At 65.7% G+C, this 57,348-nt stretch carries 56 protein-coding genes and 3 pseudogenes (2 of these 59 cut by a window edge); 23 read left to right on the forward strand and 36 right to left on the reverse strand.

Annotated features, from left to right (window positions below; translation table 11 throughout):
* Positions 1 to 1,191, forward strand: partial view of a helix-turn-helix transcriptional regulator gene (locus tag EET13_RS24095; protein ID WP_122444670.1) — the final stretch only. 2,064 nt of this gene lie to the left of the window's left edge; only the last 1,191 of its 3,255 coding nucleotides appear in the window; the start codon falls outside the window, past its left edge; its stop codon occupies positions 1,189 to 1,191.
* Between the two features lie 66 nt (positions 1,192 to 1,257).
* Here the strand turns inward: EET13_RS24095 and EET13_RS24100 are convergent, their stop codons facing one another.
* The 5 genes from EET13_RS24100 to lpqS all read right to left on the reverse strand — a co-directional run bounded on the left by EET13_RS24100 (position 1,258) and on the right by lpqS (position 6,137).
* A complete protein-coding gene (locus EET13_RS24100) occupies positions 1,258 to 2,067 on the reverse strand; it encodes an SDR family NAD(P)-dependent oxidoreductase (RefSeq protein ID WP_122444613.1) in 810 nt (269 codons plus the stop codon).
* Between the two features lie 74 nt (positions 2,068 to 2,141).
* On the reverse strand, positions 2,142 to 3,011 hold the full coding sequence (locus EET13_RS24105) for a PPE family protein (protein WP_136623240.1): 870 nt from the start codon (positions 3,009 to 3,011) through the stop codon (positions 2,142 to 2,144).
* Positions 3,012 to 3,046: 35 nt separating this feature from the next.
* Positions 3,047 to 4,429, reverse strand: coding sequence for an MDR family MFS transporter (locus EET13_RS24110; RefSeq protein ID WP_244604086.1), 1,383 nt, complete (start codon positions 4,427 to 4,429; stop codon positions 3,047 to 3,049).
* Positions 4,429 to 5,577, reverse strand: a complete 1,149-nt coding sequence (locus tag EET13_RS24115) for a PLP-dependent cysteine synthase family protein (RefSeq protein ID WP_244604087.1) — start codon at positions 5,575 to 5,577, stop codon at positions 4,429 to 4,431. The genes EET13_RS24110 and EET13_RS24115 overlap by 1 nt, the downstream gene beginning before the upstream one ends.
* 161 nt (positions 5,578 to 5,738) lie before the next feature.
* Positions 5,739 to 6,137, reverse strand: a complete 399-nt coding sequence (lpqS, locus tag EET13_RS24120; RefSeq protein ID WP_244604082.1) for a putative copper homeostasis (lipo)protein LpqS — start codon at positions 6,135 to 6,137, stop codon at positions 5,739 to 5,741.
* Positions 6,138 to 6,258: 121 nt separating this feature from the next.
* Here lpqS and EET13_RS24125 point away from each other — a divergent pair, with 121 nt between their 5' ends.
* Positions 6,259 to 7,875, forward strand: a complete 1,617-nt coding sequence (locus EET13_RS24125) for a multicopper oxidase family protein (protein WP_122444617.1) — start codon at positions 6,259 to 6,261, stop codon at positions 7,873 to 7,875.
* Here the strand turns inward: EET13_RS24125 and EET13_RS24130 are convergent.
* From EET13_RS24130 to EET13_RS24165, 8 genes are read right to left on the reverse strand one after another with little or no spacing between them, the layout of a single operon-like run.
* Positions 7,863 to 8,690 carry an alpha/beta fold hydrolase gene (locus EET13_RS24130; protein WP_122444618.1) on the reverse strand — a complete coding sequence of 276 codons (828 nt, stop codon included), beginning with the start codon at positions 8,688 to 8,690 and terminating at the stop codon, positions 7,863 to 7,865. The two genes, EET13_RS24125 and EET13_RS24130, sit on opposite strands and share 13 nt — an antisense overlap.
* A complete protein-coding gene (locus EET13_RS24135; protein ID WP_122444619.1) occupies positions 8,690 to 9,679 on the reverse strand; it encodes a cyclase family protein in 990 nt (329 codons plus the stop codon). Before EET13_RS24135 ends, EET13_RS24130 begins: the two co-directional genes overlap by 1 nt.
* A complete protein-coding gene (locus tag EET13_RS24140) occupies positions 9,667 to 10,494 on the reverse strand; it encodes a coniferyl-alcohol dehydrogenase (protein WP_122444620.1) in 828 nt (275 codons plus the stop codon). Before EET13_RS24140 ends, EET13_RS24135 begins: the two co-directional genes overlap by 13 nt.
* A gap of 20 nt (positions 10,495 to 10,514) precedes the next feature.
* The gene (locus EET13_RS24145; protein ID WP_122444621.1) at positions 10,515 to 11,825 is read right to left on the reverse strand and encodes an LLM class flavin-dependent oxidoreductase; all 1,311 of its coding nucleotides are present in this window, start codon (positions 11,823 to 11,825) and stop codon (positions 10,515 to 10,517) included.
* A 2-nt stretch (positions 11,826 to 11,827) separates the two neighbouring features.
* Positions 11,828 to 13,543 (reverse strand): FAD-binding protein, encoded by a 1,716-nt coding sequence (locus EET13_RS24150; protein WP_122444672.1) that lies wholly within the window; start codon positions 13,541 to 13,543, stop codon positions 11,828 to 11,830.
* 11 nt (positions 13,544 to 13,554) lie between these two features.
* On the reverse strand, positions 13,555 to 14,475 hold the full coding sequence (locus tag EET13_RS24155) for a 3-carboxyethylcatechol 2,3-dioxygenase (RefSeq protein WP_244604083.1): 921 nt from the start codon (positions 14,473 to 14,475) through the stop codon (positions 13,555 to 13,557).
* Positions 14,423 to 16,120 (reverse strand): bifunctional 3-(3-hydroxy-phenyl)propionate/3-hydroxycinnamic acid hydroxylase, encoded by a 1,698-nt coding sequence (locus EET13_RS24160; protein ID WP_122444622.1) that lies wholly within the window; start codon positions 16,118 to 16,120, stop codon positions 14,423 to 14,425. Before EET13_RS24160 ends, EET13_RS24155 begins: the two co-directional genes overlap by 53 nt.
* Positions 16,120 to 16,983 carry an alpha/beta fold hydrolase gene (locus EET13_RS24165; protein ID WP_122444623.1) on the reverse strand — a complete coding sequence of 288 codons (864 nt, stop codon included), beginning with the start codon at positions 16,981 to 16,983 and terminating at the stop codon, positions 16,120 to 16,122. The genes EET13_RS24160 and EET13_RS24165 overlap by 1 nt, the downstream gene beginning before the upstream one ends.
* Before the next feature lie 117 nt (positions 16,984 to 17,100).
* Between EET13_RS24165 and EET13_RS24170 the strand changes: the two genes are divergently transcribed.
* Together EET13_RS24170 and EET13_RS24175 are read left to right on the forward strand one after the other, a co-directional pair.
* Positions 17,101 to 17,766 (forward strand): IclR family transcriptional regulator, encoded by a 666-nt coding sequence (locus EET13_RS24170; protein ID WP_122444624.1) that lies wholly within the window; start codon positions 17,101 to 17,103, stop codon positions 17,764 to 17,766.
* Between the two features lie 13 nt (positions 17,767 to 17,779).
* A pseudogene (locus EET13_RS24175) lies at positions 17,780 to 19,396 on the forward strand (FAD-dependent oxidoreductase).
* A 17-nt stretch (positions 19,397 to 19,413) separates the two neighbouring features.
* Here EET13_RS24175 and EET13_RS24180 read toward each other — a convergent pair.
* Positions 19,414 to 20,634: a sensor histidine kinase gene (locus EET13_RS24180; protein ID WP_211186518.1), complete on the reverse strand. Its 1,221-nt coding sequence runs from the start codon at positions 20,632 to 20,634 to the stop codon at positions 19,414 to 19,416.
* Positions 20,635 to 20,811: 177 nt separating this feature from the next.
* On the opposite strand from EET13_RS24180, the gene narL reads away from it, so the two are divergent.
* Complete coding sequence (gene narL, locus EET13_RS24185) at positions 20,812 to 21,456, forward strand: two-component system response regulator NarL (protein ID WP_425293725.1); 645 nt, start codon at positions 20,812 to 20,814, stop codon at positions 21,454 to 21,456.
* Between the two features lie 23 nt (positions 21,457 to 21,479).
* Here narL and EET13_RS24190 read toward each other — a convergent pair whose 3' ends face one another.
* The 6 genes from EET13_RS24190 to EET13_RS24215 form a co-directional block, all read right to left on the reverse strand.
* On the reverse strand, positions 21,480 to 22,706 hold the full coding sequence (locus EET13_RS24190) for a sensor histidine kinase (RefSeq protein ID WP_122444675.1): 1,227 nt from the start codon (positions 22,704 to 22,706) through the stop codon (positions 21,480 to 21,482).
* A 208-nt stretch (positions 22,707 to 22,914) separates the two neighbouring features.
* Positions 22,915 to 24,147, reverse strand: a complete 1,233-nt coding sequence (locus tag EET13_RS24195) for an MFS transporter (RefSeq protein ID WP_244604088.1) — start codon at positions 24,145 to 24,147, stop codon at positions 22,915 to 22,917.
* Positions 24,148 to 24,362: 215 nt separating this feature from the next.
* Positions 24,363 to 24,803: a PPE family protein gene (locus EET13_RS24200; RefSeq protein ID WP_122444626.1), complete on the reverse strand. Its 441-nt coding sequence runs from the start codon at positions 24,801 to 24,803 to the stop codon at positions 24,363 to 24,365.
* Positions 24,804 to 24,887: 84 nt separating this feature from the next.
* On the reverse strand, positions 24,888 to 25,187 hold the full coding sequence (locus EET13_RS24205; protein WP_122444627.1) for a PE family protein: 300 nt from the start codon (positions 25,185 to 25,187) through the stop codon (positions 24,888 to 24,890).
* A 126-nt stretch (positions 25,188 to 25,313) separates the two neighbouring features.
* Positions 25,314 to 26,207, reverse strand: coding sequence for a methylmalonyl Co-A mutase-associated GTPase MeaB (gene meaB / locus EET13_RS24210; RefSeq protein WP_122444628.1), 894 nt, complete (start codon positions 26,205 to 26,207; stop codon positions 25,314 to 25,316).
* Positions 26,208 to 26,232: 25 nt separating this feature from the next.
* Entirely contained in the window at positions 26,233 to 27,384 is a 1,152-nt protein-coding gene (locus tag EET13_RS24215; RefSeq protein ID WP_122444629.1) for a thiolase family protein, read from the reverse strand.
* 227 nt (positions 27,385 to 27,611) lie between these two features.
* Here EET13_RS24215 and EET13_RS24220 point away from each other — a divergent pair, with 227 nt between their 5' ends.
* Positions 27,612 to 27,869 carry a hypothetical protein gene (locus EET13_RS24220; RefSeq protein ID WP_122444630.1) on the forward strand — a complete coding sequence of 86 codons (258 nt, stop codon included), beginning with the start codon at positions 27,612 to 27,614 and terminating at the stop codon, positions 27,867 to 27,869.
* Between the two features lie 66 nt (positions 27,870 to 27,935).
* Here EET13_RS24220 and EET13_RS24225 read toward each other — a convergent pair whose 3' ends face one another.
* Positions 27,936 to 28,343 (reverse strand): DUF732 domain-containing protein, encoded by a 408-nt coding sequence (locus EET13_RS24225; protein ID WP_168990876.1) that lies wholly within the window; start codon positions 28,341 to 28,343, stop codon positions 27,936 to 27,938.
* A 262-nt stretch (positions 28,344 to 28,605) separates the two neighbouring features.
* Complete coding sequence (locus tag EET13_RS24230; protein ID WP_122444632.1) at positions 28,606 to 28,872, reverse strand: hypothetical protein; 267 nt, start codon at positions 28,870 to 28,872, stop codon at positions 28,606 to 28,608.
* Positions 28,873 to 29,244: 372 nt separating this feature from the next.
* Here EET13_RS24230 and EET13_RS24235 point away from each other — a divergent pair, with 372 nt between their 5' ends.
* Positions 29,245 to 30,135, forward strand: a complete 891-nt coding sequence (locus EET13_RS24235) for a proline iminopeptidase-family hydrolase (RefSeq protein WP_122444633.1) — start codon at positions 29,245 to 29,247, stop codon at positions 30,133 to 30,135.
* 39 nt (positions 30,136 to 30,174) lie between these two features.
* On the opposite strand, the gene EET13_RS24240 is transcribed toward EET13_RS24235, so the two are convergent.
* Genes EET13_RS24240 through EET13_RS24255 form a run of 4 tightly spaced genes read right to left on the reverse strand, consistent with a single transcriptional unit; the run spans position 30,175 to position 34,314 of the window.
* The gene (locus EET13_RS24240) at positions 30,175 to 30,942 is read right to left on the reverse strand and encodes an enoyl-CoA hydratase/isomerase family protein (RefSeq protein ID WP_122444634.1); all 768 of its coding nucleotides are present in this window, start codon (positions 30,940 to 30,942) and stop codon (positions 30,175 to 30,177) included.
* Position 30,943: 1 nt separating this feature from the next.
* Positions 30,944 to 32,032: an acyl-CoA dehydrogenase family protein gene (locus EET13_RS24245; RefSeq protein ID WP_122444635.1), complete on the reverse strand. Its 1,089-nt coding sequence runs from the start codon at positions 32,030 to 32,032 to the stop codon at positions 30,944 to 30,946.
* Positions 32,019 to 32,924 carry an acyl-CoA dehydrogenase family protein gene (locus EET13_RS24250; protein WP_122444636.1) on the reverse strand — a complete coding sequence of 302 codons (906 nt, stop codon included), beginning with the start codon at positions 32,922 to 32,924 and terminating at the stop codon, positions 32,019 to 32,021. Before EET13_RS24250 ends, EET13_RS24245 begins: the two co-directional genes overlap by 14 nt.
* Entirely contained in the window at positions 32,902 to 34,314 is a 1,413-nt protein-coding gene (locus EET13_RS24255) for a class I adenylate-forming enzyme family protein (protein WP_122444637.1), read from the reverse strand. Before EET13_RS24255 ends, EET13_RS24250 begins: the two co-directional genes overlap by 23 nt.
* Before the next feature lie 112 nt (positions 34,315 to 34,426).
* On the opposite strand from EET13_RS24255, the gene EET13_RS24260 reads away from it, so the two are divergent.
* Complete coding sequence (locus tag EET13_RS24260; protein ID WP_122444638.1) at positions 34,427 to 34,708, forward strand: 2Fe-2S iron-sulfur cluster-binding protein; 282 nt, start codon at positions 34,427 to 34,429, stop codon at positions 34,706 to 34,708.
* Between the two features lie 16 nt (positions 34,709 to 34,724).
* Positions 34,725 to 35,045 carry a DUF4286 family protein gene (locus EET13_RS24265; protein WP_122444639.1) on the forward strand — a complete coding sequence of 107 codons (321 nt, stop codon included), beginning with the start codon at positions 34,725 to 34,727 and terminating at the stop codon, positions 35,043 to 35,045.
* A 40-nt stretch (positions 35,046 to 35,085) separates the two neighbouring features.
* On the opposite strand, the gene EET13_RS24270 is transcribed toward EET13_RS24265, so the two are convergent.
* Positions 35,086 to 36,075, reverse strand: coding sequence for an RDD family protein (locus EET13_RS24270; RefSeq protein WP_122444640.1), 990 nt, complete (start codon positions 36,073 to 36,075; stop codon positions 35,086 to 35,088).
* A gap of 302 nt (positions 36,076 to 36,377) precedes the next feature.
* Between EET13_RS24270 and EET13_RS24275 the strand changes: the two genes are divergently transcribed.
* The 6 genes and pseudogenes from EET13_RS24275 to EET13_RS24295 all read left to right on the forward strand — a co-directional run bounded on the left by EET13_RS24275 (position 36,378) and on the right by EET13_RS24295 (position 40,048).
* A complete protein-coding gene (locus tag EET13_RS24275) occupies positions 36,378 to 36,671 on the forward strand; it encodes a hypothetical protein (RefSeq protein WP_122444641.1) in 294 nt (97 codons plus the stop codon).
* 3 nt (positions 36,672 to 36,674) lie between these two features.
* A complete protein-coding gene (locus EET13_RS24280) occupies positions 36,675 to 37,892 on the forward strand; it encodes a Tox-REase-5 domain-containing protein (protein WP_122444642.1) in 1,218 nt (405 codons plus the stop codon).
* Between the two features lie 40 nt (positions 37,893 to 37,932).
* Positions 37,933 to 38,880 (forward strand): Imm52 family immunity protein, encoded by a 948-nt coding sequence (locus EET13_RS24285; protein WP_122444643.1) that lies wholly within the window; start codon positions 37,933 to 37,935, stop codon positions 38,878 to 38,880.
* A gap of 236 nt (positions 38,881 to 39,116) precedes the next feature.
* Positions 39,117 to 39,409: pseudogene (locus EET13_RS31925) on the forward strand (hypothetical protein).
* A 3-nt stretch (positions 39,410 to 39,412) separates the two neighbouring features.
* A pseudogene (locus EET13_RS32960) lies at positions 39,413 to 39,605 on the forward strand (hypothetical protein).
* Positions 39,602 to 40,048, forward strand: a complete 447-nt coding sequence (locus EET13_RS24295; RefSeq protein ID WP_425294268.1) for a hypothetical protein — start codon at positions 39,602 to 39,604, stop codon at positions 40,046 to 40,048. The pseudogene EET13_RS32960 and the gene EET13_RS24295 overlap by 4 nt, the downstream one beginning before the upstream one ends.
* A 601-nt stretch (positions 40,049 to 40,649) precedes the next feature.
* Here the strand turns inward: EET13_RS24295 and EET13_RS24300 are convergent.
* The 5 genes from EET13_RS24300 to EET13_RS24320 form a co-directional block, all read right to left on the reverse strand.
* A complete protein-coding gene (locus tag EET13_RS24300; protein WP_136623242.1) occupies positions 40,650 to 41,066 on the reverse strand; it encodes a hypothetical protein in 417 nt (138 codons plus the stop codon).
* A 65-nt stretch (positions 41,067 to 41,131) separates the two neighbouring features.
* On the reverse strand, positions 41,132 to 42,184 hold the full coding sequence (locus EET13_RS24305; RefSeq protein ID WP_122444645.1) for a CaiB/BaiF CoA transferase family protein: 1,053 nt from the start codon (positions 42,182 to 42,184) through the stop codon (positions 41,132 to 41,134).
* Entirely contained in the window at positions 42,181 to 43,137 is a 957-nt protein-coding gene (locus EET13_RS24310) for an LLM class F420-dependent oxidoreductase (RefSeq protein WP_122444646.1), read from the reverse strand. Before EET13_RS24310 ends, EET13_RS24305 begins: the two co-directional genes overlap by 4 nt.
* Positions 43,122 to 43,547 carry a cobalamin-dependent protein gene (locus EET13_RS24315; RefSeq protein WP_103846244.1) on the reverse strand — a complete coding sequence of 142 codons (426 nt, stop codon included), beginning with the start codon at positions 43,545 to 43,547 and terminating at the stop codon, positions 43,122 to 43,124. Before EET13_RS24315 ends, EET13_RS24310 begins: the two co-directional genes overlap by 16 nt.
* Positions 43,547 to 45,124, reverse strand: coding sequence for a methylmalonyl-CoA mutase family protein (locus EET13_RS24320; protein WP_122444647.1), 1,578 nt, complete (start codon positions 45,122 to 45,124; stop codon positions 43,547 to 43,549). The genes EET13_RS24315 and EET13_RS24320 overlap by 1 nt, the downstream gene beginning before the upstream one ends.
* Positions 45,125 to 45,275: 151 nt before the next feature.
* Here EET13_RS24320 and EET13_RS24325 point away from each other — a divergent pair, with 151 nt between their 5' ends.
* Entirely contained in the window at positions 45,276 to 46,823 is a 1,548-nt protein-coding gene (locus tag EET13_RS24325) for an amidase (protein WP_122444677.1), read from the forward strand.
* Here the strand turns inward: EET13_RS24325 and EET13_RS24330 are convergent.
* From EET13_RS24330 to EET13_RS24345, 3 genes are all read right to left on the reverse strand, one after another.
* Positions 46,820 to 47,632 (reverse strand): class I SAM-dependent methyltransferase, encoded by an 813-nt coding sequence (locus EET13_RS24330; RefSeq protein WP_122444648.1) that lies wholly within the window; start codon positions 47,630 to 47,632, stop codon positions 46,820 to 46,822. The two genes, EET13_RS24325 and EET13_RS24330, sit on opposite strands and share 4 nt — an antisense overlap.
* A gap of 96 nt (positions 47,633 to 47,728) precedes the next feature.
* A complete protein-coding gene (locus tag EET13_RS24335) occupies positions 47,729 to 48,454 on the reverse strand; it encodes a M15 family metallopeptidase (RefSeq protein WP_244604090.1) in 726 nt (241 codons plus the stop codon).
* Positions 48,455 to 48,858: 404 nt separating this feature from the next.
* Positions 48,859 to 49,458, reverse strand: a complete 600-nt coding sequence (locus EET13_RS24345; RefSeq protein WP_122444650.1) for a TetR/AcrR family transcriptional regulator — start codon at positions 49,456 to 49,458, stop codon at positions 48,859 to 48,861.
* A 63-nt stretch (positions 49,459 to 49,521) separates the two neighbouring features.
* Here EET13_RS24345 and EET13_RS24350 point away from each other — a divergent pair, with 63 nt between their 5' ends.
* The 3 genes from EET13_RS24350 to EET13_RS24360 all read left to right on the forward strand — a co-directional run bounded on the left by EET13_RS24350 (position 49,522) and on the right by EET13_RS24360 (position 53,106).
* Positions 49,522 to 51,234 (forward strand): CocE/NonD family hydrolase, encoded by a 1,713-nt coding sequence (locus EET13_RS24350; protein ID WP_122444651.1) that lies wholly within the window; start codon positions 49,522 to 49,524, stop codon positions 51,232 to 51,234.
* Positions 51,235 to 51,546: 312 nt separating this feature from the next.
* The gene (locus EET13_RS24355) at positions 51,547 to 51,966 is read left to right on the forward strand and encodes a cellulose-binding domain-containing protein (RefSeq protein ID WP_122444652.1); all 420 of its coding nucleotides are present in this window, start codon (positions 51,547 to 51,549) and stop codon (positions 51,964 to 51,966) included.
* A 9-nt stretch (positions 51,967 to 51,975) separates the two neighbouring features.
* Entirely contained in the window at positions 51,976 to 53,106 is a 1,131-nt protein-coding gene (locus EET13_RS24360; RefSeq protein WP_122444653.1) for a glycoside hydrolase family 12 protein, read from the forward strand.
* Here the strand turns inward: EET13_RS24360 and EET13_RS24365 are convergent.
* On the reverse strand, positions 53,099 to 53,290 hold the full coding sequence (locus tag EET13_RS24365) for a hypothetical protein (RefSeq protein ID WP_122444654.1): 192 nt from the start codon (positions 53,288 to 53,290) through the stop codon (positions 53,099 to 53,101). The genes EET13_RS24360 and EET13_RS24365 overlap by 8 nt on opposite strands.
* Positions 53,291 to 53,599: 309 nt before the next feature.
* Here EET13_RS24365 and EET13_RS24370 point away from each other — a divergent pair, with 309 nt between their 5' ends.
* The 4 genes in view from EET13_RS24370 to EET13_RS24385 are tightly spaced (at most 13 nt apart) and all read left to right on the forward strand, a layout consistent with a single transcriptional unit that may run on beyond the window.
* Positions 53,600 to 54,688, forward strand: coding sequence for a polyprenyl synthetase family protein (locus EET13_RS24370; RefSeq protein ID WP_244604085.1), 1,089 nt, complete (start codon positions 53,600 to 53,602; stop codon positions 54,686 to 54,688).
* A 13-nt stretch (positions 54,689 to 54,701) separates the two neighbouring features.
* The gene (gene crtI, locus EET13_RS24375; protein ID WP_122444679.1) at positions 54,702 to 56,243 is read left to right on the forward strand and encodes a phytoene desaturase family protein; all 1,542 of its coding nucleotides are present in this window, start codon (positions 54,702 to 54,704) and stop codon (positions 56,241 to 56,243) included.
* Positions 56,240 to 57,202, forward strand: a complete 963-nt coding sequence (locus EET13_RS24380) for a phytoene/squalene synthase family protein (RefSeq protein ID WP_122444656.1) — start codon at positions 56,240 to 56,242, stop codon at positions 57,200 to 57,202. The genes crtI and EET13_RS24380 overlap by 4 nt, the downstream gene beginning before the upstream one ends.
* Positions 57,199 to 57,348 carry the beginning of a lycopene cyclase domain-containing protein gene (locus EET13_RS24385; protein ID WP_122444657.1) on the forward strand. 174 nt of this gene lie beyond the right edge of the window, so 150 of the gene's 324 nt are visible here — the first part of the coding sequence; it begins with the start codon at positions 57,199 to 57,201; its stop codon lies beyond the right edge, outside the window. Before EET13_RS24380 ends, EET13_RS24385 begins: the two co-directional genes overlap by 4 nt.

Below are 57,348 nucleotides of genomic sequence, written 5' to 3' on the forward strand. Positions count from 1 at the left end.
ACCGCAGATCATTGGCGGCTCAGCCAGCTCCTGGGCTGGCAGGCATATGCGGCGATCATCGCCGGTAATCCGATGCAAGCGCGGGTGGCCGCAGAAGAGGGCCGCGATGTCGCAGACGCGATCGGCGACGGGTTCCATTCGCGTGAATGCCGGTTGTGGCTGGGCTGGGCACAACTCTGGCGAGGCGAACTCGACTCAGCCACAGCCAATTTCGCCGAGGTGATTACCGAAGCGCAAGCAGCTCACGACGGGATCTCCCGAGCGATCGGCCTGGCCGGCCGTGGCTGGACCTTGGCCTATCAGGGTGATACGGGCGCCGCCCGGGCCGCCGCTGACGCCGCCATCAAGGGCGGCGCGGATCTCGGCGAACTGTACGAGGGTATTGGCCACGGCGCGCTGGCCGTCGCTGCGGTCGCCGCGGGTGATCCCGCGACGGCGCGCGCCGCCAGCGAGGCGGCGCAGCGGCTCATGCCGTCCGAGACCGCGGTGACCACCATCTGCTGGGCGGCGCAGGCCGCGCTGGCATGCGGGGATCTCGCGGTCGCCCAACGCTGGGCGGAGGAAGCGGTTTCTGCCACGACGGCCTGGCCCTATCACGCGATGGAAGCCCTTGCCACGCGTGCCCGGGTGGCGCTCGCACGCACTGATCGCGACCGTGTCGAACACGACGCGCATGACGCTCTGGTGCGCGGCGTCGGTGTCGAAGCCTATGCGCGCATCCCCGACCTCCTGGAATGCCTAGCCAGCCTTGCTGTCGACGCCGACAGCCACCGCGAAGCCGCACGGCTCTTCGCCGCCGCAGCGGCGATGCGGGAGCGAATGGGGTTGGTGCGGTTCACGATCTACGACGCCGGCTATGAAGCATCAGTGGCAGTAGTGCGTAATGGTCTAGGGGACAACGACTTCGAAGGCGCATGGCAGGAGGGCGCCGCGCTGTCCACCGACGAGGCGATCGGCTACGCACAGCGTGGCCGCGGCGAACGTCGACGGCCCAGCACCGGCTGGGCGTCGCTGACACCGGCAGAACTCGACGTGGTGCGGCTGGTCGGCAACGGCCTCAGCAACAACGACATCGCCAGCCGGCTTTTCGTTTCACCGCGGACCGTGCAATCACATCTCACCCACGTCTACACCAAGCTCGGCGTGACCTCCCGGGTGCAACTCGCCCAGCAAGCGGCCCGTCAAGGCTAGGGCTGCCGTCGCCACGTCCCCAACGTGTGCTCAATGCGACAATTCCGCAACAAGTTCGCAGTGGCTTCACGTTCGGCGCTGGGACCGGATGGCCTTGCCGGCCACTGTCCCGCCGTCCACCGGCAGCACTGTTCCGGTGACATAGCGGGACCGCTCGCTGGCGAAATACAATGCCGCTTCCGCAATGTCGTCCGGTGTACCCTCCCGCTTCAGCGGCCGGTCGTCCCGCATCTTCTGGCGAATCGCCGCCTCGTACTGCTCGATGCGTTCCCGGTCCTTGCCCGCCGCTGACGTCGCGAGTAACGATGTGGGTATGTTGCCCGGCGCGATGGCGTTGACCCGAATTTCGTAGTGCGCCAGCTCGATTGCGGCGGACTTGGTGAACTGGATAACCGCAGCTTTCGACGCGCGATAAGTCATCACGCCGCCGCCGGCCTGGATCCCGCCGATGGACGTCATATTGACAATGGATCCGCCACCGTGGGCGGCCATGTGCCGGGCGGCATCGCGGGTGCCCACCATGACCCCCAGCACGTTGACAGCCATGACCCGGTGGAAGTCGGCCAAGTCGTCATCGAGGAATCGCCGGTGCATGGTTCCGGAAACGCCCGCGTTGTTCACCATGATGTCCAAGCCACCCAAGGTGTCAACCGCGGTTGCCACCATCGCCTCGACCTGTTCGGGATCGCAGACGTCGGTGCGCCGGAACAACGCATCGGGCCCTTGCGCGCTGGCCAGCGCTCGGCCGGCGTCCTCATCGACGTCGGCGATGACCACCCGCGCACCCTCGGTCACGAACCGTTCAACCGTGGCACGGCCGATACCCGACGCCCCACCGGTGACCACAGCGACTTTGCCGGCTAGTTCGTTGGCCACACGACGAGTTAATCGGCGCGGGCCGCCTTAAGTCAAGCAGTTGATTTAGCAGGGCAGCAAGGGAACGGCCGAGTTCAGGCGATCGACCTCACCGAGGCGATGGCCGCCGCTCCCCAACCACGCGGCACCGCCAGCGTGCCAACCGATCCCGCGCTACCCCAAGCCGCCGACACCACCGGCCGTGACGCACCGGGCGCCTTGGTCGCCATCGCGGCCGACGGTGAGCTGATTGCCGACACGAAGGCGTTCATCGGCGACGGGAAGTGCTTGAGCCGCATCATGTCTGCGATCGTCGAGGTGGCAGACACCGCTTGCACCGGCCGTCCGAGGCTACGCAGTGCCGCAGGCACCTGGGCCATCGTCTGGGCCAGCATGCCGAGCGCGCCGGCGTCCTCGTCGCACGCCAGGAAGCCGGGCGCGCTCTCACCCGGTGCGGGTGGCGCCAACGGCGTCAGGGTCACGGCCGATGCCGAAGCGTTAGCGTAGCGATACATCGCGCAGGCATCCTGTGCCCACATTTCGCTGTAGTCGGCTTCGAGGGCCGCGATGGCGGGCGTGTCTTGACCGGTCGCATTCGCGTGGGTCAACGAAGCCAGGCGAGCCCGGTTGGCGGCTATCACCGAGGGCGCGACGGTGGCGGCGAAGGCGTTCTCGAATGCGCAGGCAGCCGCCCTGGCCTGGCCCGCAATCTGCTCGGCCTGGGTTGCGGTGCCGGTCAGCCAACGCAGGTAGGGCGCAACCGCGGCAGCCATCGAGTCCGACGCGGAGCCCCGCCACCCCTCGTCGGTCAGCGCCGAAACGACCGAACCCACGGACGCGGCTGTGCCGTACAAGTCGTCAGCCAGTTTGTCCCAGGCCGCCGCGGCCTGTAGCAGCGGCTGCGACCGAGTACCCGCATACATTCTCGCCGAAGTGATCTCGGGTGGTAACGCTCCGAAATCCACCTCGCCACACCTCCGGGTCGCCGTCTGTCCTCGGGTCAGCCGATCTGCGGCCTGACGTCAGTTACCTTGGCGTTCTTCATAACCGCTGGCCGGGCCAGGTAGACCAACGCCTGCGGGGTTTGGCCGGGATCGTTATCAGACCTACTGTCAATCGTGATGTCGGGGCCTGTCAGCGCCCTAAGGAAGGCGGGATCGGGCGCCGCTTGGGAAGATCGATCCAGCGCGTAGAGCGCGGCGACCGTGGCGAGTCCGACGAGAATCAAACCGCCCCACACGGCGGCGGCGTTCACCCGGTGCGCCACGCCCCACAGTGAGCCGACGCCCAGGTTTCCCAGCAAGATGCCGGCGCCCACGACCGTGCTGTAGAAACCGTAGTGAGTTGCCACCAACCGGTCGCCCGACAATGCCACCACGGTCCGCATTTCGAATGGAAACAACGCCGCCGAGGCAATCGCAAGCAGGCTGGCCGACAGCAACAATGCCGCGACGGCTGCGAGGGTGCCGAACCGCTCGACATCCGGAATCACCGCGAGCGGAACGAACGACGCTGCCAGGATGCCGGCGCCGACGACTAGGCTGCGGCCGGCGCTCCAGCGCGCGGCGAACCATCGGGTGATGCGTAGCTGCCCGGCAACCGCGACCACCCCCGATACACCGAACATCGCTGCCACCAAGAGGGATTGGTGACGCGGCGTCAAAACCGATGCCTGCATGGGCAGCGCCAAGTAGATCTGAAACGACAGCAGATAGGCACCCGTCATGGCCGCGGCGAAGCACCAGAACGCTCGGTTGCGGGCAACCGTGCGCCATCCCTGCCCGACGGAGGTCTGCCCGTATTCGGGGTCGGCCGACTGTTGCGGCAACGCCAGCAGCTGGGCCACGGTCAGCGCGGCGAACACCGCCGAGGCACCCAGCACGGTCATCCGGAAATCCAGCGCCAGCAACGCCAACCCCACCAGCGGGCCGAGTAGGATGCCCGCCTGGTAGAAGACGTTGAACATCGCAAATGCTTCGATTTTCCGATCGCCGGCATCGGCGACAAGGTAGGCGCGCACCGCGGGGTTGAACAGCGCGCCGGCGAAACCTGTTGCGGCCGAAGCAATCAGCACAGTAGGCAACGACTGTGCGAACACCAGCAGGCCAAATCCACCAGTACGGATCAAACACCCGGCCACGATCATCGGCTTGTAGCCGAAGCGGTCCGCCAGCGTGCCGCCCACGAAGAACATGCCTTGCTGGGAGAAGTTGCGCACCCCCATCACCAGGCCGATCGCCCACGCGGCCAATCCCAGCGGACCGGCCAGGTAGTCAGCCAGATACGGCATCAGCATGTAAAAGCCGATGTTGATGCCGAACTGGTTGATCATCAGCAGCCGACTGGGCCGGTTGAAACTGCGAAATCCGGTGAGCAGTTCCATCATGGCGCCACCCGGCTCGGGTCCACCACGGAAGTGGTACGGGTCCAGCGGGTGACGACCGCCGCCGAGGGTGAGGCAATCTCGTCGGGGCCGGTGGCGGGCCGGCCACCGAGCAGCCGGTGCTCGTCGCAGTATTCGTCGTTGTAGATCGTGTCGAAATAGCGGTTGGGGCCGTCGGGGAACACCGCGGCGATCGTCGTGTCCGACGGCAAGGTGCGCGCGGCCCATCCCGCGACTAGGGCAACCGCCCCGACACTCCAACCACCGCTGGCGTAGTGCGTAGCGGCCAGGTTGCGGCAGGCCCAGACGGCTTCGGCCGGAGCAACCCAGTGCACCTCGTTGAATGCGGCATAGTCGACGTTGCGCGGGTAGATGCTCGAACCCAGTCCGCGCATCAGCCTGGTGGAGGCGGGCTGGCCGAAGATCGTCGACCCGATGGTGTCGACACCGATCAACCGCATATCCGGATTGAATTCACGCAATACCCGTGCGACGCCGGCCGAATGGCCGCCGGTGCCCACCGAGCACACCAGCACGTCGACGTGCCCGAGCTGGGCGGCCAACTCCAGCGCCAGTGGCCGGTACGCGTCGACGTTGTCGGGGTTGCCGTACTGGTTGGGATTCCAGGCGGCGGGGTCGGCGGCCAGCAACTCGGCAACCCGGTCTTTGCGAGCCTGCTGCCAGCCGCCGACCGGGTGCGGTTCGGTGACCATGTCGACGCGGGCGCCGTAGGCGGTGAGCATGCGGGCAATGATGGGTTCCAAGCCCGGGTCGGTGACCAACGTCACCGGATGCCGGTAGGTGTTGCCGGCTAGGGCCAGCCCTAATCCCAGAGTGCCGCTGGTCGATTCGATGATCGTCGCGCCAGGAGCGAGGTCCCCGCGGGCGTGGGCACGTTCCACCATGTGGATAGCGGGGCGGTCCTTCATGCCGCCCGGGTTGAATCCCTCGAGCTTGGCCCAGAATCCACGATCGGCGCTGCCGACCGGCCCGGCGCTTCCCGATATCCACAGCACCGGGGTGTTGCCTACCATGGTCCCGGGCTGGCGATTCCGGCGTGGCGCCTGCCGATATCCATCGGGCACCAAGCGGTACGGATCCCGGTGCTGTCGCCGTACCGAGGTGAGGTGCGCACGGTTGGCGCGCAGGATGCGCGGGTTGTTCAGCCGCGCGGCAGTTTTCAAGGGCACGTTTATGTTCATGGTGTCGTCGCTTCTGTATCGAGGCCGCCGATGGCGTGCGGCAAGGTGATAAGGGTCAGCAGTCACCGGCCATGGCGTCATTGTCACCAGGGCCTGACACTGACCACTCAGCAGCGAGACAGGCAGAACCGAGTCAACAGATCTTGATCGAAGCGGACATCGGCCGGCGGGCTGCGCCCGACGGCCATCACGGCCGGGATGAGCACCGGCGCGATGCCGGCGATCGCCCCCACCACGGCAGCTTCGAAGGCCGGCGGGTCCGGCCGCGCCAATACCGCGCTGGCCGGTAGCGGAGGGCACGGAGGTGCCGAATCGTCGGCGAGGTGTGCGTGACCGAGGTTCACCGCAAATTCACCACCGACAGCGGCCGATAGCGCGTGGTTCGGGTGCGCCGCGTGGCGATCGAACTGCGGCAGCCAGCATTGAGCGGCTACCGCGGACAAGACCACGAACAGGACGGTGGCGACCCGCGCGGACCGCGTCCACACCGCCTGCCGAAGGTTCACGCCGATCACTGTATACCCCCATCGGGTATGTAGTAAAGTGCGCATTGCGGCTTGCATGACAGTCGATGTCCTAGCAGGGTAGGAGCGCGGGCCCCAATCAACGCCAGACGAGGAGCTGTGAATGCCGGTACTGCCAACGAGCGGTCATCCCCTGGGCGGAGTGCAGCTCAGCAGGCGCGGCTTTATCGGCGCCGGCATCGCCGGCGGGCTGGCGCTGGCGGGTTGCGGCCACTCACAATCACACTCAGCGGGCGAGACCGCCATGACCGACGCAATCGACGCGGCCGAGCGGGCACGCCCACACAGCGGACGAACCGTTGCCGTCAGCCTGACCCCGCAGCAGGTGGACATCGACCTCGGCGGGCCGATCGCCCGTACGCTGGCCTACGGCAACACCGTCCCGGGCCCGCTGATCCGGGCCGCCGTGGGCGATGAGCTTGTCGTCGCGGTGACCAATCGGCTCGACCATCCCACCTCGGTGCACTGGCACGGCATCGCACTGCGCAACGACATGGACGGCGTCGCGCCCGCCACCCCCAACATCGAGGCCGGCCACGACTTCACCTACCGGTTCTCGGTTCCCGATCCCGGCACCTACTGGGCGCATCCGCACGTCGGCCTCGAAGAGGACATGGGGCTTTATCTACCGGTCATCATCGACGACCCGACCGAGCCAGGGCGCTACGACGCGGAATGGATTGTCGTGCTTGACGATTGGACCGACGGCGTCGGCAAGAGTCCGCAACAGATCTACGACGCCCTGGTCGACCCGAACAAGCCCACCACCCCGCCGAGCACGACCCCGCCAACCACGACAAATACGACGAGCACGACAAGTACCACAAGTACGACGACCACCCCCGAGACCACGCCGTCGTCCCCGATGCCCGGTATGCCCGGCATGCCCGACGGCGATGTGACCACCAGCGACTTGCTCGGCGGCGACGCCGGCGACGTCGCCTACCCCTACTACCTGATCAACGGCCGCATCCCAGCGGCCCCCACGACCTTCAACGCCAAACCGGGACAGCGAATCCGCATCCGGATCATCAATGCCGCCGCCGACACCGCGTTCCGTGTCGCGTTGGCAGGACATTCGATGACGGTGACCCACACCGACGGTTACCCGGTACTGCCGACACCGGTCGACGCGCTGCTGATCGGTATGGGCGAACGTTACGACGTCATCGTGACGGCGGCATCCGGCGTCTTCCCGCTTGTCGCGCTGGCCGAAGGCAAGAACGCCGTGGCCCGCTCGCTGCTGTCCACCGCCGCGGGCAGCGCGCCGGACCCGCAGTTCCGCCCGGCGGAGCTCAACAAGAGGGTGGGCACCATCGAGATGTTCACCGCCACAACGTCGGCCAATCTGGGCCGGCCCGAACCCGGCCTCGAACTTCCCGTCGTATTGGGCGGCACCATGGCCAAATATGACTGGACGATCAACGGCGAGCCCTACAGCAGAACCAAGCCGCTGCACGTACACCAGGGCCAGCACCAACTTCTGGTGTTCGACAACACCACCATGATGTGGCACCCCATGCACCTGCATGGCCACACCTATCAGATCATCAAGGCCGACGGTTCCCTCGGCGCGCGCAAGGACACCGTGATCGTCCTGCCCAAACAAAAGGTCCAGGCGGTGCTCGTGGCCGACAATCCGGGGACGTGGGTGATGCACTGCCACAACATGTATCACCTGGCCGCCGGCATGATGACGCGCCTGGACTACGTCTTCTGACGGCTGAAGAAGTCCAGCAGCAGTTGGTTGACGGTCGTGGGCTGCTCGATCTGCGGACAGTGACCCGCGTCGTTGATCACCACCGAACGTCCGCCCCGGATCTGTGTGGCCATCTCCGCGGCCCACCCGCCGGGCAGGAGTTTGTCGTTGCGACCTTCGACGACGAGTGTGGGCACCGCGATGCGCTCATACCGACGCACACTCGACGGGTTTGCGGCCAGCTCAACACCGGGACGGCGAAAACGCGCTGCGGCCACCGCCTCCCACGCTCCCGGAGCGATGCTCGACTCGTAGCGGCGCCGCACATAGTCCGCGTCGTTCGGATAGCGGGCGTCGTGAAACAGCGCCGTCACGATACGGCGCATCCCGTCCAGCGTGGCGTCATAGCGCTGCAGCGCCTCGAAGTGGCGGTTCTGCTGAATCTCTCCCCCACCGCAGATGATCGCCATGGAGCAGATCGGCAGCTGCGGCGCCTCCGACGTCGCGTCGGTCAGCAGCATGATGGCGCCCATCGAATTGCCGGCGAAATGCGCGGATTCCACACCGAGAAGATCGCAGAACCGCGCCAGATGCCGAATGCGCATTCCGCGGCCGTCGACGAAATCCACCACCTTGGCCGACTCCCCGAACCCGAGCAGGTCGGGCGCCAGCACCCGGTAGCGCGCTGCCAACGCGACAAGGTTTTGCTCCCAACCGAATTCGGCGCTCGCGCCGAATTCGCCGCCGTGCAGCAGCACCACCGGGTCGCCCGCGCCTGCCTCCAGATAACTGGTGTCCAGACCGTCGACCAGGGCAATTCGGCGGGATGTGTGCATCACTTGATCGCGATGGGGTTCACCGGCGAGCCCACGGCGCCAACGAATCTCAACGGCGGCGCGATCAGCTGGAACTCGTAGACCCCGTCGGTGGCGCAGTCGGCCGCCAGGGCCGTGAGGTCCCAGTATTCGCCCAGCATCAGTCCCATGTCACGCAAGCACAGCAGATGAAATGGCAAGAACAGGCCCTCGACCCCGGAAACCGGGTCCTCCACCTGAAGGTTGTCGGCGGCCACCGCGGCGATCTCGTGATCGTGCAGCCACTGGGCGCAGCGCCAGTCCAGCCCGGAGTACCGCTCGGTCTTGTTGCCGGTCATCAGAAACCTTGCCCACCAACCGGTTCGGATCAGCACGATATCACCGCGGCCGACGGTGACACCTTGGGCACGAACGACGTTCTCCAGCTCTTCGGGGGTGATCGGGTTCCCATGTTCGAGAAAGACTTCCGCGCCGCGATGCCGTACCAGGTCCAGCAGCACGCCCCGAGAGGTGATGCCCTTGGTGTCGACCTTGTCGATACCGCAGTGGTAGGCACCCAGGCTGGTCACCGATCCGGCCGGGAAGCCGTTGTAGAGCTGGTCGTCGTAGTAGACGTGCGCCAGCGCATCCCACTGGGTGGCTGCCTGTAACGGCATGATGACCATGTCGTCGTTGAATCGGAACGGATTGTCGACCAGGTACTTGCCCATCTGCTCGGCCGTCGGGTTCTGAGCCCAGCCCGGACCGTACTGGCCCAGCGTGTTCGCATCACCGCCGTCCACGGTCATCAGGTGTATGGGGTTGTGCCGGAACCCGAAAGCGCCCTGCGGACCGGACGACCCGAAGTCCACGCCGAGCGGAAACACTTTTCCGTGCCGGACCAGGCTGGCGGCGTGCCGGACGGTGTCGGCGGTGATGAAGTTCAGGGTGCCGAGTTCGTCCCCGTCACCCCACCGGCCCCAGTTGCTGAGATCGGCGGCTACCCGCCTGAATTCGGCTAGGCCGGCCATGACGCCCGTCCCTTCTGCAGGTCCCTGGCGATTGCGGCGCCCAGGTTTCCGCCGTCCACCCACACCACCTGGCCCGAAATATAGCTGGCGGCAGCGCTGTTCAAGAACAGCAGCACCGCGGCCTGTTCGGCCGGATCGGCGACCCGCCCCAGCGGCTTGGCGATGTCGTCGAGCAATTGCGGGCCGTAGGCATGCCTCAGCTGATCGAGGATGGGTGTTTCGGTCACGCCGGGTCCGGTGCAGTTGATGCGGATGCCGCGCGCAGCGAGCTCGGCTGTGCGGCGCATGGTGTAGAGAATGACTGCCTCCTTGGATAATTGGTAGCCGCTGCCCATCGCGTCGGGATGGCGCCGGCACCATTCGATTCCTTCGGGCATCGTCGTGGTATCCAGCAGCGGTGCCACCGTCCCCAGATGTTCCCGGTAGTTTGCCGCAGCTAGTGATGACACGCTGACAATCGACGAACCCGCGGGCATCAACGGGTTCAGCGCATCGGTGAGATGGCGCAGCCCTAGAAAATTGATGGTGACGACCAGGAGCGGGTCACCGATCCCCGAGGAGACGCCGGCGACGTTGAACAGCGTGTCGACCTGGTCGCCTACGGCCGCAACAGCCCGATCGATCGAACTCGGATCGGCGAGGTCAGTCTGGTGAAAGTCGTTGAGCTCGTAGGCTGGCCGTCGCCTGTCCAATCCCACCACGTGCGCGCCCAACTCGCTGAGTTGATGCACGAGCTGCGCACCGATGCCCGTGGCGCATCCGCTCACCAGCGCGAGGCGGCCGTCGTAACGCCATAGGTCATCGATCCGGCCCAACGTCTAACCAGCTTCCGGTGTCACTGACACTGCTCCTTCGCGCGGCGCGCCGCCATGACGCGGCCCTCGTTGATCTCGGCCATGGCTTCGGGAATCTCGCTGGCAGTGAATTTACCGCCGCGTCCGGTGGGTAGGCCGCCGAACGAGTAGGTTTCGTCGAACGGGGGTGCGCCAAAGGGTCGTGTTTGCGGCCGGCGAGCCTCGATTCGCTCGATGACGGGAGCCAGCCTGGCGGCCTTATCGGCGACCGCCTTGGCGTCGCGCTCGATGAATTCCGGCAGCACTTCGGCGCCCATGATGGCGATGGACTCCATGGTGCCCTCGTGACTGCGCGGGTTGAGCAGCAGGATGATCTCGTCCACGCCGCTCTCCTCGTAGCCGCGCAGGAACTCGCGCACGGTGCCCGGCGAGCCGATGGCGCCGCGTCCCGGCCCGTACGCCAGCATCGGATCCTTCTGCACCTCTTCGAGATACCGGTTCCACACACCCGTCCGCCCGGGCGTGTGCACACCGGTCATGTAGTAGTGCATGATTCCGAACGAGAAGAACCCGCCGCCCTGTCCGAGGCGCCGCAGCGCCTCGTCGTCGGTCCGGGCGACCATCATCGACAGGTCACCGCCGATGGCCAGGATGTTCGGGTTGATCCGTGGGGTCGCCGGGACGCCGTTCTCCTCGAATTCCTTGTAGTAGCCGTTCACCCGCTCGGACAGCGGACCCGGACCGGTGTAGGCGAAGCTCAATGCGCCGATGCACTTCTGGGCGGCCATCTGGACGCTGGCGGGCCGGGTGCAGGCGACCCATACCGGCGGGTGCGGCTTCTGCATCGGCTTGGGAATGACGTTGCGGGCCGGCATCTGGATGTGCTCACCCGCGAAGCCCGAGAACGGTTCCTCGATCATGCAGCGAATCGCGACTTCCAGCGCCTCCTCCCATTGAGCCCGCTTGTCGGCGGGATCGATATTGAACCCCCCGAGTTCGCCCACCGAGGATGATTCGCCGGTGCCGAACTCGACCCGCCCGTTGGACAGCAGGTCCAGCGTGGCAATGCGTTCGGCCACCCGCGCCGGATGGTTGACCGCGGGCGGCAGGTGCATGATGCCGAATCCCAACCGGATGTTCTCGGTCCGCTGGCTAGCCGCGGCCAGGAATATTTCCGGTGCGGTGGAATGACAGTATTCCTCGAGGAAGTGGTGCTCGGTGAGCCACACGGTGGAGAACCCGGCCTTGTCGGCGGCCTCGACCTCGTCGAGGCAGTCCTGCAGCAGCATGTGTTCGTCATCGGCGTTCCAGGACCGCGGCAGCGCGAATTCGTAGAACAGCGAGATTTTCACGGTTACCTCCTATGAGCATTACGTGCTTGTGTCACAGCGTGTTTCGCTGCGACATAGCTAAAGGTCATGGCGGGTCCGATGGTTGCCCCTGCGCCGGCATAGCTGCGGCCCATCATGGGCGCGGAGGTGTTGCCCACCGCGTAGAGTCCACGCACCACGGTGTCGTCGCAGCGCAGGACCCGTGCCTGTTCGTCGGTGCGCAGGCCTCCCGACGTGCCGAGGTCGCCCAGCACGATGCGGAACGCGTAGTAGGGCGGATCGCCCAAGGGATACAGGTTGGGGTTGGGTAGTGTCGGGTCGCCGTAGTAGTTGTCGTAGGCGCTGTCGCCGCGGTTGAAGTCGTTGTCGTGTCCCCTGCGGGCAAGCTCGTTGAAACGCGTTGCCGTTGATTGGAGTCGGGCCGGCGCAACGCCGATCTGGGCGGCCAGCTCTTCCCACGTCTGCCCTGCTTTGACGACGCCGGACTGCAGCCAGGCCGCGGGCACCTTGCGCCCGGTGGGCACCGGCGCGCCGGGAATCTTCGGTATCGGCAGATGCCCGGCGATGACGTATCGATTCCAGGACCGGTGATCGGTGATCAGCCAACACGGGATGTGGGTGACCCCGGACTTCTGGCCCTCGATCATGGCGTGGCCGAAATCCATGTAGGGTGCGGCCTCGTTGATGAAGCGCCTGCCGTCTCCGTTGACGATGAATTGCGCGGGCATCATCCGCTCGTTGAGCATGAATTGCATTCGGCCGTCGGGCCATTGAATAGCCGGAAACCACCATGCCTCGTCCAGCAGCTCGGTGGCCGCGCCGATCCGCTGGCCGGCACGGATCCCGTCGCCGGTGGCCGCGGGATTGCCGAAGCTCCAATCCTGGTCCACGATCGGCTGCTGTTCCTTGCGCCACGCCAGGTCGTGGTCGAAGCCGCCGCTAGCCAGGATCACTCCGTGTCGCGCGCCGATCCGTGTCGGCGCGTCCGACCTGTTCACCAGCGCACCGATCACCGATCCTTCGGCGTCGGTGAGCAACTCGACCATCGGCGAGTCCAGCCACAACGGTATGCCGCACTCTTTCATCGCCAGTCGCAACCGTGCCGCCAGTGACTGGCCGATCGCCGCCATCCGCTCACCGAATACCCGCGCCCTGACCATGCGGGCAATCAGCCTCAGCAGCAACGTCTTTCCGCTCCACGACTGGTGGATCCGATAGAACGCACGTAACTCGTTTGGCCCCAGCCAGATTCCCTTCGGCGTCAGCGCCAGCGGCCGTAACAGCTTCTCCTCGTCGTCACCCAATGAGCGCAGATCGATGGGCGGCACGTTGATGGTGCTGCCCAGTTCGGAGCCGCCGGGCAGATTTGGATAGTAGTCGGCATAGCCGGGCTTCCAGACGAATTCCAGCCACGGCGAGAGCCCTTCCAGGAACTCCAGCATCCGTGGGGCCGATTCGACGTATTGCCGGATCCGTGCCGGACTTACCAGACCGCCGGTGACCCGGCGCAGGTACTCGATGACATCGGCGGGTGCCGGGGCATAGCCCGCTCTGCGCTGCGCCGGCGCGCCGGGTACCCAGATGCCGCCGCCGGACAAGGCGGTGGAACCACCGAAGTATGCGGACTTTTCCACCACCAGCGTCTGCAGACCGGCGGCGTCGGCTACCAGCGCGGCCGTCATTCCGCCGGCGCCGGAGCCGACCACCAGCACGTCGACGACCTGGTCGAACGCTTCGATGCCGGTGAAAGTCATGGGCTTGCCGCTGCCGTCCTGATGGCGAACGCGGTGATCAGGTCGGGGGCCTGTTTGTAGTAGCGAACCGTCGTCCGGTACTGTCCCGCCGTCGCCAACGCGGCGAAAGCGGCTATCCAGGTGCGGATTTCATGCGCGGATCCACCGCCCTCGTGCATCACGAACGAATTCGACCACTGATCCAAATCATCGAGGTGTCCCCCGTCGACGATCTCCAGGAAGCGCTGATCCCAGGCCGGGTTGAGGGGCTGAAGATTGCTGTCTCCGGCGGCGAAGCTCTTGGCCGCGTCGATCACGGCCGTCTGCCGGGCTTGTCGTTGCTCAGCTGTCATCGGCCGGCCGTGCACGAGCCGCTCCCGGGCGGCCGGACCGGCGTCGTCGAGCGTCGGCACCGGCGGACTGTGCGACAGCCCCCCGGATCCGATCACCAGCACCCGCTTGTCCAACGTGGCAAGGAAATTACCGACCGCGGTGCCCAGTGCCCGGCAACGGCGCAGTGGTCCCAGCGGTGTGGCGATCGCGTTGATGAAGATCGGTATCACCGGGCGCGCGGTCGCTGCGCCGAAGAGCTTCTCCAGCGGCTGGACCGTTCCATGATCGACGTCCATGCTGGCCGAAAGTGCGACGTCGATGTCCGCGCCGAGCACGGCCCGGGCGCAATTCTCCGCGATCGCCCGGGGCACGTCGAGCGGCCCGGCATGGCTACCGTAGTCCCCGACTCCGTTGGCCTGCATACCGATACAGAACGGCGGCATCACCTTGTAGAAGAACCCGTTGTAGTGGTCGGGCGAGAAGATCACAACCAGTTCAGGACCGTAGCAGCCGACGAATTCCCGGGCCTTGCCGATCGCGGTATCAACGTCGTCAAGCAGGTCCCGCGGCGGCCCGGGTAGATTCAGCAGCGGGCTGTGGGACATACAGCACAGAGCCAGTGGCACTTTGAAAATCACCACCTCTCGGAGTGAGGGTGAGGGCCGCGACGAGCGATGCGCTCAACTCGGGAGCGAGTTGGGCGATACACGCACCGGCGATACAGCGGTCGGGGCGCAGGAAGAGCACCGATTCATCGTGTGCGTCGAACCAGGACTTGAGGTCTCCGGTGTGGTCGCCGACGATCACCACCTCGGGGTCGTCGTATCCGGTCCAGTGCAGCTGAACCTGCGGGCGCGCGGCAACGAAGCGGGCACCCAACCGCTGCCACGTCGAAAAGGCCTGCGCGCCCAGGATCTTCCGCGGGTTGTTGTTCCAGCACAACACGGCGAACCAGGCGCCCAGCACGTCGTCCAGCAAGACGTTGCGGCGGGTGCGGGTGTTGACCCGGGGCTGGACGAACAAGGTGCCCACCGGTGACGCCGGATTACGGGGCTCGGAATGGACCACGGCGCCGCGCTCGTAGCGCGGCATTGGCTTGAACCGCATCTCGAGCACATATCGCTTGAGCGACGGCACCGCCGAGGCCGCCCGCACGATCAGATCCCGCCCGGCCGCGATCCTTCGGTCGGTGGGCGAAATCACCCGGCCCACCATGGTGGACAGGTCGATCATCGCCCGGGCGTGTTTGCGGCGTTCCATGTCGTAGCTATCGAGCAGGCAGTCGCCGGCCTGCCCGGTGACCACCGCGGCGAGTTTCCAGCCCAGGTTCGCCGCGTCACGGATGCCGCTGTTGTAGCCCTGCCCCTGCCACACCGGCATGAGGTGCGCGGCGTCTCCGGCCAACAAGAGCCGGCCGCTGCGGAAGGCTCCGGCAATTCGCGAGTGATGGGTGTAGATGCGCCGGCGGATCACCTCCACCCGGTCCGGGTAGGGCACCACTCGTGCCAGCATGCGGGTCAAGAACGCCAGATCCTCCGCCTGCTCGTCGGATTCGTCGGCGTGAATCATGAACTCGAACCGGCGAATTCCGTGTGCGACGGAGATCGAGGCATAGGGGCGTTGCGGATCGGCGCCGACCTCGCTGTTGGGGTGGCCCAGCGGATCGTTGGCGATATCGACGACCAGCCATCGGGTGGGCGACGTGGTGCCTTCGAAGGAAACCCCCATCGTCCGGCGGATGATGCTGCGGCCGCCGTCGCAGCCGACGACGTAGCGGGCGCGCACGCCCGACAGGCCACCCGGGCCACCGCATTCAACCGTCACCGCGTCGCCGGTTTGCCCGCAGGACATCACCGGACGGTTCCACCACATTTCGACGTGGTCGAATCGGTCCAGCCCCCGCAACAATTCGACATCAACCAGCGGCTGCACAAAGCCGTTGCGCTTGGGCCAGCCGAAACGCGCGTCAGACGGGGCTATTTCGGCCAGAACCCGGCGCTTGGCATCCAAGAACCGCAGGATCTGGTTGGGCACCGTGTGCGGGAGGATTTCGTCGACCAGACCGATCGACTGAAAGGTGCGCAGCGCCTCGTCGTCCAGCCCGACCCCGCGCGGATAGTCGATCAGCGCACCCCGCTCCTCGGCCACCAACGTGCGAATACCTTGCAGTCCAAGAATATTGGCCAAGGTCAGCCCGACCGGGCCGGCCCCGACCACCAACACGTCAACCTCCTGTCCGCTCCCGCTCATCAGCGTCCCAGCAGGAAGTCAAGGTGCAGGCGATTGAACGTCTTGGCGTCCTCGTACTGCGGCCAGTGCCCGCAGCCCGGCATCACCTCGAAGCGAGCGCTGGGAATCATCGATGCGATGCGGCGACCCTCCCCAACATCGGCCGTCGGGTCGTGAGTTGTCCAGAGCACCAGCGTCGGTGCGGTGACGGCCCCGTAATCGCCGGTACCCAGCAGGTTACGAGCCCGAATTTCCGGGTCCTGCAACGCCATGATGTCGCGCATGGCCGCGACGAATCCGGGCTGACGATAGATGCGCTGCCGGGCGGCCACTAGGTCGTCGTAATCCTTGGACTTGTCGGCCATCAACCACTTGATCCGCGACTGCACGGTCTCCCAGGTCGGATTCTCCGCGGCTGCCATGGACAGCGCGACGATGCGCGCCATGACTTCCGGGTCGGCCTGCGAGCCGCCGGCGGTGTTGAGCACCAGGCGGTCGACGGCGTCCGGATGGTCGATGGCGGCGCGAGCGGCCACCCAGCCACCCAGCGATTCACCGCTGAGCTTGATCCGGTCGGCCCCGATGCTGCGCACCACCGCCATCAGGTGCTCGACGTAGTGCCGGATTTCGAGTGGATGCCCCGGTTTGTCGGTATAGCCGTGACCCAGCATGTCGATCGACCAGGTCCAGAAATGTTCGGCGTGCGCCGCCAGGTTGCGGACGTAGGCCTCGGCGTGCCCGCCGGACCCGTGCAGCGAGACCAGCACCGGCGCGCCGGGATCGCCGGCACGCAGGTAACGCGTCCGGATCCCCGCGGCGTTGAGGTAGCCCTGCTCGAACGGGACACCTTGGAGATCGCTCCACAGGCTCTCGAACTCCGCCACGGTTCCTTCTCCCTGGAAGCCAGGTTCTCGTTTTCGACCAACTGGACTGTGCTAATATCACACATTAATGTGCGGTATATATAGAGCTTTGCTCTCCTTCCGAAGCCTGTCAAGACCATGACCGGCTCGCAGACCCTTGCCAGAGGGCTCACCGCACTGCAGCTGGTGGCGGTTTCACCCAGCGGGCTGACCATGCAGGAGGTGGCCGACCGGGTTGGCGTCCACCGGACCATCGCCTACCGGCTATTGGCCACGCTGACCCAGTTCCGCCTCGTCGCCAAGGGTGAGGACGGGCGCTACCGTCCGGCGGCCGCGCTGGCGGTCCTCGGCTCGTCCTTCGACCACAACCTGCGCCAGCTGAGTCTGCCGACGCTGCGGTCGTTGGCCGACGAGCTCGGCACCACGGTGTCGCTGCTGGTCGCCGAGGGTGACCAGCAAGTGGCGGTGGCGGTCATCGTGCCCACCCAAGTCGCCTACCAGCTCGCTTTCCACGAGGGCAGCAGATACCCGCTGGACCGCGGCGCCGCCGGCATAGCCCTGCTGGCCAGCCTGCCGCCGCGCCAGGGCGAACGGGACCTAGTCGCCGCCACCCGGGAGCGGGGCTGGGTGATGACCTACGGCGAGATCGAACCCAATACCTATGGTCTGGCCGTGCCCGTGCGCCGAGCCGCGCCGTCCCCGCCGACCTGCATCAATCTCATCTCCCACCGCGAAGACATGGTGATCCGGGGACGGGACGCGGTCATCAAGGCCGCCACACAGTTATCCACGCTGCTGAGCTGAAGGGATACCGGGCATGCGGTGGGATCAGGAATTCGACGTCGTGGTGGTCGGCAGCGGCGGCGCCGGGCTCACCGCCGCACTGACCGCGGCGGTCGCCGGCGCCTCGGTAGCGGTGTTCGAGAAGGCGCCGACGGTCGGCGGGACCACCGCCGTCTCGGGCGGCATCGCCTGGATCCCGGCTCATCACCGCTGTCCCGACCGTGAGCTGACGGTGGCCGACGCGCTGCAATATCTGCGCGCGCAGTCGTGGGGATCGATGGACGACGCACTGGTGGAAACGTTCGTGCGGACTGGGCCGGCCATGCTCGACTTCGTCGAGAAACACAGCGGCCTGCGCTTCGAAGTCGCTGCCGGATTCCCCGACTAACGACCCGAGCTGCCCGGCGGTCAGCCCGGCGGTGGGCGCTCGCTCGGCGCGGCGCCGTTCGATCTCGACCGACTTGGCGAGTGGGCGGGCCGGATCACCTCCTTTCCCGCCGATTGGTCCAACGTCGGTTTCGACGCCGAGACCCGGGCCCGGTTGCATGCCGATGTCGGCGCCGGGTCGGGAAACCTGTGCGTGGCCGGCACCGCGCTGGTAGCCGGACTGCTAAAAGGCTTGCTGGACAACGGAGTAGCGCCGTGTGCCAACTCGCCGGCCGCGGAACTGATCGCAGAGGGCGGCGCCGTCACCGGGGTGCGAATCGCGCGCCCCGAGCAGAGCATCGGCGTGCGCGCCCGCAGCGGCGTCGTTCTGGCAACCGGGGGGTTCGAATGGGATCCGGTTCTGGTGCGGGCATTCCTGCGGGGCCCGATGCATGGCGCGGTCTCGCCGCCCACCAACACCGGCGACGGGCTGCGCATGGCAATGGCGTGCGGCGCCGATCTTGCCAATATGGGCGAAGCCTGGTGGGTGCCCATCGTGCAGATCCCCAGCGACACCATCGGCGGCCGGCAACGCAGCCGCAGCGTGCGGCTCGAGCGAACCCGCCCGCGCAGCATCATGGTCAACCGGTCCGGGCGGCGGTTCGTCAACGAGGCATGCGACTACAACTCGATGGCCGGCGCCTTCCACTACCTCGATCCTCGGGGCGGTTACGTCAACGACAGCGGCTGGATTCTCTTCGACTCGATTCACTTGCAGCGTTATGGATTTCTGGGCATCTCACCCGGTCAACAGGTTCCCGGCTGGTTCTGCGAGTCGGCCGACCTGACCGAATTGGGCACTAAGACCGGTATCGACGCCGGCGGGCTGGCGCACACCATCCAGCGGTGGAACCGCAATGTCGCGGCCGGCGTTGACCCCGACTTCGGCCGCGGTTCCACTGCCTACGACGGCTATTGGGGCGATCAGAGTGCCACCACGCTTGCCGGCAAGACCCTCGGCCCGATCGACACCGGCCCTTACTATGCGGTACCGATCCGTGTGGGTGCGATGGGCACCAAGGGCGGACCGCGCACCGACCGCGATGGACGGGTGCTCCACGTCAGCGGCAACCCCGTTCCGGGTCTGTTCGCCGCGGGCAACACGATGGCCGGAGTTACCGGCCGCGCCTACGGCGGCGCCGGCGGAACCATCGGCCCGGCAATGGTTTTTGGGTACCGCGCCGGCTACGCGGCTGCCACCGGGGCATCCCTCGACCGGAACTAGCAGGCACTACAGCCGGCTCAAGGTTTCAGCGGGAGTTCCACACATACGTGGGTGCCCGCTCGGGTGTCGAGAAAAACGAACGTTCCCCCGGCAGCGTCGACCCGGGCCCGGTGCGAAGCCAGTCCGATGTGGCCCTCCCCCAGGCGACGCGCCATGATGTCACCGCTGATTCCCACACCGTCGTCGGCGACATCCAAAACGCACACGCCGTCGGTGATCCCGAGGCTGACCGACGCATTGTGAGCCCGGGAATGACGCACCACGTTCGACAGCAACTCGCGGGCCACGCCGAACACGATCGGGTCGATCTCATTGCGCACCGGATAGTCAATGTCGATGCTGACGTTGATCCCCGAACGCGCCGCCGTGGACGCGGCCAGCTGCTCGACGGCCGCACCGAGGCCGACCTGTTCCAGGACGGCCGGATGCAGCTCGAAAGTAGCCTGCCGCAATCGCTCCGAAGCATCCTGCAAGCCGGCTAACGCTCGGTCAACGCGCTCGTCGCCCGGCCACGCGGTCTGCAGCTCGACGAGTTCCTGTCGCGCGGCCAGCACGTCTTGCAGCGGCCCGTCGTGGATGGACTCCGAGATCCGGCGCTGCAACACCTCCGAGGCCGTCATCGTCTGAGCCAGCAACTCCTCACGCAACGCGCTCAAACCCGCGACCGAGCGGGCGTGGCGCTCCTCGATACGCACCACCACCAACGCGGTGGCACACAGAAATGCGTACAGCACGAACCGGAATATCGCTTCGGGCCAACCGATTGCCCGCACCATTGCCGGATCTTGGATCACCGCGAGCGCAAATCCGATGAGCGTGAAAGCCAGCACCACGGCCGCCCGGCGCGACGACACGTCCAAACCCACCAGCACCGGCAGCAGGGTCATGATCAGCAGCGGATAGATTCCGTCGGTGGACAACAACTGAAATCCGGTCAGGGCGAATACGTCGACGGCGGTGAACGCAAAGGGCTCGTATCTGGCCATCCTGACGAATCGGCGCAATACGATGATGCGTCGTGACGGTGAATATGCCAGGGCCAGCGCCCAAAGCGCGGCCAGCGCGTAGGCCAGGATCAACGCGGATTGCTGCACCCATTCCGAGTGGTTGGTGCCAACAAGCATTGCCGAGACCATCAAAAATACAACGCCGATCCGAAGCACCGAGGCGATTCGGTAGGAGCGCAACTGATGCAGCCGGCGCACCCGCTTGAGTTCCGCGTCGCTGGTCTCTACCACAAGAACACCGTAGTCATGTGCGACCCCGCGATCCGGGGTGTTGCCCGGCAATATGGGCAATCCGCCGGAGCAAACTGCCCGGAAAGCGCGCGGGTTGTGCGGAAATTGCGGACAGATCGACACGGCGAGCGGTTAGACTCATCGCCATGGTCGGCGCTACATGGACATGAGTTGAACATGACGGCGCCCGACAAAGTGCGTGTGGTGGTCGGCGACGACCACCCGCTGTTTCGTGAGGGCGTGGTGCGCGCTCTTTCTTTGAGCGGCTCCGTCAACGTTGTCGGCGAGGCCGACGACGGGGCGACAGCGCTGGAATTGATCAAGACTGAGCTGCCCGACGTCGCTTTACTCGACTACCGAATGCCGGGCATGGACGGCGCCCAGGTGGCGGCCGCGGTGCGCAGCAATGACCTGCCGACCCGCGTGCTGCTGATTTCGGCCCACGACGAATCAGCGATCGTCTACCAGGCTTTGCAGCAGGGTGCCGCCGGTTTCCTGCTGAAGGATTCGACACGCACCGAGATCGTCAAAGCCGTGCTCGATTGCGCCAAGGGACGCGACGTCGTCGCGCCCTCCCTGGTCGGCGGCCTTGCCGGAGAGATCCGCCAGCGAGCGGCGCCGATGGCTCCGGTACTTAGCGCCCGCGAGCGCGAGGTGCTCAATCGTATTGCGCGCGGCCAAAGTATCCCCGCGATCGCCGGCGAACTGTATGTAGCGCCGTCGACCGTCAAGACCCATGTGCAACGGCTCTACGAGAAGCTCGGTGTCAGTGACCGTGCGGCCGCGGTCGCCGAAGCCATGCGACAGGGGCTGCTCGACTAACTGCGTGAGCTCGGCCATTGCCTTCAGGAATCAGACTTCAGCGGGAGTTCCACACATACGTGGGTGCCCGCTCGGGTGTCGAGAAAAACGAACGTTCCCCCGGCAGCGTCGACCCGGGCTCGGTGCGAAGCCAGTCCGATGTGGCCCTCCCCCAGGCGACGCGCCATGATGTCACCGCTGATTCCCACACCGTCGTCGGCGACATCCAAAACGCACACGCCGTCGGTGATCCCGAGGCTGACCGACGCATTGTGAGCCCGGGAATGACGCACCACGTTCGACAGCAACTCGCGGGCCACGCCGAACACGATCGGGTCGATCTCATTGCGCACCGGATAGTCAATGTCGATGCTGACGTTGATCCCCGAACGCGCCGCCGTGGACGCGGCCAGCTGCTCGACGGCCGCACCGAGGCCGACCTGTTCCAGGACGGCCGGATGCAGCTCGAAAGTAGCCTGCCGCAATCGCTCCGAAGCATCCTGCAAGCCGGCTAACGCTCGGTCAACGCGCTCGTCGCCCGGCCACGCGGTCTGCAGCTCGACGAGTTCCTGTCGCGCGGCCAGCACGTCTTGCAGCGGCCCGTCGTGGATGGACTCCGAGATCCGGCGCTGCAACACCTCCGAGGCCGTCATCGTCTGAGCCAGCAACTCCTCACGCAACGCGCTCAAACCCGCGACCGAGCGGACATGTCGCTCCTCGATGCGCACCACCACCAACGCCGTGGCGCACAGAAACGCGTACAGCGAGAAGAGAAAACCGGTATGGGGCCAGCCGCTCGGGCCGAGGAGCACACCGTCGTGAACCCCCGCCAGCACGAAGCCGAGCAGGCTGAACGCCAGCACCGCCATGGTTCGCAGCGACGAGATGTCGACGCCCGCCAGGACCGGCAGCAATGTCATGATCAGCAGCGGATAGAGCCCGTGGGCCGACAGCAGCTGAAAACCGGTCAACGCCACGATGTCGATGGCGGTGAATGTCAGCGGCTCCCAGCGGCGCACGCCTGCCGACTCCCCCGCGCCGATTCGTCGCCGCACCGGAGAAAAGGCCAGCGCCAGGGCACACACCGCGGCAAGCCCATAGAAGGCGACCAAGACGGTTTGCTGTGCCCATTCGTGCGCGGGGGTGCCGACGATCATCGCGGCGATGAGGAACACCAGGACGCCTATGCGAAGCACCGAGACGATCCGGTAGGACCGCAGCTGGTGCAGCTTGCGCACCCGCTCCAGTTCCACGTCGCTGGAGATCGCCACTGGAATACCGTACTCACGGCGGCGCGTCCCGGCTTGCTCCGCAACCCGCCGGCCGCCTAACAGCTTCGCCGGCCGGGCGCGCAGACCGGAATGGGCGCGGCCACCGCCGCCGCTGACGTCGTTGACCCGACGCGCCGGCTGAGCCGCCGATGAGCAGACCAGGGCGACGACGTCCGGATGGCTAGTCAGCACTCGCCGCTTCCCCTGGTCAGCGGACCCGGCACGGCGGGTCCAGCTGGGACCGAAGGGTGTGGTTGGCCGCTGCCGAGGCGGACCGGCGCAGCGCGCGGGCCAGCGGCAGACACAGCGCCGCCCCGATCAGACCTACCGTCGCCGTGACGACCGCCACCAGACGATGACCGCCATGAATCAGGCTGTAGGAGGCGATGATTGGCGCTATCACTGAGGCGATGGCCAGCGTCATGGACCAGATGCCGTGGTAGCGACCACCATTGGCGGGCGGGGCGATCCGGTGCACGACGCCCGCGGCAATCACGAACCAGGCGATCTCGCCCGGGGTGCAGATAGCCGTAGCGACGGTGAAGCCGAGGGTGGTGTGGGCGAGCGCGGCGCCCGACATGCTCAGCGCCGTCCACACTCCGGCAACGGCCAGGATGTCGAGCCGGGGACGGAAGCGGGTCGCCGCCTTTCGTCCCAGCCATGGTGTCATCACCGGGGTCAGACCGATACCAGCGACGGCGTTGGCCAGTTGCGCCCAGCCGAATTCGTCTGCGCCCAAACCGCTGTCGGCCATCAGCATGGGGACCGCTGCATAAAGACCACGCACCGCCGTCAGCGTTGCCAGGCTGGACGCGAACAACAGAACCAGCCGGGCATCCGAAAACGCGCCGCGGTAGCCGACGTCAGCACGCTGAGCCATGGGCTCGGTGACCGCTCGGCGAGCGTTCCCGGCGGGGATGCAGCAGGCTGCCAGCAGCGCCAGCAGCGCGCACGCAGCGGCGTTGATCCAAAACAGCACCGGCACGCCCGACCAGCCGGCGAGCAGACCCCCCACACCGCCGGTGATCGCCCGGCCAATGCTGACGATCCAGCCGAAGCGCCAGGCGTCGATCTTCGCGCGCAGCCGCGGGTCCGGCACCAACTCGGCGATCGCGGAGCCCAACACCGGGCGCGGCGCGTCGTAGACCACGCCGGTGACCAGCGCTCCGATCAGCAGTGCCGGCACGCTGCGGGCCTGGGCCATGAGCGCCAGCACCGTGGCAGCGACCAGCATGGTCGACGCCAGCGTCGCGCGCGGCCCGGTATGGTCCGCCAGCCAGCCACAGCCCAGTTGACCCACGGCCCAGCCGACTCCGAAGGCGGCCAGGACTGCGCCCACAGCGCCCGCGGCGTACCCCCGCCCGGCCACGTGAAACGCCATGAACGGATAGGCGAACCCGGCCGCGCGCACCACCAGGTTGCCACCCAGCAGCAGCCAAATGACGCCGGGATATCCATGCTGGCGGGACGAGTGAAACCGGGACGAGTGAAACCGGGACGAGTGAAACCGGGACGAGTGAAACGACGTGTGTCGCCCACTGCCATACCGGCCCCCAATGGCGGCGACCGTTCGCAGTCGCTGAAAAGCCTTAGGGAGATCAACCTCCGGGCCCGAACCGAGCACCGGTTCGCTGCCTGCGGTGGCCGCGGTCGTCGTCACAGTTGAACGGTAGAAATGATCACGCCGCGACAACTCCGCTGATCGGCTCCAATACCGGCGCGACCTGCGTCCGCTGATCGGCGGACAAGGCCAGCCTCGGGGGCCGCGATCGCCGGCGAGTTCTGGCCGAGCAGGTTCGTGGCGATCAGAACCGTCAGCTGCGCACGGTTGGCTGCCACGAATGCCGGATGAACCGTCATCGCGCGGGCGCACTCGTAGGCGACGGCCGCGGCCGCGGCTTGTCCGGCGGCCCGCTCAGCCCGGGCAGCGCCGGCTTTCAGCCAGGCCACACAGAAGGTGGCCGCAGCGCCCATCCTGGTCGTGCTGGCGCCGAGCCAGGACCCGCCGATCAGGCCGATGATCACGGACTCGACGGCGGTTGCGAGGGTGGTCGACTCCATGGCCAGTTCGTCCCACGCGCCGGGGGCGGCCAGCATCGATCCTGCCCGGCCCGGCGTAGATGCGCCCGGGATCGACTTCGGGCGGCAGCACCCCGTGCACCATCGCCGCGGATTCCGCCGTTAGCGGGCTGCTATCGCGTTGGCCGCCTCGGTTGCCGCATAGGAACCGGCGCTGGCTCCGAGAGTGGTCACAAAGCGCTCGTGGATGGCTGCGGCCTGCGCGCTGACTGCTTCGTAGAGGGCGCCGTGGGCAGCGAAGTGCGCGGCTGTCAACGCCGACACCTCGTCGGCGGCGGCCGGCATAACACCGGTGATGGGAGCTATCGCGGCGGCATTGCTCGCGTCCATCGAGCTACCGATCGACTGCAGGGCCCCCGCTGCCGAGATCAGCGCCTCGGGCTCACTAGTCACGAACGACATGAGACAACAATGCCGTGGCGCCCCGTCGATGTCTGTCGGGCGAGCGGGCACTTTGCTGGCGGAATCATGCTGTCCACCGATCGACGGATGCGGTGTCCTCCGTCCGGGGCGATGGGTCGGACGCGATCAGGGCTCCCGGTCCTGTTGGGTGGACGGGGCCAGCAACCGCTCGGCGGCGGTATACGGGTCGTCGCGGCCGTCGACCACCGACTCGGCGAGCCGATCGAGGTCGGTTCGGGCCCGTAGCCGGGTGTGGGCCAATGACAGGATCTGCGCCCGCGCGCGGGCCAGCCGGCGTGCCCGGCTGTCGCTGCGATGATGCGCGTCGATCGCGGCCACCAACTCCGCGACACCTTCACCGCGCGCGGCCGCGAGTTTGACTATGGGAGCGTCGGTTTCAGCCCGCAGGTCCCGCACGGTCTGCTCGGCGCCGTCTCGGTCGGCCTTGTTCACCGCCACGACGTCGGCGACTTCCAGCAGACCCGCTTTGGCAGCCTGCACCGCATCACCCATGCCGGGGTTGAGGATGACGACGGTCGGGTCGGCGACGGCGGCGATCTCGATCTCCGATTGGCCCACGCCGACGGTTTCAGCCAGGACGACGTCGTAACCGATGGTTTGCAACAGTCGGATGGCGGCGGGAACGGCGGCGGCCAGACCACCGAGATGGCCGCGACTGGCGACCGAGCGAATCAGTACGTCAGAGTCGTTGATATGCGCGGTCATTCGGATGCGATCGCCGAGCAGGGCTCCGCCGCTGAACGGTGACGACGGGTCCACGGCCAGTACCGCCACCCGACAGCCACGCTCCCGGTACACGCTGACCAGGGCAGCGATCGTCGTCGATTTTCCGGCGCCCGGCGGTCCGGTGATGCCGACGACGCGCATTGCGGACACCGGCGCCGGACCCAGGGCGGTCAATACCTCGTCACGCCGGTCACTTTCGACCAGGCTCAGCAACCGACCTGCTGCGCGGAAAGAGCCGTTGCGCGCCCGGTCAATCAGATCGGCGATGTCCATGAGCGTTAGGGCGCGTTATGGCGCGTTATGGCGCTGCGACCTCAATGACCGTCGCCGAGCCCATGCCGCCGCCGGCGCACATGGCCGCGACGCCGATACCGCCGCCGCGGCGGCGCAGTTCATACACCAGCGTCACGAGCATTCGTGCGCCGGTTGCCGCCACCGGATGCCCGAGCGAGCAGCCGCTGCCGCTGACGTTGACCCGGTCCGGGTCCAGGTCGAGCATCTTCACGGTGGCCACACACATCGACGCGAACGCTTCGTTGACCTCGAACAGACCCACGTCGGATGTCGAAAGCCCAGCTCGGTCAAGTGCTTTCGGTATCACCTCGACAGGCGCCAAGCCGGTGGCCGCAGGGTCCACGCCGACCGACGCCCAGGACATGATGCGGGCCAGGGCGGGTAGTCCCAGCCGGTCACTGTGGCGGTCGCCGGCGATGGTCAGCACCGCGGCGCCGTCGTTGGCGCCGCAGGCATTACCCGCGGTGATCGAGAAGCCTTCGATTTCGGGATGCAATGGCTTGAGCGCGGCCAGCTTTTCTAAGGTGGTGTCGCGGCGTGGATGTTCATCGACCGAGAACAGCCCGTGCGGCGTCTCGATAGGCACGATCTCTTCCTTGAACCGGCCTTCGTCGATCGCGGCGATCGCATTGCGGTGTGACCGCAGCGCCCACGCGTCCATCTCCTCGCGGGTGACGCCGGCCTTGACCGCGGCGTTCCACCCCACGGTGATGGACATGTCCAAGTTGGGTGCGTCCGGCCGGTCGGGATGGGTCGGCGGGAACCAGTCGACCCATTCGCCGCCGGCCAGCATCCGCGCCCGCGGAGAGGTGGAGGCCGAATTCACGCCCCCGGCGATGACGAGCTGGTCCATCCCCGCGCGCACACTGGCCGCAGCACTTTGCACCGCGGCCTGCCCGGCGGCGCAGTGGCGATTGTTCGCCAAACCGGGCACTTGGGTCAGGCCGGCGGTGATGGCCGCGTGCCGGGCGATCACGCCGCCGCCGTAGAGCCCCTCACCCAAGATGACGTCGTCGACCAGGGCAGAGTCCAAACCGGCCGCGGCCTCGCTGACCACGTGGTGGGCCAGGTCGAAAGCGCTGGTGTCGCGCAATGTTCCTTTGCGAGCGGTGCCGATGGGAGTGCGCAGGGCGGACACGATGACGGCTTCGGGCACAGGTCTTCTCCATCCATAGGGTCCACGGGGTTGCGAGAACACTATTCTCTCAGTTCGAGAGGACGAGTTGCAAGGACGCTCGGTGGGGCCGCCAGGACTCTGCAAGCGTATGCAGCCGGGAATCAATTTGGCGCGCAGCCTGGTGTGCTGGCACAGCGTTGCGACTGCCAAGCACCATCGAAGAGCGGCAGAGCAGACAATGCGAAACAACCCGTCAAGGAGAAACAATGCTCACCAAAGCCATGGTCAGTGCGGCCGTCATGCTCGGCGCCGCGGTTGGGGTGGCAGCACCCGCCATGGCGGATCCGTCCACCAGCCCGTCCGACAGCATTGGCTCCTTGGCACTCAATTGTGACGACAACGCGATCTGCCCACCCGTCGGCTCAGGCAACGCGCCGACGGTCAATCCGCAGCAGCTGACCCAGGCAATCAAAAACGGCTTCGCCGGCCCGAGCGATTTCTCTGATCTGCAAGGCCGGCAGTAATTCAAGGGCTTGCTGCGCACATAACAGGCCATCGCTGAACTTATTGCGCGGCCGAGGGTCGTGCCGCTATGCCGCCGACGCCGCCGATTCGAGCCGTTCCTCCAACCCCGGCGGTCCGTAGTAATGCACCGCGACTTTGATCAAACTGACAGCCATCTGCGGAGTCCAGCCCGGATTGTCCTTGATGATCTTGTTGGCCATGACCGTGACCCCCTTCATCGTGGGGTGACCGGCCAGGTAATCAGCTATGACATGACCGATCCGGATCGCGTTTCCGGGTTCGTTATATGTGAGATTGCGGCGGTCCAGGTCCGTGATGTACATCCGGTCACAGTCCGCGAGGTCGAAACCGCGACTTTCACACGCGGTGCCCTCGGCGCGGGCCAGCGGCACTACCGACGGCGTCACCAGAAGCGATGCCAGCACAATGGTCATCGCCAGCAGAATCTTGGTGAAGCTTCTTAATAGACCCACATCACTACCTTGGCTCATCGAGCACGCTGCCATTTTCCGTTCCCCTCCCTCGCGACCCGGCTCGTCAAAGTCGAGTCCACTCGAATCGACTTTTCCGCTTGAGCGAGATCTCCGACTAGGGTCTTTGGGCCTTGGCGGTTTGGTCAGAAAAAAGATCCCCTGTCCGGACGGTCACAACGTCAGAACTCGGCCTGTCCCGCCGCGAAAATTCTTTAACAATCTCTGGAAATGTTGGGAAATCAGGCATTACGCCCGGTTCGGATTACCGCTGGCCTTGCGTATCGGAGAAATCGCTGGGAGCAGCGAAACCGTTCTTGATTGCCTGGGTCAGCTGTTGCGGATTGATCGTCGGCGCATTACCGGAACCCACTGGTGGGCATTCCGTGTTGTCGGGACACGTGAGCGCCAACGGGCCGATACCGTCGGCCGGGCCGGTGGGGCTGGTGGACGGGTCGGCCGCGGCGGGCGCTGCCACTCCGGCCGCGGCGCCGAGCACTATGGCCGCACTGAGCAGGATTTTATTGACCATGACTTCTCCTCGTCTGTTGAGTGAAACTGTACGCGGTTTCGGATTGCCGCAGTCACGGTGCGCTTATCCGAAAAATGAGTTATTTAATTACTTTTCGCCCCCCGACGTGCCCAATCCGGGAAAAGGCGGCTGGCTACGACGAGCAAACTCCATTGCCATCTTTCGCAGGATCGACGCTGTGTACTCGACTCGACTTTGCCCGTAACGACAACGGCCGGCTAGGGTCTTTGGCCCTCCGGTAGCTGGGACAGATGGGAAGCCGACGACGGATCGGTGGCCTGCAGCGCCATGGTCGCGGGGCGCCCTACCGAGCCATCGAAGACTTATTCGGGTCGGCCAGCACGACGGCTGTCCCGATGGTTGGCTAGTGGCATGACTCGACCTGAGGGGACGATCGCGGTGCCCGGCGGAAACGTGTGGTTCACGCGGGTCGGCGGCGGACCCGGCCTTCCGCTGCTAGTGGTGCACGGCGGTCCGGGCTTGCCGCACTACTACTTGAGCTCGCTGAAGCGGCTGGCACACGAGCGGGAGGTCGTCTTCTGGGATCAACTCGGCTGTGGCAACTCCGAATGTCCGTCGAATGCGCAACTGTGGACAATGCAGCGCTCGGTGGCCGAAATGGACGCCGTGGTGCAAGCATTGGGACTCAACGCCTTTCATATCTTCGGCAACTCATGGGGCGGGATGCTCGCCCAGCAGTATGTGCTTGACGTGCCATCCGGCGCGGTGAGCTTGACCATCTCGAACAGCACCGCGTCCATACCGCAGTTCGCCGACCACGTCGCCCAGTTGAAGTCCCAGTTGGACCCGGCCACCCAAGCCGCCATTGACCACCATGAAGCCGCAGGCACCACACATTCGGCCGAATACCAGGCCGCGATCACCACCTGGAACGAGACATTTCTGTGCCGCACCCGGCCCTGGCCCGGCGAGCTCTACCAAGCATTCCAGAACACCGGTGCGGAGATCTTCGAAACGATGTTCGGCCCCAGCGACTTTCACATCGTCGGGACCATTCGGAGCTGGAACATCGTCGATCGGTTAGCGCAGATCACGTTGCCCACACTGCTGCTCGCCGGCAAGTATGACGAATGCTCGCCGGAACACATGCGCGACATGCACCGCCGCATTGCCGGTTCGCGGTTCGAGTTCTTCGAGCGCAGCGCACACCTGCCGTTCATCGAGGAACCGGAGCGCTTCGACGCGGTGATGCGCGACTTCTTGCGGCAACATGACGGCGGCGGCCCCCCCGTGCGAGCGTAGTGCTGCGGCCGAAACTGGCCCGAAATGTCGCTGCGCTCGTTAGTTCTTGCCCACGGTCAGGTTGGTGATGATCGAGCGGAAGTCCTCGGTGGTGAAGGATTGGTGTTCGGCCGAAAGGGCATAGTCCAAGCTGGCCAACACGGCTCGTTCGAGATGGATGTTGAGTACCCGCTTGGTACTTTCGACGGCTTGCTGGGGCAACTCCATGATGCGCTGGGCACAGGCAACCGCCTCGGCTACCGGGTCGGCGACCACGTGGTTGGCCAGCCCGAGCTCGACGGCCCGCTGAGCGCGAATTCGGGTACCTGTCAACGCATATTCCTTAGCCAGCATCAGGCTGATGTGCAGTGGCCAGGTCAGTGGACCTCCGTCGGCGGCCACCAATCCCACCTGCACATGCGGGTCGGCCAGGTAGGCGTCTTCGGCGATGTAGACGATGTCGCTCAGTGCGACCAAGCTGCAGCCGAGCCCGACGGCCGGGCCGTTGACCGCTGCCACCACCGGTACTCGGCAGCGTGCCATACCCAGCACGATGTCACGGCCATGGGCAATGGTTTTGGCGCGCAGGTCCGCGTCGTGGGCCAATTCGGCCAGATACGCGAAGTCACCGCCGGCCGAGAACGCCCGGCCGCTGCCGGTGAGAACCGCAGCCCGGGCAGTGCGGTCGTCACTCAATCGCGGCCACAGCTGCGCGAGCCCCACATGAAGATTGTCGTTGACGGCGTTGAGGGCATTCGGGCGGTTCAGGGTGATGATGCGCAACGCCCCGTCGGCACGAACGTCGATTTCTGCTGGCATGTCGTACATTTCAGACCCCTAATCCCAGGATTCGCGAAGCGATGATGTTCTTCTGTATCTGCGAGGTGCCGCCCATCACGCTTTGCGCGCGGCTGTACAAGTAGGCGTTGAGCAGGTCCGGGTCGCCGGTTCCGCCAACGGCCAATGCTGCGTGTCCGACGGATTGCTCCACCCACGTCATCAGCAGCTTGTCCAGCGAACCTTCCGGTCCGTGCGACACCCCGTCGAGCTGTTCGGAGAGCCGGCGGCGCACGTGATGGGTCAGCATCTCCGCCTGGACCGCCGCCCAGGCGAGCTCTTCGGATGGCGGATCCTCACTGCGCGCCAACAGCTCTCGCACCAGCTTGCCGTAGCGGGCCGCATAGCCCAGCGTGGCCGGTTCGCGCTCGTGGCCCACCACGGTCATGGCCACCGCCCAGCCGTCACCGGGAGCGCCCACCATGCGATCTGCCGGGACGGTTATGCTGTCGAAGAACACCTGGCCGAATTCATTGCTGACGCCGTTCATCATCCGCAGCGGACGTTGTTGCACGTTCGGCTGTTTCATCTCGACGATGAACGCAGACAGGCCGCGATGCCGAGTGGCTTCCGGGTCGGTACGGGCCAGCAGCAGACACCAGTCGGCCACGTCGGAGTAGCTGGTCCAGATCTTGTGTCCGCGCAGCACATAATGGTCACCCTCGCGGGTGGCGGTGGTGGTCAGTCCTGCCAGATCAGAGCCCGCACCAGGCTCGCTGAAGCCCTGACACCAGCGCTGGCTGCCGTCGATGATGCCGGGCAGGAAGCGTCGCCGCAGTGCGTCACTGCCGTGGCGTCCGATACCGAAGACCAGGTAACCGACGCTGGGGCGCGGCGGTGCGCCGGCACGCGCCAGCTCTTCGTCGACGATGACGTCGTAGACCGGCGCCAGCTCCTGGCCGCCGTATTCGCGCGGCCACGACAATCCGAAGAATCCTGCCCGATACAGCGCCCGATGCCAATCGGCCTGACGCTTCCAGTATTCGTCGCCGGTAGCGCGGAACTCCTCGGCGTGCAGGGCAAGCCAACTACGCAGGCGCTCGCGGAAGGCGGCCTCCTGCGGCGAATCACGAAAGTCCACGACCGACCTCCTTCAGGCGCACCGGCCACAGCTCCGTCGACGTCAAGGCCCGGCGCAGATATACGTGCGCCAGACAATCCCAGGTATTACCGATGCCGCCGTGCACCTGCACAGCGGTCTCACAGACGGTTCGGGAGGCACGCGCGCAGTACACCTTCGCGACGCGGGCCGCGCGTGCGGCTGCGGCCGGTTCGAGTTCGTCCACCGCCCACGCGGCATGCCGCAGGATGCTGATCGAACCTTCGATCAGTGCCAGCCCTTCGGCCAACAGGTGGGCGACGGACTGATACGAACCGATCGTCTTTCCGTACTGGGTACGTATTTTCGCGTAGTCACAAGCCAGCGCGTGCGCCCCCCGGGCAGCACCGACCAGGTCCGCCGCGGTAGCCACCACCGCCAGCGCTTGCCAGCGTGCGGCCGCGCCGGCGGATATCTCACCGACAGGCGCCGGTGACCCGGTTATCCCCGCCGTCGCCCGGGTCAAGTCCGCACCGCCGCGGCCCGAATCCAGTTCGGCCGCATACACTGTGGTGCCCGAAAGTAGCAGTGCGCGTCGATAGCCGCGAGCATCGAATGCCAGCCGGTCGACGGCGATGGTGGCGTCGCTCCGCCCGGCATCCAGGTGGCGTGCCAGGTCGTCGGCGAGGAGCGGCCCGAGAAGCGGGGCATCGACCAGTCGGCGCCCGAATTCCGCTGCAACAATGGATACTTCGACCCCCGAAGCGCCATCGGAGCGCAGCGATCGCCAGCCCGTCATGACAATGTGGCGGTCCAGCCGGGCAATTCGGCTCTCGTCGGCCAGCTCCGAAACCGAGCCAGGCCCCAAGTCGTCGGCGAATTTCGCTGCGGTGTCCCGCAATTGTCGTTGTTCAGCTGTCAGACGGACATCCATGGAGATCCTTGAGCACTCGGCGCAACACCTTGCCCGAGGGCAGGCGCGGAATTTCGGGCACGAACACGACCCGACTCAGCCGTTTGTAGGGGGCCAGCCGGGCCGCCACCTGCGCGGTGAGCTCGGCAGCCACCCCGGTGTCGCCGGGTACGTGCGTGGCGACGGCGGCGACAACCGCTTCGCCGTTGGCGCCGTCGGGAACACCGAACACCGCGCAGTCTTTGACCGCCAGATGGCTGTGCAGCACGGCCTCGACTTCGGCCGGCGCAACCTGGAATCCGCGCACTTTGATCATCTCCTTGAGCCGGTCGGTAATGCGCAGCCAACCCTCCCCGTCAAGCCAACCGACGTCTCCGGTCCGATACCAGCCGTCGCAGCACACCTCGGCGTTGGCCGCGGCCGGCAGATAGCCGGCCATCAAAGACGCCGACCGCGCCTGGATTTCGCCGACTTGCCCCGGGCCGGCCACGTGGCCGGTTTCCGCTGACACGATCCGCACGTCCACGCCGGCCACCGGTTGCCCCACCGAGTCCAGACGGGGCTGCTCGGGCGGATTGCAGGCAATCACCGGCAATTCGGTGGTGCCATAGGCGGGAACCCATCGGACGCCGGTGCGCCGGGTCACGGTTTCGGCGATGCTCACGGTGACCGGCGTGGCGCCCCACATGATGAACCGCAGCGAGGACAGATCGTAGGACGCTAGTTTCGGGTGTGACGCCATGGCCTGGGCGATGGGCGCAACTGCCATTTCGATGGTGATGCGGTCGGTTTCGATGGTCTGCAGCATCCGATCCACGTCGAACCGCGGATGCAGGCGCACCAACGCGCCTGTCCGCAGCGCGGTCAGGATGTTGAGCAGGCCGAGGATGTGCGACGGCGGCGTGGCGACCTGGATGCGGTCGCGCTCGGTGAGCCGCAGCGCCTCGCGCCAGTGGCGAACGGCGGCATCCAGCGATGCGTGGGTGTGCCGCACGGCTTTTGGCAGGCCCGTGGTGCCCGAGCTGAACACCAGCACCGCGTCTTCCCGGGGCTGCGGGGAAGCCGACAACGGCTCTGCGGACACGGCCGGCTCGTCCAGCTGCAGCATCGGCATCAGGCCGGCGAGCGCCGGGTGGTCGCCGACGGCGTGGGCCGGTTCGGTCAGGCCCAGGGCATGGTCGACCTCGTCGCGTTTCCAGGCCGGGCTGATCAGCACCGCCGCCGCCCCCAGCCGCCAGATCGCCTGCAACGCGGCGACGAACTCCGGCCGGTTGGAAGCCATCACCGCGACCCGCTCACCGGCGCGGACGCCATGGTGGTGCAGGCTCGCAGCCAGGCCGTCGGTCAGCGCGTCAAGCGCGCGCCGGCTCAAGCGCCGATCCTCGACCACGAGCGCGGCCGGCTCGGTCACGTCGCGTCCTTCCCCGGGCAGCCCTGAGAGTCGTGAGAAGATACTATCGCGTCAGGAGAATATCATTCTCTATGGTGAAGAACGCAAGTGCGGGCGGCCTCAGAGGGCGGTGATGACGGAGCCAGGCATGGTGACAATCCAGCTCGACCGCAAGAAAGTGTCGGTCCCCCTGGTCCCGGGCGAGACCCTTCTGGAAAGCGCGCGCCGGGCGGGCCTGGACCCGCCCTTCAATTGCGAGGCCGGCAACTGTGGAACGTGCATGGCCAGGCTCATCGAGGGCCGCGCAACCATGCGCACCAACGACGCGCTCGAAGAAGATGAAGTGGCCGAGGGCTACATTTTGACCTGCCAAGGAGTACCCGACACGGACTCGATCACGGTGCGTTACGAGTAGTCACCAGGAAGGCGCCATGGCCAAGGGAATCATCTATGTCGAGACTCGCCCCAGCGCAGCCGATCGCGAACGCGAATACAACACCTGGTACGACGAGGTTCACCTACCCGAACTGGTGGCGCTCGACGGATTCGTCTCGGCGCGGCGCCTGAGGCCGGTGAACGGTGCGGGGCCGTATGTGGCCCTTTACGAGATCGAAGGCGATGACCTGCAGGCGATCCTGGACAACATGGTTGCCTCGGCCGGCCGATTGCACATGTCCGACGCGCTGCAGTTCGATCCCCCGCCGGTGATGCGGCTGCTCGAGGTGACGAGCGCGTACCCACCGACGGCGTGATCACCTACGGCCTGAACGCTTTTCGCGTGACCGCCGGTACTCAACTTTGACGTGCCGCAACCGAACGGGTGATGCCTCGCGCGATGAGGGCACAGGCTGCCGTCGTCGCAGCAACGCATGCCAGGAACGCGAACCAATTGTGTTGCCAGCCCCAGTCATAGCGACCTTGCGCGAACACGGTCATCGCCACGATGCCGGCCACCGGGATGAGCGCATATGTCGCCCGGTAGTACCGCCGCAGGATCAGAATCCCTGCGGTCCACAACGGAGTTACCAGCGTCGCCTGAACATATGGATCGAAGATTTTCCAGGCGGGATATGAGATCGGGCCGACCGATACCTGGTTTCCGCAGTGGCGATACTGGCCGCCGACCGTGCAGACCCAGTGGCTGGTGGCGTTCAGACAAGCCAGCACGGTGAGCGCGGCCGCGATCACCAATACCACGGCGCCAACCACCATCCGCAGTCCCGGTCGGGCAGTGTGGCTGCGCAGCGCCCGCGGGGGTTCGTCGAGCACGCAAACCGTGTCCATGACCATATCGGCGATCGTTTGGCGCTTGGCCGTGAACAACGGCAGCAGGTAGCCGATGCCGAAGGTGATCGCGTCCAGAAAGTGGGCGAAGTAGCGCGCGATCGACGATCCGACGCCAATGGGCGCGCCGGTCCGTTCGCCGAGTACCTTGAACCTCAGCACCGACTTGCCGACGGTCGAGCCGGTAATCCCTTGGCGGTAGCCCCAATTCCAGACCCAGTACGCCAGCAACGCCAGATTGACGATCAATGCCACGATGCCCTGGAAACGTGAGCCGCCACCGACCAAGGTGGCGGTCACGCCGCCGACGATCCCGAGCGTCACGCCGATAACGAACCCCAGCATGTAGTCGATGAGATAGGCGCCAACTCGCCGGATCCACGATGCGTAGGCCGCCATCGGAAAGTCATGCATCGGTTGACCCGGGACCGGTGGATATCCCGCGCGTGCCCGCGGTGGGTATCCGGAGGGCGGCGGCACAGGCGGCTGTTCAGTCATTTGCCGGGCCTTCCACTGGCGGGTGGATGCAACCCTACCCGAAACGGCCTGTGCCCTAGTCGAATTCGCTGGAGGCTCGGATTTTCGGCCCAGTTCCACGCAAGTTCTGTCCGGCGCGACGCCCTTGCTGACCGGAAGGCGGGAAGGCGCATTCGGCTGTTCCGTAAGGCGTTGTGGCCAGTACTTTGTCGCGTTTTGCGATGACACCGGCAAAGCGCACGGGTGGCCAGGCGACCGGCGGGGGCGCAGTGTCGCTCGAGCTAAGGTGAGTTGCTCTAGGCCCGCCGTTGCACTTCCGGAGGATGGAGCAGGATCGGTTGCGGATCGATGTCGGTCAGCTAGAAGCTACGACGGGTCAATGGAGTCGGCGAAGCGTCGAACTTGCCGTCTTAGCACCGCCCCTGCCGGGGCAACCGTTTCAACCCACCGCCGTAGCGGTGGGCGGTGCCCATGCAGCGGTTGACCTGGCTGCGGCGGCGTTGACCGCCCGCACCCAAGCGACGGCCAGCACGGTGCAGGCCGGTGCTACGGGATATGCCAGCAACGAAGCGACCGCTGTGGCCGAGATGTCAGCCGCGCAAGCCAGGTTGGTGTAATCGGTGGCCACCCTTTCCCAAGTCCGGGCCTGGAGCACCCAGCATCTGATCGAGGCGGCCGGCTACTGGACCAAGACCGCCGATCAGTGGGAAGACGTGTTCTTGCAGATGCGCAACCAATCCCACACCCTGGTGTGGGAAGGCGCCGGCGGCGATGCGCTGCGGGAGCGAACCGGCGCGGACTTCACAGTCGTGAGCGCCAAAGCCGACCAATTGCGCCAAGCGAGCAAGATTGCCCGTGACGGCGCCGGCACCATCGGCGCCGCCCAACGCAGGGTCCTCTTTGCTATCGAGGACACCCATAACTCGGGTTTTGCTGTGGGAGAAGACTTCTCGGTCACCGATACCCGAACCAGCCGCTCCGCGGCCGAACAGGCGGCTCGTCAAGCCCAAGCCCACGCATTCGCCGCCGACATCCGCCAACGCGTCGCCCAACTGCTCGGGGTCGAACACGACGTAGCCGGCAAAATCACCGCCGCGACGGCCGGAATCGCGGCCACCACCTTCCCGGAAACACCTCACGACCCCAAACCTCGCATCCAGGCCGTCGACACCCACACCTTCAAAGACAGCCCACAACAACCGCAGCCACCGGACGATCCGGCGCGGATGACACCTGAACAAGCACGGGCAGCCTATAACCAACTGAAAGGGGATATCCGCGACCATAATTCGTGGCGACCCCCGCTCGATGACGCCAGCGCGGTCGCCACCTACAACCGAGAAGCAGATGCGCTCAATGCCCGGAAAGGCGCCTTGGAGGCGCAGCTAGGCAAGACAGAGACCGTGCCCGCCCAAGGAACACGCCTGGTCCCGGATTGGGCACAGCCATGGCAACCGCCACCACACTCACCAACACCGGTCCCGCATGGCCCAGGCACTTGGCAACCGGTCACCGAGTCGATGTCCGACCGCGCCGCCCAATACCAAATGCAGATCACCGGACACCCCATCACCGAGGGATACATCGTCGACGGGGTGAAATTCGACGGATTCACAGACGGAGCGCTAATTGAAGTTAAAAGCTATTACTCACAGTTCATCGAAAACGGCCACTGGAAAGCCGTTCTTCACCGGACAACAGAGTCTCGTCAACCAAGCACTGAATCAAGTAAGCGCTGCGCACGGAACTCCGATAGAATGGGTATTCGCGGAACCAGAAACTGCCGCTGTAGTGAGACAGATGTTAAACGATGTTCCTGGTCTACAGGGTGCTATTGACTACGTGGTTATACCGCCACCCTAAGCAAAGGATCGGTAAATGACGAAATCGAATGTGAGTGTCAGATGGGGAGCCCGTGTCGAGTCGGTCGACCAAGCCGCAGGCCGGGTTGCGAAACTGTTGCCGGCGCTCGCTGCGCTCGACTCAGCCCTGTCGAGCTGGCGCGATCTTGGCCGGTCCAAAAGGGAGGCAACCGCCAAACCCTTGGTCACCACCAACCACGCCGACTTGGTGCAGCGATTACAGGACGGACGACACCGCACCGACGTTGGCCGACAAATCATGGAAGATATGGGCTACTCGGTCTACTGGTGGAACGGCGCCGAGGACAGCCAGGCGGCGGCTAACTTGAATATCCATATCGGTTCTAGTGCACTGGGAAACCATGTGGTGCTCAAGCTGCCCGAACCCGATGCGGTCCCGAGCCTCTACACCCGGGGCATCGCGCATAAACTTCTACATATTCTCGTGGATATTTTTGACCCCGATTCGGTGCTTTGGTCTAATGAGGAACTTCTCGCCAAGCAAACAGAGCCGGATCACCCAACCGAGGATGGCCGCGGATATGTACTCGGGAAATTGGTCGGACACCCGGCGGGGTGGGCTAATTTCCTCAGCGATTCCGATTCGGTAAAGTTCGACATGGCCTTGTTGCCAGCTGGCGCAACGGTTGAACGCCTCGGCACCGGAACGTTGGTGCTGCTCGGGCAAGACCCAGCTGACCCGCCGCTTCGTGATGTCCTTCAGGTGCGCAGGGCAATGGGCTACGAGGTGCCCACCCAGCGGACAGAATCATCCGAAGACGTGGACGCCGCCTCGGCCGGCCCGACGGCAACCCCTACCGCACCGGGAGCATCTGTGAACCCGACGGACAGAGGGCAATCCGACCCTCGACCCGGCATCGAAACACGCGGTGTTGGATACCCGGAAAGCAACACGGATGCTCAGCACGGCGACGCTCCGCGCGGCACCACCGCCCACGACTAATACTTGGCTGAATCATGGTCAACTGCACATCTGGGATCAGGCCGTTCGCCTCCGGGGTACCCATGCAATACGACGCTGACGTCAACCCGCGTGACAAAGCCGCGGCATCAGCGCCGCTGCTGCACCGCATGCGAAGCTGAGATGTCTACGACAACGACGGCAAGGCGACCGGCGGGGGCGCAGTGTCGCTCGACCTAAGGTGAATTGCTCTAGGCCCGCCGTTGCACTTCCGGAGGATGGAGCAGGATCGGTTGCGGATCGATGTCCCACAGCTAGAAGGCGTGGCCAGTCAATGGGGTCAGCGAAGCTTGGAACTTGCCGTCCTAGCACCGCCTTCACTAGGGCAACCGTTTCAACGCACCACCGCGGCGGTGTGCTGTGCCTACGCAGCAGTTGAGCTTGCCGCCGCGGCGTTGTTGGCCCGGACACAGGCGACGACTGGCACGGTGCAGACCGGTGCTGCAGGTATGTCGGCAACGAAGCGACGGCTGCGGCCGAGATGTCAGCCGTGCAAGCCAGGTTGGTGTAATCGGTGGCGACCCTTTCCCAAGTCCGGGCATGGAGCACCGAGCATCTGATCGAGGCGGCCGGCTACTGGACCAAGACCGCCGATCAGTGGGAAGACGTGTTCTTGCAGATGCGCAACCAATCCCACACCCTGGTGTGGGAAGGCGCCGGCGGCGATGCGCTGCGGGAGCGAACCGGCGCGGACTTCACAGTCGTGAGCGCCAAAGCCGACCAATTGCGCCAAGCGAGCAAGATTGCCCGTGACGGCGCCGGCACCATCGGCGCCGCCCAACGCAGGGTCCTCTTTGCTATCGAGGACACCCATAACTCGGGTTTTGCTGTGGGAGAAGACTTCTCGGTCACCGATACCCGAACCAGCCGCTCCGCGGCCGAACAGGCGGCTCGTCAAGCCCAAGCCCACGCATTCGCCGCCGACATCCGCCAACGCGTCGCCCAACTGCTCGGGGTCGAACACGACGTAGCCGGCAAAATCACCGCCGCGACGGCCGGAATCGCGCGGCCACCACCTTCCCGGAAACACCTCACGACCCCAAACCTCGCATCCAGGCCGTCGACAACCACACCTTCAAAGACAGCCCACAACAACCGCAACCGGGACCACCGGGCAATCCGTTTGCCGGCTGGACCGACGAGCAAATGAGACAAGTAGCTGTCGAAATCGCCAACGGTCATGCCTTGAAGCATTTTCCGGGAAAGACGCCAGGAGACCTGGCCAGATCGATTTACGACGCGATGAAGGACCCCAATACTCGGATCGGTTCCAGCATCAAATCCGGCGGACTAACGCTGCTGAAGAGCGATGGAACCATTATTTTCATCAATCCGCAGGACGGCGACTATGGAACTGCCTTCGAACCCAAGCCGACTGCGACGACTCCGTGGCGAACCCCGCTGGAATACTTCGAGCAGAACACTAGGGCCGTCGAACCACTTGCTCCCCCTGCATCGGGACGGTTTCCACCGCTTACTCCCGGCGAAATGGCGCCACCTACACCCGCCGCTCCACAGCCTCCACCGGTTCCGCGACCCGCACCCCCACCACCGCCACCGGTTGAAGCGCCACCGGCACCCAAGCCAGCGCCCCTACCCAAAGGTGTCGAAGGGCCGATGCTTCCCGGCGGACCCGCACCGCCTTTGGGACCCCACGTTGTGCACCCACCGCATACCATCCCCCATCACCTCCCCATTTTGGGAGAAGACGACCCGGGGAAATCCCCGAGACTTCGACTAGGAGCAGGACGCTAGCCTCCATCAGCGGGTTTTAAGTGCCGACCGCTCCCAGGAAACAACAACTCAGCCGTGGTGATGCGGCCGATCTTGCGCTGCAAGCCGCGCAGTAAACTCACCGCCTCCGTATCGGAGATCCCGCTAACGGTCGCAAAGTCCAATCCCGCGCCCACCAACTCGCTGGCCCAGGAGCATTCCGTCAAGTACAACACCCGAGCCCAATCCAAGCTAGTAAGCGCTTGGCCACCAACGACTGCGTAAGAAAGACGACCAGTGAGCTCGTCGAATTCCTCCCACGTCGACAACCCCAGCACGCGGATCGGAAACGGTGTCGCAGTCGCCGAAAACTGCCATTGGTACAGCGCATGCTGTATGAAGCTGCGCTCATCGCTAGTCAGATCAACAGCTACCAACTCAGAATCAATTGACATTGAGCTGATCCTAAGCTGCAGTTGGGCGAGATAGTGCGCGAGGGGCTGACAACACGTCATCGAGCTCAAGCGTTGAGCACGTCGCCGTGTTCACCCAGCCGTGGCGCCGGCCGGTAGTCGGGCTCATAGCCGCAAACATGCACAGGATTCCCGACGAGACGTAAATCACCAGCCCGCACAATAGTTTCCGGCGCCGCCTGCAATGCCTCGGGCAGCGTGCGGACGGCCGCCGCCGGCACGCCCAGCGGACGCAGCCGTCGTTCCCAGCCGGCGGCGGTATCGGTGGCCAGCATCGCCGTGACGACGCCGAGCACCTCGTCGCGCCGGGCCGCGCGCTCGGCCATTGTTTCGAAACCGCCGATACCCGCCTCGTCGGCAAAGGATTTCCAGAACCCGTCGTGCGTGATGAACAGCGCCAGATACCCGTCAGCGGTCGGAAAAAGCTGAGCGGGAACGTAATACGAATGCGCGCCATAGGGCCGGCGGTGCGGCTCAATACCCTCGTTGAGGTAAGCGGCGGCATGGTAATTGAGCTGCGAGAGCATGACGTCGCGCAGCGACACGTCCACCTGCCCGCCGCGACCCGAAGCCATCATCGCCAGCAACCCCAGCGCCGCACACATGCCGGTGGAGTTGTCCGCCGACGAGTAGCCCGGCAATGTCGGCGGACCATCTGGCTCACCCGTCAAAGCGGCAATACCGGTAGCGGCCTGGATCACGTAGTCGAATGCCGGATCATCGCCGCCGTTGAGACCGTAACCGGTGATCGCCACGCAGACGATCCGTTCGTTCCACCGCCGCAGGGCCTCGTAGGTGAGCCTCAGCCGGCGAATGGCCGACGGCTTCAGGTTGACCAGCAGTGCCTGCGATTGCGCCGCGAGCTCACCCAAGCACCGTTGTCCCGCTTCGGTATTCAGGTCCAGGCAGATGCTCGACTTGTTCCGGTTGAGGCTGGCGAAGTAACTGTCCCCCACGCTGCGGGAGATCTCGCCGTCCGGCGGCTCGACCTTGATCACCTCGGCACCGAGATCGGCCAGCAGCATGGTGGCATACGGCCCGGCCAGCATGGTGCCGACCTCGAGAATCCGTATCCCCGCCAGTGGACCTCGACCAGTCACCGCAACTCCGTTGCCAGCGAAGCGATCATCTCGCGGGTCCGGCGCTTGGACGCGACAAGCGCGTCGCGGTTGCCACCGATCGGCAACAGACGCACGGACAGGTCCGTCACACCGGCGTCGGCGAATCGCCGTAGCCGGGCCAGGATGGCGTCCTCGTCGCCGGCCGCGCAGATATCGCCGACGTCTTTGGCGTCGCCGTACCCCAGCAGCCGCTGGTAATTCGGCGAGACCTCGGCCTCGCCCAGGATTCGGTTGGCGCGCTCCCGTGCGGCGTCGACTTCGGTTGTGCTGCAGAGGCATACCGCTACGCCGGCGACGATGCGCGGCGCCGGGCGACCGGCGTTGTCGGCGGCCTTGGTGATCCGGGGCACGACGTGCTCGGCGACGGCGCGTTCGTCGGCCATCCACAGCACGGTGCCGTCGGCCCGCTCGCCGGCCAACGTCAGCATCACCGGCCCGAGCGCGGCCACCAGCACCGGCAGCGGCGCCACCGGCGCCAGGTCGAGGGGGTTGTGCACCCGGAACGTGGTGTTCTCCACGTCGACCGGGCCGGGATTGGCGAAGGCCGCGTGCAGCACGTCGAGATAGTCGCGGGTGTAGCCGGCTGGCCGCTCGTAGGGAAGCCCGAGCATGTCGTCGATGATCCAGTGATGCGACGGCCCGACACCCAGCACCAGCCGGCCTCCGGTAGCCGCGTGCACCGACAACGCCTGGCGCGCCAACGCAATGGGATGCTGCGCCTGCAGCGGGACGACCGCGGTGCCCAGCTCGATGCGGCTGGTCCGGGTGCCCATCAGGGCCACCGCCACCAACGCGTCAAAGTCGTTGGGAATCTGTGGAATCCAGGCGCTGTCCAGGCCGGCGCTCTCCGCCCAGTCGATGTCGGCCAGCATCCGGATGACCTTGCGGGCCGAATCGCCACGCTCGGGACCGACCATCACTCCGACGCGCATGGTTCCTCCGGGGCAGGTTGCGGGCTGCCGGTCAAAGCGCGAATGTCACGTACCAGCACGTCCAGCGGTGTCCCCGTGGGAAATACCGCCGCCGCGCCGGCCTCCAGCAGCTTGGGCACGTCGGCGTGCGGGATCGTTCCGCCGACGACGACGGCGATGTCGGCGGCGTCAGCGGCGCGCAGCGCTTCGATGGTGCGCGCGGTCAGCGCCAGGTGTGCGCCGGACAAGATGCTCAACCCCACCACGGCCACGTCTTCCTGGACGGCGATCGACGCGATGTCTTCGATGCGTTGCCGGATCCCGGTGTAGATCACCTCGAAACCGGCGTCACGCAGCGTGCGGGCAACGATCTTGGCGCCGCGGTCATGCCCGTCGAGCCCGGGTTTGGCGACCAAGATGCGGGTAGCCATCAGAACACCACCGGCTGCTGGAATTCGCCCCACACCGCCTTGAGCGCGGAGACCATCTCGCCGACCGTGCAGTAGGCGTTGGCGCAGTCGATCAGCCGGGGCAGGAGGTTGTCGGTGCCTTCGGCGCCGCGGGCCAGCGCGGTGAGCGTGGACTGTACTGCGGCATTGTCTCTTTCGGCCTTGACCTGGGTCAGCCGCTTGAGTTGGAGGTCGCGCCCCTCGGCGTCGAGCTCGTAGGTCATGATGTCGTGCTCGGGTTGCTCGGAGACGAACCTGTTGACCCCGACCACCGGCCGCGCACCCGTCTCGATGTCCTTGTGCATCGTGAAGGCTTCGTCGGCGATCAGCCCCTGCAGGTAGCCGTCCTCGATGGCACTGACCATCCCGCCGTGCTTTTCGAGGTCGGCCATGATCTCGATGATGCGGGCTTCGGTGGCATCGGTGAGCGCCTCGACAAAGTAGGAGCCGCCGAGCGGGTCGGCGACCCTGGCCACGCCGGTTTCGTAGGCCAGGATCTGCTGAGTGCGCAGCGCCAACGTGGTGGATTCCTCGGTGGGCAACGCGAACGGCTCGTCCCAGGCCGCGGTGAACATCGACTGCACGCCGCCCAGCACCGCCGCCATCGCCTCGTAGGCCACCCGCACCACGTTGTTGTGTGCCTGCGGCGCATACAGTGACGCGCCGCCGCACACGCAACCGAAACGGAACATCGATGCGCGGTCCGTCTTGGCACCGTAGCGTTCCCGCACAAGGGTTGCCCAACGGCGCCGTCCCGCACGGTATTTAGCGATCTCTTCGAAGAAGTCGCCGTGGGTGTAGAAAAAGAAGGAGATCTGCGGCGCGAACTCGTCGATGGTCATCCGGCCGCGTTGCACCACGGTGTCGCAATAGGTCACGCCGTCGGCCAGGGTGAAGGCCATCTCCTGCACGGCGGTGGCGCCCGCGTCGCGGAAGTGCGCTCCGGCCACCGAGATGGCATTGAACTTCGGCACCTCGGCCGCGCAGAACTCGATGGTGTCGGCGATCAGCCGCAGCGACGGTTCGGGCGGCCAGATCCACGTCCCGCGCGACGCGTACTCCTTGAGGATGTCGTTCTGGATGGTTCCGGTGAGCTTGGCCCGCGGCACGCCCTGGCGCTCGGCCGCGGCGACGTAGAACGCCAGCAGGATCGCTGCGGTGCCGTTGATCGTGATGCTGGTGCTGATCTTGTCCAACGGGATGCCGTCGAACAGGATCTCGGCGTCGGCCAGCGTGTCGACGGCGACGCCGACCCGGCCGACTTCCTCGACGACGTCGGGGTCGTCGGAGTCGAAACCGCATTGGGTGGGCAGGTCGAGCGCCACCGAGAGACCCGTCCCACCCTGCTCCAGCAGATACCGGTATCGGCGGTTGGATTCCTCGGCGGTGCCGAATCCGGAGTACTGACGAAAAGTCCAGAGCTTGCCGCGGTAGCCCGACGCGAAGTTCCCCCGGGTGAAGGGAAACTCCCCCGGACCCGGGGGTTTCGACTCGCGGTCCTGCGGCCCGTACACCGGCGCAACCGGGATGCCCGATGCGGTCTGAGCTTCATTATCCATCGATGAATAACGTACTTGCAAAAAAAGAGAATGCCAATACCGCTGCCTGACCAGGTGAGATAGCGCAATGCTGGGCGGCGGTGGCGGTTGGCCTCGGCTGATCCGCGCTCAGCCGCACCCGAGCGACCCAGCAACGTATGACGGAGGCGACATGGCGGTTCCCCGGCCGTCGGCGGCGGACCTGCGTGCCGCCGCCGAGCACTTCGGTTTCCACCTCGACGCCGACGACCAACGGGATTACCTCGCGGCCGTCGGGCACACACTCAGGTCCTACGACGTGGTCGACGAGCTCTACGGCGACCTCTGTGACCATTCCGCTCAGCCTCAGACGCCCGATCGGGTATATCGATTCCCGGAGCCGGGCGACAATCTGCTCGGCGCCTGGTATGTCACGGCCGATATCTGCTCCGGCGCGCAGGGTCCGCTGTCCGGCAGGACGGTCGCGATCAAAGACAACATCGCCGTGGCCGGCCTGCCGATGATGAACGGATCACGCGCGGTGGAGGGATTTGTCCCCAGCCGCGACGCGACCGTCGTGCGGCGGCTGCTCGCCGCCGGGGCCACCATTGCCGGCAAGAGTGTCTGCGAGGATCTGTGCTGCTCGGGATCCAGCTTCACCTCCGCGTCCGGACCGGTGCGCAATCCGTGGGACACCAGCCGAGAAACGGGCGGATCATCCAGCGGTAGTGGCGCGCTCGTCGCCGCGGGGGAAGTCGAGTTGGCACTGGGAGGTGACCAGGGCGGGTCAGTGCGCATCCCGGCTGCCCTGTGCGGCATCGTCGGGCTCAAGCCGACGTACGGGCTGGTGCCCTACACCGGCGCGATTCCCATCGAGCGCACCATCGATCACCTCGGCCCGATGACACGCACCGTCGCCGACGCGGCACTGCTGCTTACGGTGCTTGCCGGCCCGGACGGCCATGATCCCCGCCAGCCCCCGGCGATAGCCCCACAGGACTATCGGGCGGCACTCACCGGCGACGTGACCGGTCTGCGGGTCGGCATTCTCACCGAAGGCTTCGGGTGGGCCAACTCGCGGCCGCAGGTCGACGAGCTGGTCCGGTCGGCGGCCCGCAAATTCACCGAAATCGGTTGCACCGTGGGCGAGGTCAGCGTGCCCTGGCACCGGCGCGCGATCCACGTATTCAACGTCATCATCACCGACGGCGCGACCTACGAGATGCTGGAGGGCAACGGATCCGGACTCGGCGTGAACGGACGATACGACCCAGAATTGATGGCGCACTTCGCAAGACAGCGTGTGGCCAAGGCCGACGAATTCGCCAGCACCATCAAGGCGACGGCGTTGTGTGGCCACTACAGCCGAAACAGGTTGGGCAGCGCAGTTTATGCCAAGGCACGTAATCTGGTGCCGCACCTGCGGGCAGCTTATGACGGGGCGCTCGAGCATTACGACGTGTTGGTGATGCCCACGGTGCCCGGCACGGCCAATCCGCTGCCGGAGGGCCGCCCGCAGGACGTCGCATTGCTACCACGCACATTCGGCAAGGCGCTCAACACCGCGCCCATGGACATCACCGGGCATCCTGCGATTTCGGTGCCCGCCGGCCTGGTCGACGGGCTTCCCGCCGGAATGATGATTGTGGGCAAGCGATTCAACGATGCCACCGTGTTGCGGGCCGCTGGCGCCTTTGAATGCGTGTGCGGAGGGTTTTCTGACGCTTCGCGCCAACCCTAAGCCCGGCAAAGGATTTCTCCGTGTGGCATCGCCAGCCAACCGTCCGGGGCGCCAGCCCAGACCTGCCACGCCACCGAGATCTCTGTGAGCTCGGCGGTGGTGGCCATGCCCGATTCCACCAGTTGGCGAGACAGGTCCGACTCGAGGATGCGGTCGGCCCACATTCCGCCCCACCATTGACGGGTCTCGGCCGTCGCAAAACACCAGATGCTCCCGGTTGGCGTGACGTCGTCGAAGCCGGCGGCCAGCGCCCAGGACAGCAGCCGCCGGCCCGCGTCCGGCTCGCCGCCGTTGGCGCGAGCCGCCCCGTCGTAGAGTCGCAGCCACAGGTCCAGTGCGGGCAGCCGTGGATACCAGATGAATCCGCCGTAGTCGGCATCGCGAGCCGCGACAACTCCGCCCGGCGCACACACCCTCCTCATCTCCCGCAGTGCCTGGACCGGATCGGCGACGTGTTGTAAGACCTGGTGGGCATGGACGACATCGAAGGTGTCGTCGGGAAAGTCGAGCGCGTGCACGTCGGAGGTCACGAACGAGACGTTCGCCGCGCCGCGCCGCTCGGCCTCAGCGCGGCCCAGACTCAATGCGGCGTCGTTGATCTCGACGGCCGTTACCCACCCCGGCGCCACCCGGGCGGCGAGGTCGACGGTGATCGTCCCAGGACCACAGCCGACGTCCAGCACGGTCAGCCCCGATTTCAGGTGGGGCAACAGATAGCCCGCGGAGTTCTCCGCGGTGCGGACGCGGTGACTACGCAGCACCGACTCGTGATGTCCATGCGTGTAGATCGTCGCTGAGTTGTCGTTCATGGCGGTTTCCCTCGGTCGGCGCGTCTTCGGTGGCGCCAGCCTATAACCCGTGATCACTATTTGAAATAGTCGTCTCATATACTGAGACACAGACAGCTAGTCGACGGGGACATCGAGAACCGGACGGTCGACGCCGGCGCCGGGACCATCGAAGTGCCACCATTCGCCGGAATACACGTCGAGCCCGCCGTACTGCATTGCCTCCCGCAGCGCCGTCCGGTTCGCCTGAGCCGCCGCTGTGACGCCCTGAGTCGCGAATGCCGTTGCCCGCGAGGAGAAGTCATCGAAGTCGGTGCCCATGTCGGCCAGGCACAGGCCATGCACCTGGCGTTCGGCGGGGCAGCTCTGCTGCGGACTGGTAAACGTCACGTCGACCGAACGTCCCGCCTCGTGACTACGGGCATACGGTCCCGGTCGCGCCACCCACGACGGGTCGGGAACCGCATTGAACATCTTGACCTGCGCCTCGTGTGGCCGATAACAGTCCCAGAAGACCAGCACGTGCCCTTGCGGGCGCAGTGCGACCGCGGCCGCCGCGAGACCTCGCGCCATCGATTGGTGCACCAGGCACCGGGCGTCGGAAGGATAGAGCTGGGTGTGGGTGAAATTGTTGGTCGTCGCGTAGCGCAGGTCGATGACGGCGTCGGGCAGCACGCTTCGGACGTCGATGAATCCGGCCGCGCGCGCCGCGTCGCTGACCGGCGGGACGCCGGGGCCGGCCGGGACCGTGGTCCCTACGGGCCGAACCGGCAGGGAAGTGGATGTCGCGGCACCCGGGTCATGGCAGGCTCCCGAAACCGCCGTCAGCAACGCGGCCAGCATGACCGGGCAGAATCGCCGCATATCGGGCATTCCGACATTGTCGCGGTGGTCGCATCGAAGTCTGTGCAGCCACACCAGTGGCCGCGAAACTCGGCAACGATTTATCGAACCGATACCGGCCCGGCAGGCCACTCAGCGCGCGGCAGTGAACCCGGGGATTTCTCGGCGTTCGTCAGTGTTCGTCAGTGTTGGTCAGTGTTCGTCAGTGTTAGTCAGTGTTCGTCAGTGTTAGTCATAGTGACCGTCATGGGCGGCATGCCGGCAACCGTCATGCACATAGTCGATGTGGTCGCCGTGCGGAACCGTCACGTGGCCGCAGCCCTCGCCATGTGTGTGGTCGTGCCCCTCCCGCCGCACTTCCGTGGTGGACCATCTGCCACTGTGGACAAGGGCAGAAAGTCACTTCAGGTGATGTCGCCATCCACGTAGCGTTGCAGGTTGGGCGCTATCGCGGCGAGCACCTCGTCCTCCGACATCGACGCGATGGGTTCGATCCGCCAGACGTAGCGCAGCAGCGCCAAGCCAATGAGCTGGCTGGAGATCAAGCTGCTGCGGCGCAGCCGCTCGACCTCGTCGTCACCCAGGGTTGATTCTCCGATCAGGCCGCGTTCGACGACCATCCGCAACTTGTCGCGCGTCTTGGTTTCATGGGCGGCGGTCAGCACCACCGCCCGCAGAATGGGGCCGACCTCTTCGTCGGTCCAGTTCTGCATCACGTTGCGCAGCAGCTGCTTACCCAGCTGGTCTCGTGGCGCGTCCCAGGTTTTGGCGACCGAGTCGAGCCACTTCTGCGGCGGCGCGGTGGCCGCGTCGAGCAGGCCTTCCTTGGAGCCGAAGTAGTGGTAGATCAGCGCCGGGTCGACGTCGGCGGCACGGGCGACGGCGCGAATCGCCGTGCCGGCCCAGCCGTGTTCGGCGAACTCGTCGCGGGCCGCGGTGAGGATGCGCGCCGCCAGCACGCCGCGTTCGTCGCGGGGGCCGGGGGTGCCGGATCGTGTCGCCACAGTCACACCATACCCGTGAAATTTCCTCTTGCGTTGAAACTAGTTTCAACTTAGCGTGAAACTATGACGAGCACGCTCAACGGTCCCCAGACCACCGGCCGGCAGTACCGGAACCTCAGCGAGCCGCGGTACACCGTGCGCACCGACGCCAATGCGGCGATCACGGTCCGCGACGGCACCACCTTGCTGGCCGATGTGCACCGGCCCGATTCCGACGGCCGCTTCCCCGCGCTGCTGGCCGCTTCCCCCTACCCGAGGCAGATGCAGGACTTCGGCGCACCCGCCGGCTTCATCGAGGCCGGCGCGACGGCCTTCTGGGTTCCGCGCGGCTACACCCACGTCATCGCCAACTTGCGGGGAACCTGCGGATCCGGCGGAACTTTCACCCTCTTCGACGCACAGGAGCGTCGCGATCTCTACGACGTTGTCGAGTGGATCGCCCAACAAGACTGGTGCGACGGCAATGTCGGCATGATCGGCATCAGCTACTTCGCAATGAGCCAGCTCGAGGCGGCCGTCGAGCGTCCGCCGCACCTCAAGGCGATCTTTCCCCTTGCGGTGACCGCGGACCTCTACGAGGGAGCCAGCCATCACGGTCTGCTGAGTTCGTCTTTCGTCACCCCGTTCCTGGCGATGACCGGCCTGACGTCGGAGCGCAGCGACAAGCTTTGGCGCAGCAGGCCGGTCGACCTGGCTCGCCGAGTGCTCAACAGCCCACGGATCCATAAGAAATTCGAAACCTCGAACGGCGAGTCAGCGCTCGCCATGCTCCGCCAACTCCTTCGGCTGCCGCACAATCCGCATCCATGGGACGAGCTCTGGCTCGACGCCGCGGTCAGGCACCCGCACCGTGACGAGTGGTGGCAGAAGCGAAACCTGTTGCCGTTACTGAAGGAAATCGACATTCCGGTGTACCTCGGCTGCGACTGGGAGAACGTGCCCTTACACCTTCCGTCGACGTTTGCGGCGTGGAATGCATTGTCGGACAACGCGTGTGTACGAATGGGCATGCTCGGCAAGTTCGGCCTGACGTGGCCCTGGGAAAGCATGCACCTGGAAGCGCTGGCCTGGTACGACCATTGGCTGAAGGGCCGCGACACCGGAATCCTCGATGGGCCGCCCATCCGCTATTTCCTGCCCGGCGCGAACGAGTGGCGTACCGCCGAGTCCTGGCCGCCCGCGGCGGCGCCACACCGCGAACTCGCCCTATGCGCCGACGGCGACTTGCGGGAGGACGAGGGCCAGCCGGGCAGCCGCGAATTCATGGTCCTGGGTTCGGGACTGGGCCGCGTCAAGCCCAGCGCGATCGATCCGCCGTCGATGCTGACGTGGACCGGCATCCCGGTAAGCGAGGTCCTTGATGTCGTCGGCGACATCGAACTGCGCCTGGTGGCATCGGCGACGGCGATCGATACCGCATGGATGGTCACGCTGCAGGACGTAGCCCCGGATGGCCAGACCACCGATGTGACAGCAGGATGGCTGCGCGCCAGCCTTCGCGAGGTCGACGAAGCGGGCAGCCGACCTGGGGCGCCGGCGCTGCCGTGCACTAACCCCCAGGGGATACCGGTAGGCCAAGACGTCGTGTATCGAATCCCGTTGGTGCCCAATGCTCGGCGCTTCAAGAAGGGGCACCGCATCCGGCTCGTGCTCACCAGCGACGATCAGGACCCGTCGGTGCCGGCCATCATGGGTTTCCGACACGCCGCCGTCGGCGCCAGCAGCCTCAACACCGTGCGATCGTCATCACGGCTGCTGCTCCCGGTACTTGGCTAGTAGCCCGCGAGCGTAATCGCGGCCAAAAGTCTCGCGTGGATTCGCCGTGTCGTAGCCTTCGCGCCTCAGCAATTCCGCGGCGCTATTCCTGCCGCGCTGCTACCACCCGGGGGCAAATGACAGCGGCCAAAGCAGTTTTCGAGCGTCACGTCGGCGACGTCATATTTTAGCCCGCAAGGCCGGCCAATAGCGCGGCATCGAGTGAATGCGGCAAATATAAAGATTTCATGGCGGTTTCGGTTGAACGAAGATACGGCAGCTTCAGAAGTTGATCATCACCATTGTGATTGACTCAGCTATAGCGTTGCCCAGATGCACGGATCGAATGCCTGCGAAAGTTACTGGCGCCCAGCATTCCACGTTGTCGTGTTGGTATTCGTCATCGCTATCACCGCCGTTCTGGTTACCCCGATCGCGCATGCGGCCGCGGTAAGCGCGACGTTGGCGGTGACATCACAGTGGAATACCGGCTTTGTGGCAAACTATAAGATCGTCAACTCCGGCTCGGCGCAGCTCACCGACTGGAAGCTCGAATTCGATTTGCCAGCAGACGAATCGATAACCAATGTATGGAGCAGCAGGCTGGCACAGTCGGGAACGCACTTCGTGTTGACTCCCGAGGACTACAACCGAACGATTGCGGCCGGCGGTTCCATCAGCATTGGTTTCCAGGCCGCGCTCGCCGGCGCCTATTCGGCGCCGGCGAATTGCTTGGTCAATGGACAGCCCTGAACCGCGGGCTTGACCCCGGCGACCACGATCACAACACCGACAACCACCACAACACCGACAACGACCAACCCGACTTCGACGCCGGGGCCTGCCGCCGCCGGCGCGGCAACCGCGACGTTGTCGGTGACCTCGCAATGGAATACCGGCTTCGTGGCCAACTACAGCATCGCCAATCCGGGAGCCGCACAGCTGAGCGGCTGGAAGCTCGAATTCGACTTGCCAGCAGGAGAATCCATCACCAATGCGTGGAACAGCAAACTTGCTCAATCCGGCACGCATTACGTCTTGACTCCCGAGTCATACAACAGCACAATCGCACCGGGCAGTTCGGTCACCGTCGGATTTCAGGCCGCACAGACCGGCGCATACACGCCACCGACTAATTGTCTGCTCAACCGTCAGTCCTGCACCGCAGCATCGGTGTCAACCAGCCAGTCCACGACTCCCACAACCACCAGCACGACCGGCGCGCCGAGCGGCACCCAGATCTGCGATCAGTTCGGCACGACGATGATCGCAGGTGCCTACGTGGTCCAGAACAACAGGTGGGGAAGCAGCGCCGCGCAGTGCATCAACGTCACCGCGACCGGTTTCACCATCACCAAAGAGGATGGTTCGGCCCCCACTGATGGCGCTCCGCTGTCATACCCGTCCATATACCTGGGGTGCCACTACAGCAATTGCTCGCCGGGCAGTAAGCTGCCGGTTCAGTTGAGCCAGCTCACCAGTGCTAACAGCGGCATCAGTTACGGCGACGCCAGCGGCACCTATGATGCCGCGTACGACATCTGGCTGAACCCGACACCGAAAAAGGACGGGCTCAGCCAGATGGAGATCATGATCTGGTTCAACCGCCAAGGTTCGATCCAACCGGTCGGCACCAAAGTCGGAGCGGCCGCGATCGGTGGCCGCAATTGGGATGTCCGGCAAGGAAACAACGGCAGCAACAACGTGATCTCCTACGTCGCACCGACACCGATCAACTCCTGGAACTTCAGTGTGCTGGATTTCGTCAACGACGTCCGCAACCGGGGCACGATAACCAACTCCTGGTATCTCACCAGCATCCAGGCCGGGTTCGAGCCGTGGAGCGGCGGCATCGGGCTCGCCGTCAATTCGTTCTCGGCCACAGTCAGCTGACGACTGCGGCAGCGGCCGGTCCCCGCAAAGCCGCCGCCGGCCCGGTCAGCCGCCAATCGCCTCGTCCTGGGTAGGCCAGCGCGTTGGTCTGGACCCGTCCCCGGCGCACCGACAGCGCGGCGCACCCGGCGCGGCCACGCGTCTCGGAAGACCATCCGGCATCGGACAGACCGCCCGGGGTCACGTGTGCCTGCGTCCCCTATCGACCCGATCATCGCGACCGCCCCGAGCGCCGACAAAGGTCACATGAACTTCATGTAATTAATTTTTAAGTATTTTAAGCATATTGCTCGGATCTCGCCTAAGCTGCCACTAGCGACGGCAACCACAAGGCAGCGTGGCGCTGCCCGTTTCGCTACGGCACGAAGAGACACGAACAGAGAGGCATCAGCCAGTGTGTGCTAGATTTTCGCGCCAACCGGTGGTGGGCCACGCTGAACTACCGCCGACAGCCCAGCTCCCCGCGCCACCAGCGGGTGCGCCAGACCGGTCGGTGACGTCGATCCACCACCGATCCCCCGCAATTGATTCCGTTGCTTGGCGATCGGAGCTTCGGCGGGCGGTCCTGGCTGCCGTCGCAGAGTTCGTCGCGACGCGCAGTGCATCCCAACTCGACGAGTCATCCTCGGCCGCCGCGGGCGAAATCCTGTTGGCGTTTGTCTCGAGCGGCAAATGTCTGCGGTCCACCTTCATGTACCTGGGCTGGCTGTGCGGCGCCGAGCCCAGCGCCGCGGCCTTGTCGGCCGCGGCGAGTTTGGAACTGCTGCATGCGTTTGCGTTGGTGCAGGACGATGTGATGGATCGATCAGCACAGCGGCGTGGTCGCCCGGCCGTCCATGTCCAGCTGGCCGAGTGGTATCGACATCGCGGAATGTCCGGCTCGGCAGATCGGTTCGGTGAATCCGCGGCCATCCTGCTGGGCGACGTTTGTCTCATTTGGGCCGAGCAGATGCTGCGTGAAAGCGGTGTGGCGCCGCGCCGACTGCAGCAGCTATGGCCGCGATACGACGCGATGCGCATCGAGTTGGCGGTCGGCCAGTTCGCCGACCTGGCCAACGACATCCGCGACCTGCCGCCGCTGCGAACCGTTTTGGACATCGCACGGCGCAAGTCGGGCAACTACACCGTGCGCCGGCCGTTGGAGATGGGCGCGGCGATGGCGGACTGCGACGATCGCACGTTGGCTCAACTCGGCCTTTACGGCAGCGATGTCGGCGAAGCCTTCCAGCTGCGCGACGACCTGCTGGGAGTGTTTGGGCCGTCGGCGACCACGGGCAAGCCCAACGGAGGCGACCTGGTCGAACGTAAGGCCACCAGCGTGGTGGTGGCCGCTCATGAGATGGCCGATCCGCCGGCGCGGCGCGAGCTCGCCGCATTTGCACGTGCCGATGAGCTAGACGGTGCAGCACTGGATCGCCTGCGGACGCTGATCATCGCCACCGGGGCTGCGCAGCGCATCGAGGACATGATCTGGCGGCGCATCGAGCGTGCCCGAAAAATCCTGGATCACATCGCGATTGACGACACTGCTCGCGCAGCGCTAGGCCACTTGGCTGATGCCTGCGTGGAGCGCAGCACGTAAAAGGAGTCCGGTGATGCATACCATTCAGGGACCAACCGATCACGTCGTGGTAATCGGCGCGGGTTTGGCGGGGCTGTCCACGGCGTTGCATCTGGCCGGCCGCGGCCGTGCCGTCACCGTGGTCGAGCGCGAAGCATGGCCGGGTGGGCGTGCCGGGCGACTCGACATCGAAGGTTACCGAATCGACACCGGGCCAACGGTTCTGACCATGCCGGACATCATCGACGACGTATTCGCCGCAGTCGGTGAAACCAGCTCTGACCGGTTGGATCTGCTTCCCGTCGAGCCGGCCTACCACGCGGTATTCGCCGACGGCAGCTCCCTTGACGTGCATTGTGACGCCGAGCGGATGGCATCCGCCATCCACGAGTTTGCCGGTAGCCGGCAGGCCGCCGGCTACCGGCGGCTGCGAAAGTGGCTGACGCGGCTGTACCGCACCGAAATGGACGGGTTCATTGCCGCCAATTTCGATTCGCCGCTGTCGCTGCTGACGCCACAGCTGGCGCGGCTGGCGGCCATCGGCGGATTCCGCAACTGGGACGCCAAGGTCGGGCGCTACCTGAGCGACCCGCGGTTGCGCCGGGTCTTCACCTTCCAATCGCTGTACGCCGGTGTCGCTCCGCACGATGCGTTGGCGGCGTACGCCGTTATCGCATACATGGACACCATCTCGGGCGTCTTCTTCCCCCGCGGCGGTGTCCGAGCACTACCCGATGCGCTGGCGGCCGCCGGAGCCTGCGCCGGAGTCCAGTTTCATTACCGTTGCAGCGTCACCGAACTCGAACGCAGCGGCAACCGCATCACCGCCGTGCGCACCGACCGGGAACAGCGCATACCCTGCGACGCGGTCGTGCTCACCACCGAACTACCCACGACTTACCGGTTATTGGGCCGCACCCCACGCCGCATCCGTCCGCTGCGGGCGTCGCCGTCGGCCGTCGTCGTCCACGCGGGCTGCCCCAGCGTCGCATCAGCGGATCGGGCGATGGCGCATCACACCATCCTTTTCGGGGCAGCGTGGGAGCAGACCTTCACTGACATCATTCGCGACGGCCGGCTGATGCGGGATCCGTCGCTACTGGTCACCCGGCCGACGGCAACCGATCCGACTCTTGCCCCCACCGGCCACGACTTGTTCTATCTGCTTGCCCCGGCACCCAACCTGGCCGCCGGAACAATCGACTGGTCCACTGCCGGCGCCCCCTATGCGGAATCGATCATCGACACCGTCGCCGACCGGCTGTTGCCGCAGCTGCGCCACGGCACCGACGTGCTCGACGTTGTCACCCCGCTGGATTGGGCACGCCGTGGCATGACGGCAGGCACACCATTCGCGCTGGCACACACATTCGGCCAGACGGGACCGTTCCGGCCGGCAAACACCCTGCGCGGCATCGACAACGCCGTCCTGGCGGGGTCGTCGACCATTCCCGGCGTCGGCGTGCCCACCACCCTCGTCTCCGGTCGGCTGGCCGCTGACCGCATCACCGGCGAGGTGAGCCGGCCTCCACGCCATTTCGACCTGAGAGCCGACACGAAAGCGCAGATATCATGATTCGCAACGAATTAGACGCCGCCGACATCCACGATTCCCGGCTGCGCGAGGCATATCGCCGCTGTCGCCGGATCAATGCCGCCCATGGGCGCACCTTCTTCCTCGCCACCCGGCTACTGGCGCCTGACCAACGACCGCCGGTACACGCACTGTACGGTTTCGCCCGGTACGCCGACGACATCCTCGACGCAGTTGATCCCGGTCTGGGCATGGACGTTCGCGCCCAACGGCTGCAAGAACTTTCCGATCGCTTCTTCGCCGGCGCCGCCCAACCCGACCACCCAGTGCTGACCGCCGTGCGCCACACCGCACGCCGATACGACATCGATACCGAGCTATTCGAAGACTTTCTGACATCGATGCGCATGGACCTCACGGTCACCGACTATCCCAACCGCGACGCGCTCAACGGCTACATGAGGGGCTCGGCGGAAGCGATTGGACTGCAGGTACTTCCGATCTTGGGCACCGTCGTGCCCGTCGCAGAGGCAGCCCCGTACGCCGCCGCGCTCGGTCGTGCATTCCAGCTCACGAACTTCATTCGGGATGTCGACGAGGATTTGGCGAGGGACCGGGTCTACCTGCCCGCCGACGAACTGGCCGCCGACGGCGTCGACCGGGATCTGCTGATGTGGTGTCACCGGAATCGGTGCACCGACAACCGGGTACGTAACGCCTTGGCCGCCCAGCACGCGATCACCAGGAAAACCTATCGGTTCGCAGCCGCCGGGATCGCCCTGCTGGCGCCCCGTTCCCGGCCCTGCGTGGCAACGGCTTTGACACTGTACTCAGAAATCCTCGATTGCATCGAAGACGACGATTTCGAGGTATTCAGTCACCGAGCCACCGTCGGGCAGGCACGACGGCTGCGGGTCGCCGGAGCCGGGCTGATCCAAGCCTGGCGGGTCCGCAACGGCACCCGCGATGTGTCCGGACCCGCCCAGTCGGGTGCCGCATGAGCGATCACTGGCAATACCTGCTGCTGCTGGGCGCCTGCCTGGCGATCACCGCACCGCTGGAGTTTTTCGGCAGCGGCGTCTACCGGCAGCCGCTGCGGCTGCTGAACGCGGTGCTGCCGGTCGCGGCGGTGTTCCTGATCTGGGAC

Source organism: Mycobacterium attenuatum (genome assembly GCF_900566085.1).
Lineage (GTDB): Bacteria > Actinomycetota > Actinomycetes > Mycobacteriales > Mycobacteriaceae > Mycobacterium > Mycobacterium attenuatum.

Coding starts and splice junctions, on each gene's coding strand:
- EET13_RS24110 (WP_244604086.1), bottom strand. CDS start 4,429: ATGGAACTGCTCACCGGATTTCGCAGTTTCAACCGGCCCAGTCGGCTG.
- EET13_RS24125 (WP_122444617.1), top strand. CDS start 6,259: ATGCCGGTACTGCCAACGAGCGGTCATCCCCTGGGCGGAGTGCAGCTC.
- EET13_RS24130 (WP_122444618.1), bottom strand. CDS start 8,690: ATGCACACATCCCGCCGAATTGCCCTGGTCGACGGTCTGGACACCAGT.
- EET13_RS24135 (WP_122444619.1), bottom strand. CDS start 9,679: ATGGCCGGCCTAGCCGAATTCAGGCGGGTAGCCGCCGATCTCAGCAAC.
- EET13_RS24155 (WP_244604083.1), bottom strand. CDS start 14,475: ATGTCCCACAGCCCGCTGCTGAATCTACCCGGGCCGCCGCGGGACCTG.
- EET13_RS24160 (WP_122444622.1), bottom strand. CDS start 16,120: ATGAGCGGGAGCGGACAGGAGGTTGACGTGTTGGTGGTCGGGGCCGGC.
- EET13_RS24170 (WP_122444624.1), top strand. CDS start 17,101: ATGACCGGCTCGCAGACCCTTGCCAGAGGGCTCACCGCACTGCAGCTG.
- narL (WP_425293725.1), top strand. CDS start 20,812: ATGACGGCGCCCGACAAAGTGCGTGTGGTGGTCGGCGACGACCACCCG.
- EET13_RS24200 (WP_122444626.1), bottom strand. CDS start 24,803: ATGCTGGCCGCCCCCGGCGCGTGGGACGAACTGGCCATGGAGTCGACC.
- EET13_RS24205 (WP_122444627.1), bottom strand. CDS start 25,187: ATGTCGTTCGTGACTAGTGAGCCCGAGGCGCTGATCTCGGCAGCGGGG.
- meaB (WP_122444628.1), bottom strand. CDS start 26,207: ATGGACATCGCCGATCTGATTGACCGGGCGCGCAACGGCTCTTTCCGC.
- EET13_RS24220 (WP_122444630.1), top strand. CDS start 27,612: ATGCTCACCAAAGCCATGGTCAGTGCGGCCGTCATGCTCGGCGCCGCG.
- EET13_RS24230 (WP_122444632.1), bottom strand. CDS start 28,872: ATGGTCAATAAAATCCTGCTCAGTGCGGCCATAGTGCTCGGCGCCGCG.
- EET13_RS24235 (WP_122444633.1), top strand. CDS start 29,245: ATGACTCGACCTGAGGGGACGATCGCGGTGCCCGGCGGAAACGTGTGG.
- EET13_RS24240 (WP_122444634.1), bottom strand. CDS start 30,942: ATGTACGACATGCCAGCAGAAATCGACGTTCGTGCCGACGGGGCGTTG.
- EET13_RS24250 (WP_122444636.1), bottom strand. CDS start 32,924: ATGGATGTCCGTCTGACAGCTGAACAACGACAATTGCGGGACACCGCA.
- EET13_RS24260 (WP_122444638.1), top strand. CDS start 34,427: ATGACGGAGCCAGGCATGGTGACAATCCAGCTCGACCGCAAGAAAGTG.
- EET13_RS24265 (WP_122444639.1), top strand. CDS start 34,725: ATGGCCAAGGGAATCATCTATGTCGAGACTCGCCCCAGCGCAGCCGAT.
- EET13_RS24270 (WP_122444640.1), bottom strand. CDS start 36,075: ATGACTGAACAGCCGCCTGTGCCGCCGCCCTCCGGATACCCACCGCGG.
- EET13_RS24275 (WP_122444641.1), top strand. CDS start 36,378: ATGGAGCAGGATCGGTTGCGGATCGATGTCGGTCAGCTAGAAGCTACG.
- EET13_RS24285 (WP_122444643.1), top strand. CDS start 37,933: ATGACGAAATCGAATGTGAGTGTCAGATGGGGAGCCCGTGTCGAGTCG.
- EET13_RS24300 (WP_136623242.1), bottom strand. CDS start 41,066: ATGTCAATTGATTCTGAGTTGGTAGCTGTTGATCTGACTAGCGATGAG.
- EET13_RS24310 (WP_122444646.1), bottom strand. CDS start 43,137: ATGCGCGTCGGAGTGATGGTCGGTCCCGAGCGTGGCGATTCGGCCCGC.
- EET13_RS24315 (WP_103846244.1), bottom strand. CDS start 43,547: ATGGCTACCCGCATCTTGGTCGCCAAACCCGGGCTCGACGGGCATGAC.
- EET13_RS24320 (WP_122444647.1), bottom strand. CDS start 45,124: ATGGATAATGAAGCTCAGACCGCATCGGGCATCCCGGTTGCGCCGGTG.
- EET13_RS24325 (WP_122444677.1), top strand. CDS start 45,276: ATGGCGGTTCCCCGGCCGTCGGCGGCGGACCTGCGTGCCGCCGCCGAG.
- EET13_RS24330 (WP_122444648.1), bottom strand. CDS start 47,632: ATGAACGACAACTCAGCGACGATCTACACGCATGGACATCACGAGTCG.
- EET13_RS24335 (WP_244604090.1), bottom strand. CDS start 48,454: ATGCTGGCCGCGTTGCTGACGGCGGTTTCGGGAGCCTGCCATGACCCG.
- EET13_RS24350 (WP_122444651.1), top strand. CDS start 49,522: ATGACGAGCACGCTCAACGGTCCCCAGACCACCGGCCGGCAGTACCGG.
- EET13_RS24355 (WP_122444652.1), top strand. CDS start 51,547: ATGCACGGATCGAATGCCTGCGAAAGTTACTGGCGCCCAGCATTCCAC.
- crtI (WP_122444679.1), top strand. CDS start 54,702: ATGCATACCATTCAGGGACCAACCGATCACGTCGTGGTAATCGGCGCG.
- EET13_RS24380 (WP_122444656.1), top strand. CDS start 56,240: ATGATTCGCAACGAATTAGACGCCGCCGACATCCACGATTCCCGGCTG.